52 protein-coding genes and 2 pseudogenes (1 of these 54 cut by a window edge) are annotated in these 56,218 nt (G+C 72.9%); 21 read left to right on the forward strand and 33 right to left on the reverse strand.

What is annotated here, in order from left to right; translation table 11 throughout:
- Positions 1–105: 105 nt before the first annotated feature.
- The 7 genes from FB157_RS42060 to FB157_RS42100 form a co-directional block, all read right to left on the reverse strand.
- The gene (locus FB157_RS42060) at positions 106–1,173 is read right to left on the reverse strand and encodes a class I SAM-dependent methyltransferase (RefSeq protein WP_186581927.1); all 1,068 of its coding nucleotides are present in this window, start codon (positions 1,171–1,173) and stop codon (positions 106–108) included.
- On the reverse strand, positions 1,170–2,372 hold the full coding sequence (locus FB157_RS42065) for a glycosyltransferase (protein ID WP_145886358.1): 1,203 nt from the start codon (positions 2,370–2,372) through the stop codon (positions 1,170–1,172). The genes FB157_RS42060 and FB157_RS42065 overlap by 4 nt, the downstream gene beginning before the upstream one ends.
- Positions 2,369–3,181, reverse strand: a complete 813-nt coding sequence (locus tag FB157_RS42070; protein ID WP_145886360.1) for an alpha/beta fold hydrolase — start codon at positions 3,179–3,181, stop codon at positions 2,369–2,371. Before FB157_RS42070 ends, FB157_RS42065 begins: the two co-directional genes overlap by 4 nt.
- Positions 3,182–3,183: 2 nt before the next feature.
- Positions 3,184–3,504 carry an acyl carrier protein gene (locus FB157_RS42075; protein ID WP_094219583.1) on the reverse strand — a complete coding sequence of 107 codons (321 nt, stop codon included), beginning with the start codon at positions 3,502–3,504 and terminating at the stop codon, positions 3,184–3,186.
- On the reverse strand, positions 3,501–8,249 hold the full coding sequence (locus tag FB157_RS42080; RefSeq protein WP_145886362.1) for a type I polyketide synthase: 4,749 nt from the start codon (positions 8,247–8,249) through the stop codon (positions 3,501–3,503). Before FB157_RS42080 ends, FB157_RS42075 begins: the two co-directional genes overlap by 4 nt.
- 1 nt (position 8,250) lies before the next feature.
- Positions 8,251–15,657: a type I polyketide synthase gene (locus FB157_RS42085; protein ID WP_261386895.1), complete on the reverse strand. Its 7,407-nt coding sequence runs from the start codon at positions 15,655–15,657 to the stop codon at positions 8,251–8,253.
- A gap of 434 nt (positions 15,658–16,091) precedes the next feature.
- Complete coding sequence (locus FB157_RS42100) at positions 16,092–17,987, reverse strand: RICIN domain-containing protein (protein ID WP_261386896.1); 1,896 nt, start codon at positions 17,985–17,987, stop codon at positions 16,092–16,094.
- Positions 17,988–18,381: 394 nt separating this feature from the next.
- Between FB157_RS42100 and galU the strand changes: the two genes are divergently transcribed.
- A complete protein-coding gene (galU, locus tag FB157_RS42105) occupies positions 18,382–19,335 on the forward strand; it encodes a UTP--glucose-1-phosphate uridylyltransferase GalU (RefSeq protein ID WP_145886367.1) in 954 nt (317 codons plus the stop codon).
- A 112-nt stretch (positions 19,336–19,447) separates the two neighbouring features.
- On the opposite strand, the gene FB157_RS42110 is transcribed toward galU, so the two are convergent.
- Entirely contained in the window at positions 19,448–19,891 is a 444-nt protein-coding gene (locus tag FB157_RS42110) for a DUF4442 domain-containing protein (protein WP_145886505.1), read from the reverse strand.
- A gap of 87 nt (positions 19,892–19,978) precedes the next feature.
- On the opposite strand from FB157_RS42110, the gene FB157_RS42115 reads away from it, so the two are divergent.
- Entirely contained in the window at positions 19,979–20,941 is a 963-nt protein-coding gene (locus FB157_RS42115; protein ID WP_145886369.1) for a hypothetical protein, read from the forward strand.
- Positions 20,942–21,007: 66 nt separating this feature from the next.
- A complete protein-coding gene (locus FB157_RS42120) occupies positions 21,008–22,042 on the forward strand; it encodes a hypothetical protein (RefSeq protein ID WP_145886371.1) in 1,035 nt (344 codons plus the stop codon).
- A gap of 47 nt (positions 22,043–22,089) precedes the next feature.
- Here FB157_RS42120 and FB157_RS42125 read toward each other — a convergent pair whose 3' ends face one another.
- From FB157_RS42125 to FB157_RS42145, 5 genes are all read right to left on the reverse strand, one after another.
- Positions 22,090–22,293, reverse strand: coding sequence for a hypothetical protein (locus tag FB157_RS42125; protein ID WP_145886373.1), 204 nt, complete (start codon positions 22,291–22,293; stop codon positions 22,090–22,092).
- Between the two features lie 112 nt (positions 22,294–22,405).
- Complete coding sequence (locus tag FB157_RS42130) at positions 22,406–22,750, reverse strand: hypothetical protein (RefSeq protein WP_145886375.1); 345 nt, start codon at positions 22,748–22,750, stop codon at positions 22,406–22,408.
- Between the two features lie 346 nt (positions 22,751–23,096).
- On the reverse strand, positions 23,097–23,942 hold the full coding sequence (locus FB157_RS42135; RefSeq protein WP_145886377.1) for a spermidine synthase: 846 nt from the start codon (positions 23,940–23,942) through the stop codon (positions 23,097–23,099).
- A gap of 129 nt (positions 23,943–24,071) precedes the next feature.
- The gene (gene tuf / locus FB157_RS42140; RefSeq protein WP_145886379.1) at positions 24,072–25,241 is read right to left on the reverse strand and encodes an elongation factor Tu; all 1,170 of its coding nucleotides are present in this window, start codon (positions 25,239–25,241) and stop codon (positions 24,072–24,074) included.
- Between the two features lie 303 nt (positions 25,242–25,544).
- A complete protein-coding gene (locus tag FB157_RS42145; RefSeq protein ID WP_145886381.1) occupies positions 25,545–26,264 on the reverse strand; it encodes a DNA alkylation repair protein in 720 nt (239 codons plus the stop codon).
- Between the two features lie 271 nt (positions 26,265–26,535).
- On the opposite strand from FB157_RS42145, the gene FB157_RS42155 reads away from it, so the two are divergent.
- From FB157_RS42155 to FB157_RS42165, 3 genes are all read left to right on the forward strand, one after another.
- Positions 26,536–26,880, forward strand: coding sequence for a helix-turn-helix transcriptional regulator (locus tag FB157_RS42155; RefSeq protein ID WP_186581928.1), 345 nt, complete (start codon positions 26,536–26,538; stop codon positions 26,878–26,880).
- Positions 26,881–26,929: 49 nt separating this feature from the next.
- On the forward strand, positions 26,930–27,394 hold the full coding sequence (locus FB157_RS42160; RefSeq protein ID WP_145886383.1) for an NUDIX hydrolase: 465 nt from the start codon (positions 26,930–26,932) through the stop codon (positions 27,392–27,394).
- Positions 27,395–27,494: 100 nt separating this feature from the next.
- Positions 27,495–28,274 (forward strand): TVP38/TMEM64 family protein, encoded by a 780-nt coding sequence (locus FB157_RS42165; RefSeq protein WP_145886385.1) that lies wholly within the window; start codon positions 27,495–27,497, stop codon positions 28,272–28,274.
- A gap of 26 nt (positions 28,275–28,300) precedes the next feature.
- On the opposite strand, the gene FB157_RS42170 is transcribed toward FB157_RS42165, so the two are convergent.
- Positions 28,301–29,470: a thiolase family protein gene (locus FB157_RS42170; RefSeq protein WP_145886387.1), complete on the reverse strand. Its 1,170-nt coding sequence runs from the start codon at positions 29,468–29,470 to the stop codon at positions 28,301–28,303.
- A gap of 116 nt (positions 29,471–29,586) precedes the next feature.
- Here FB157_RS42170 and FB157_RS42175 point away from each other — a divergent pair, with 116 nt between their 5' ends.
- On the forward strand, positions 29,587–30,087 hold the full coding sequence (locus tag FB157_RS42175; RefSeq protein ID WP_145886389.1) for a helix-turn-helix domain-containing protein: 501 nt from the start codon (positions 29,587–29,589) through the stop codon (positions 30,085–30,087).
- Positions 30,088–30,158: 71 nt separating this feature from the next.
- Positions 30,159–30,419 (forward strand): annotated as a pseudogene (locus FB157_RS42180) (helix-turn-helix domain-containing protein); the annotation flags it as partial.
- Here the strand turns inward: FB157_RS42180 and FB157_RS42185 are convergent.
- From FB157_RS42185 to FB157_RS42195, 3 genes are read right to left on the reverse strand one after another with little or no spacing between them, the layout of a single operon-like run.
- On the reverse strand, positions 30,395–31,129 hold the full coding sequence (locus FB157_RS42185) for a cupin domain-containing protein (RefSeq protein ID WP_145886391.1): 735 nt from the start codon (positions 31,127–31,129) through the stop codon (positions 30,395–30,397). The pseudogene FB157_RS42180 and the gene FB157_RS42185 overlap by 25 nt on opposite strands.
- Positions 31,123–32,052 carry a PmoA family protein gene (locus tag FB157_RS42190; RefSeq protein ID WP_145886394.1) on the reverse strand — a complete coding sequence of 310 codons (930 nt, stop codon included), beginning with the start codon at positions 32,050–32,052 and terminating at the stop codon, positions 31,123–31,125. Before FB157_RS42190 ends, FB157_RS42185 begins: the two co-directional genes overlap by 7 nt.
- Positions 32,049–33,197 carry a Gfo/Idh/MocA family protein gene (locus tag FB157_RS42195; RefSeq protein ID WP_145886396.1) on the reverse strand — a complete coding sequence of 383 codons (1,149 nt, stop codon included), beginning with the start codon at positions 33,195–33,197 and terminating at the stop codon, positions 32,049–32,051. The genes FB157_RS42190 and FB157_RS42195 overlap by 4 nt, the downstream gene beginning before the upstream one ends.
- A 256-nt stretch (positions 33,198–33,453) precedes the next feature.
- Between FB157_RS42195 and FB157_RS42200 the strand changes: the two genes are divergently transcribed.
- Both FB157_RS42200 and FB157_RS42205 read left to right on the forward strand, forming a co-directional pair.
- A complete protein-coding gene (locus tag FB157_RS42200) occupies positions 33,454–34,329 on the forward strand; it encodes an undecaprenyl-diphosphate phosphatase (RefSeq protein WP_145886398.1) in 876 nt (291 codons plus the stop codon).
- A gap of 345 nt (positions 34,330–34,674) precedes the next feature.
- Positions 34,675–34,854: a hypothetical protein gene (locus FB157_RS42205; protein ID WP_145886400.1), complete on the forward strand. Its 180-nt coding sequence runs from the start codon at positions 34,675–34,677 to the stop codon at positions 34,852–34,854.
- A gap of 35 nt (positions 34,855–34,889) precedes the next feature.
- On the opposite strand, the gene FB157_RS42210 is transcribed toward FB157_RS42205, so the two are convergent.
- Positions 34,890–35,513 (reverse strand): DUF4291 domain-containing protein, encoded by a 624-nt coding sequence (locus tag FB157_RS42210; protein ID WP_145886402.1) that lies wholly within the window; start codon positions 35,511–35,513, stop codon positions 34,890–34,892.
- Positions 35,514–35,604: 91 nt separating this feature from the next.
- Between FB157_RS42210 and FB157_RS42215 the strand changes: the two genes are divergently transcribed.
- Both FB157_RS42215 and lnt read left to right on the forward strand, forming a co-directional pair.
- Entirely contained in the window at positions 35,605–36,087 is a 483-nt protein-coding gene (locus FB157_RS42215) for a nuclear transport factor 2 family protein (RefSeq protein ID WP_145886404.1), read from the forward strand.
- 83 nt (positions 36,088–36,170) lie between these two features.
- Positions 36,171–37,736: an apolipoprotein N-acyltransferase gene (gene lnt, locus FB157_RS42220; RefSeq protein WP_145886406.1), complete on the forward strand. Its 1,566-nt coding sequence runs from the start codon at positions 36,171–36,173 to the stop codon at positions 37,734–37,736.
- On the opposite strand, the gene FB157_RS42225 is transcribed toward lnt, so the two are convergent.
- Entirely contained in the window at positions 37,654–38,565 is a 912-nt protein-coding gene (locus tag FB157_RS42225; protein ID WP_145886408.1) for a Gfo/Idh/MocA family protein, read from the reverse strand. The genes lnt and FB157_RS42225 overlap by 83 nt on opposite strands.
- Before the next feature lie 108 nt (positions 38,566–38,673).
- Here FB157_RS42225 and FB157_RS42230 point away from each other — a divergent pair.
- From FB157_RS42230 to FB157_RS42240, 3 genes and pseudogenes are all read left to right on the forward strand, one after another.
- Positions 38,674–38,886, forward strand: a pseudogene (locus FB157_RS42230) (TetR/AcrR family transcriptional regulator); the annotation flags it as partial.
- Positions 38,887–38,929: 43 nt separating this feature from the next.
- On the forward strand, positions 38,930–39,442 hold the full coding sequence (locus FB157_RS42235; RefSeq protein WP_145886410.1) for a DinB family protein: 513 nt from the start codon (positions 38,930–38,932) through the stop codon (positions 39,440–39,442).
- A 115-nt stretch (positions 39,443–39,557) separates the two neighbouring features.
- Complete coding sequence (locus tag FB157_RS42240; RefSeq protein WP_145886412.1) at positions 39,558–40,031, forward strand: hypothetical protein; 474 nt, start codon at positions 39,558–39,560, stop codon at positions 40,029–40,031.
- Positions 40,032–40,053: 22 nt separating this feature from the next.
- Here FB157_RS42240 and FB157_RS42245 read toward each other — a convergent pair whose 3' ends face one another.
- The 7 genes from FB157_RS42245 to FB157_RS42275 form a co-directional block, all read right to left on the reverse strand.
- Positions 40,054–40,575, reverse strand: coding sequence for a hypothetical protein (locus tag FB157_RS42245; RefSeq protein WP_145886414.1), 522 nt, complete (start codon positions 40,573–40,575; stop codon positions 40,054–40,056).
- A 130-nt stretch (positions 40,576–40,705) separates the two neighbouring features.
- Complete coding sequence (gene ung / locus FB157_RS42250) at positions 40,706–41,389, reverse strand: uracil-DNA glycosylase (RefSeq protein WP_145886416.1); 684 nt, start codon at positions 41,387–41,389, stop codon at positions 40,706–40,708.
- A gap of 82 nt (positions 41,390–41,471) precedes the next feature.
- Entirely contained in the window at positions 41,472–43,049 is a 1,578-nt protein-coding gene (locus FB157_RS42255; RefSeq protein ID WP_145886417.1) for an ABC transporter substrate-binding protein, read from the reverse strand.
- A gap of 201 nt (positions 43,050–43,250) precedes the next feature.
- Positions 43,251–44,015: an SDR family oxidoreductase gene (locus tag FB157_RS42260; protein WP_145886420.1), complete on the reverse strand. Its 765-nt coding sequence runs from the start codon at positions 44,013–44,015 to the stop codon at positions 43,251–43,253.
- Positions 44,016–44,042: 27 nt separating this feature from the next.
- Positions 44,043–44,804, reverse strand: coding sequence for a 3-oxoacyl-ACP reductase FabG (gene fabG / locus FB157_RS42265; RefSeq protein WP_145886422.1), 762 nt, complete (start codon positions 44,802–44,804; stop codon positions 44,043–44,045).
- Between the two features lie 147 nt (positions 44,805–44,951).
- Positions 44,952–45,401, reverse strand: a complete 450-nt coding sequence (locus tag FB157_RS42270) for a DUF3037 domain-containing protein (RefSeq protein WP_145886424.1) — start codon at positions 45,399–45,401, stop codon at positions 44,952–44,954.
- Complete coding sequence (locus FB157_RS42275) at positions 45,398–46,162, reverse strand: HipA family kinase (protein ID WP_145886426.1); 765 nt, start codon at positions 46,160–46,162, stop codon at positions 45,398–45,400. The genes FB157_RS42270 and FB157_RS42275 overlap by 4 nt, the downstream gene beginning before the upstream one ends.
- A gap of 175 nt (positions 46,163–46,337) precedes the next feature.
- On the opposite strand from FB157_RS42275, the gene FB157_RS42280 reads away from it, so the two are divergent.
- Positions 46,338–46,859, forward strand: coding sequence for a Rieske (2Fe-2S) protein (locus FB157_RS42280; RefSeq protein WP_145886428.1), 522 nt, complete (start codon positions 46,338–46,340; stop codon positions 46,857–46,859).
- 6 nt (positions 46,860–46,865) lie between these two features.
- Here FB157_RS42280 and FB157_RS42285 read toward each other — a convergent pair whose 3' ends face one another.
- Positions 46,866–47,510 (reverse strand): cysteine hydrolase, encoded by a 645-nt coding sequence (locus FB157_RS42285; RefSeq protein ID WP_145886430.1) that lies wholly within the window; start codon positions 47,508–47,510, stop codon positions 46,866–46,868.
- 149 nt (positions 47,511–47,659) lie between these two features.
- Between FB157_RS42285 and FB157_RS42290 the strand changes: the two genes are divergently transcribed.
- Positions 47,660–48,127, forward strand: coding sequence for a pyridoxamine 5'-phosphate oxidase family protein (locus tag FB157_RS42290; RefSeq protein WP_145886432.1), 468 nt, complete (start codon positions 47,660–47,662; stop codon positions 48,125–48,127).
- A gap of 59 nt (positions 48,128–48,186) precedes the next feature.
- Here the strand turns inward: FB157_RS42290 and FB157_RS42295 are convergent, their stop codons facing one another.
- Entirely contained in the window at positions 48,187–49,089 is a 903-nt protein-coding gene (locus FB157_RS42295) for a LysR family transcriptional regulator (RefSeq protein WP_145886434.1), read from the reverse strand.
- A gap of 74 nt (positions 49,090–49,163) precedes the next feature.
- On the opposite strand from FB157_RS42295, the gene FB157_RS42300 reads away from it, so the two are divergent.
- Positions 49,164–50,093 carry a DMT family transporter gene (locus FB157_RS42300; RefSeq protein WP_186581929.1) on the forward strand — a complete coding sequence of 310 codons (930 nt, stop codon included), beginning with the start codon at positions 49,164–49,166 and terminating at the stop codon, positions 50,091–50,093.
- Between the two features lie 105 nt (positions 50,094–50,198).
- Here the strand turns inward: FB157_RS42300 and FB157_RS42305 are convergent, their stop codons facing one another.
- Entirely contained in the window at positions 50,199–51,530 is a 1,332-nt protein-coding gene (locus FB157_RS42305; protein ID WP_145886438.1) for an aminotransferase class I/II-fold pyridoxal phosphate-dependent enzyme, read from the reverse strand.
- A 35-nt stretch (positions 51,531–51,565) separates the two neighbouring features.
- On the opposite strand from FB157_RS42305, the gene FB157_RS42310 reads away from it, so the two are divergent.
- A complete protein-coding gene (locus FB157_RS42310) occupies positions 51,566–52,249 on the forward strand; it encodes a pyridoxamine 5'-phosphate oxidase family protein (RefSeq protein WP_145886439.1) in 684 nt (227 codons plus the stop codon).
- Positions 52,250–52,474: 225 nt separating this feature from the next.
- Here the strand turns inward: FB157_RS42310 and FB157_RS42315 are convergent, their stop codons facing one another.
- Both FB157_RS42315 and FB157_RS42320 read right to left on the reverse strand, forming a co-directional pair.
- The gene (locus tag FB157_RS42315; protein WP_145886441.1) at positions 52,475–53,479 is read right to left on the reverse strand and encodes a DMT family transporter; all 1,005 of its coding nucleotides are present in this window, start codon (positions 53,477–53,479) and stop codon (positions 52,475–52,477) included.
- 94 nt (positions 53,480–53,573) lie between these two features.
- Positions 53,574–54,155 carry a Clp protease N-terminal domain-containing protein gene (locus FB157_RS42320; protein WP_261386897.1) on the reverse strand — a complete coding sequence of 194 codons (582 nt, stop codon included), beginning with the start codon at positions 54,153–54,155 and terminating at the stop codon, positions 53,574–53,576.
- Between the two features lie 279 nt (positions 54,156–54,434).
- On the opposite strand from FB157_RS42320, the gene FB157_RS42325 reads away from it, so the two are divergent.
- Positions 54,435–54,863, forward strand: a complete 429-nt coding sequence (locus FB157_RS42325; protein WP_145886443.1) for an SRPBCC family protein — start codon at positions 54,435–54,437, stop codon at positions 54,861–54,863.
- A 90-nt stretch (positions 54,864–54,953) separates the two neighbouring features.
- On the opposite strand, the gene FB157_RS42330 is transcribed toward FB157_RS42325, so the two are convergent.
- Positions 54,954–55,580 carry a PadR family transcriptional regulator gene (locus FB157_RS42330; RefSeq protein ID WP_145886445.1) on the reverse strand — a complete coding sequence of 209 codons (627 nt, stop codon included), beginning with the start codon at positions 55,578–55,580 and terminating at the stop codon, positions 54,954–54,956.
- 133 nt (positions 55,581–55,713) lie between these two features.
- Entirely contained in the window at positions 55,714–56,079 is a 366-nt protein-coding gene (locus FB157_RS42335; protein WP_145886447.1) for a MerR family transcriptional regulator, read from the reverse strand.
- A gap of 93 nt (positions 56,080–56,172) precedes the next feature.
- Here FB157_RS42335 and FB157_RS42340 point away from each other — a divergent pair, with 93 nt between their 5' ends.
- Positions 56,173–56,218 carry the 5' portion of a hypothetical protein gene (locus FB157_RS42340; protein ID WP_145886448.1) on the forward strand. Its footprint extends 401 nt past the window's final position, so only the first 46 of its 447 coding nucleotides appear in the window; the start codon lies at positions 56,173–56,175; its stop codon lies off the right edge, out of view.

Genomic DNA, 56,218 nt, shown 5'->3' on the forward strand with positions numbered 1-56,218 from the left:
CGAGGACTTCCGCCCGGCACGCCGAGAGCACGCACCAGACGCCGCGAGGCCGCCCTTCGGGCGACGACGGGAATTTGACGACAGGACCTAGCGCGCTGAGCGGGGTCACTCGCGGCGGGCCACCAGGCGGTAGGCGTTGGACAGGCCGAGGCGGTGGGAGAGTGGGCGTACCGCGAAGCGGTCGAGCAGGGTGGCCGTGAGCAGGGCGGGGACGCCTGCCAGCAGGAGCGCGGTGCGCAGGGCACGGCGGAGGGCGCCGGGAGGTTCGGGCAGCCAGGGTGCGTCGTCGCGCGGGGCGGTGTGGTCGAGGGCCAGCCAGACGGCGGCGAGCAGGTCGACCGGGTCGTGCGGCTCGGCGTGCTGCTCGGCGACCACCGTGAAGCCGAGTTCGGTCAGCCGCCGGCGCAGGTTGGCGACCGGTATGAAGTGCAGGTGCTGCGGCTGGAGCCAGGGCAGCCACCAGCGGCCGAGGAGCCGGGCGTAGCGGCTCTCCGGGTCCGGCACCTCGATGAGCAGATGACCGCCGGGGCGTACGGTCTCGTGGGCGGCGCGGAGTTCACGGTCGGGGCCGGCGCTGTGCTCCAGGTAGTGGAACATGCTCACCACGTCGTAGCGGGCGGCGAGTTCGGGTGCGAGGTCGGGGAAGGCGCCGCGGTAGGCATGCTCCACGCGGCCCTCGCGGGCCGCGAGTTCGACGCCGTCGGTGAAGTCCAGACCGTCGAAGGACGTGCCGGGCAGGACGGTGCGGGCGGCCTCGCAGAAATGGCCGTGGCCGGTGCCGACGTCGAGCCAGTTCTTCGGGGTGGGGTCGTGCGGCGCCATCGCCTGCGCGCGGTCCCGGTACATCGCGGTGCGACCGCCGAAGGTGCCGCTCATCCGTTGTTCGCCCAGGCCGTCGTAGAAGTCGCGGTAGTAGAACTCCAGCCCCTCTTCGGTCAGTTGGGGGTTCTGGAAGATGTGTCCGCAGTCCCTGCAGCGGTCGAGGGTGAAGTGGCCGGGCTTGTGCTGGAGCAGGTCGGTGGTGTGCAGGCGGGTCGTCAGGCTGCTCGACGTGCACCAGGGGCAGGCGGTGCGGCGGGGCGCGAAGAAGCGTTCCGTGCCGTCGGCGAGGTCGTCCAGGTAGGCGGGGCGCAGGGCGGCGATGCGCTCGCTCTTGTCACTGTGGTCGCTCATCGGTTCTCCGTCGTCCCTCCGCTGCTTCGTGCTGCCAGTCGTTCGAGGTGGTCGGCGGCCGCGCGGGCGCCTCCCGCGGCGCGGAACGCCGCGCGGACGCGCGTGGCGGCGGCCCGGTGGGCGCGGTCCTGCAGGACGGTGTCGAGGGCCGCGCCCAGCCGGGGTGCGGTGACCCGGCCGAAGCGGACCCGGACGCCGGCGCCCGCGTCCACGACCTGGGCGGCCACCACGGGCTGGTCGTCGCGGATGGGCGCCACGACGAGCGGGACACCGTGCCACAGCGCCTCGCACACCGTGTTGTGTCCGGCGTGGCAGACGACCGCGTCCATCCGTTCCAGCAGCGGGAGCTGGGGCACCGACGGCAGGATCAGCACATCCTTGTCGGACAGGTCGGCGGGCTGGGTGGCGCCCGGGTCGACGAGTACCGCCTGCACCCGGTCGGCGCGTTCGCGCAGCGCGGTGCGGCACTCGGCGAGGAAGCGGCCCCCGGCGTCGGCGTTGGCGGTGCCGAGGGTCACCAGGACCTTCGCCCGGCCGGTGTCCAGCCAGTCCCAGGGGAAGCCGGGCCCGTCGGGGCGGTCGGCGAGGGACGGGCCGACGTAGTGGATCCGCTGCCCCAACGGAGCCTGGGGGCCGATGAATTCGGGTGTGCTGAAGATGAGCAGCAGGTGGGGCGAGTAGCGCGGGTCGGCGGTGCCGGCCGGGTCGCCGATCCGGGTGCGCAGCCCGGCCAGACGCTGCCGCAGCCACTCGGCGACCTTGGGCATGCCGTCGTAGGCGCCGGTGAACTCGGCCGAGGTGGTGGCGGAGGTCGCCCAGGGCAGGCCGAGGCGGTCGGCCACCAGGGCACCGGCGAAGGCCTGCTGGTCGGCGACGACCACGTCGGGGCCGAATCGCCCGGCGGCCGCACGGACGCCCGCCGCCATCGCGTCGGCGAGCGGCACCAGATAGCCCTCCCACAGGAACTTCAGCGCCTCCGCACCCCGCAGGTCGGGCGGTCGTACGGCGCCCTCGGCGCCCGGCACCGGGCCCGCGCAGGCGAACACCTCCGCGTTCTCGCCCGCGAGCCGGCGGACCAGCGCCGGGTCGGCGCACACCCAGGCCACCCGGTGTCCGCGCGCCGTGAGCCGGGCGGCGACGCCGACGGCCGGGTTGATGTGTCCGACCAGTGGCGGGACGACGAACAGGAACCGGCTCACCTGACCCCCGCCCGCACGTCACCGACGGAGTGGATCAGGTCAAGGATGTGCCCCCCGACGGCCGGGGCCGCCTCGACCAGCACCGAGTGCTCGTGCCCGGGCAGTACGACCGGCCGGAAGTCGGTGAGCAGCGCCTTCTTCAGCGGCACCAGGTCCACCAGGTCCGAGTCGCCGCCGTACACGCCGAGGACCGGGCAGCGTACGGCCCTGATCTGGTCCTCGGTCAGGACCCGGCTCGCGGGGATGTCCCGGCCCAGGGTGGTCTCGCGGGCGAGCCGGGCAGCGCCCTTGGCCAGGCGGGCGGTGTTGTGGCCGCGGTGGGCGGCGATCCAGGCGAGGGCGTCGGACTCGTTGTGCGCGAGTTCGGTCAGCACCCGGCGCAGGATGCCGCCCAGTTTCACCGCCCAGGCGGCGGTCGCGGGTTCGGACTCGATCAGGGTGAGGCTGGCCGTGCGGTCGGGGTGGCGGGCCGCGTGGCCGAAGGCGATGGTGCCGCCGTAGGAGTTGCCGACGAGGTGCACGGGCCCGGTGATCCCGAGCCGGTCGAGAAGCGCCTCCAGGTCGTCGATGTTGTGGTCGAGGCTGTAACCGTCCGCCGGGCGCCCGCTGCGGCCGTGTCCGCGCAGGTCGTACATGACGACGTCGAGGCCGGCCGCCGCGAAGGCGGGGGCCACGGTGAAGTAGTAGCTGGCCAGGCTGTCGGTGAGCAGGCCGTGCACGAGGACGACCGTGGCGTGCGGGGTACGGCCGTCCGCGGGCCCGATCCGCTGGACGTGCAGGCGGACACCGTCGGCGTCGATCATCGCCATGGTCAGCCCGCCTCCGTGGTCTTCAGGCTCCACACCACGTACTCGACGAGCCGGCCCACGGTCAGCTCGATGATCTCGTCGAACTCCATGCCGGCCAGGAACTCGGCGAGGTTGACCCGCCGGCCGTACCGCTCCTCCAGCAGTCCCGCCAGGGTGACGAGGTCGATGCTCTCCAGTTCCAGGTCGCGGTTGAAGGTGGTGGACATGCCGATCACCACGTCGTCCTCGCCGTACTCCGCGAGGAGGGTGCGGAGCATGCCGGTGATGTCGGCGAGCACGGTGTCGGTGGTGGGCTGCGCCGGCACCGGCTGGGTGGGGTTCATCGCGGGGACTCCTCGGCTGCTTCGTCTGCTTGTCCATCGCCTGGTCCATCGCCTGGTCCTGCACCGGACTCGGGTCCCGTGGTCCAGGCCACCACGTAGGCGCGTCGGGGCAGGGCGGGCGGATTGCCCGCCGGCGCGCAGTGCACGGTGTAGGCGCGCTCCAGCCGCCCGGAGACCTCCAGGCGGCTGCCGTCCGGGGCGGCCTCGCGCACGGTGAAGTCCCTGGGGCGGCCACCGAATCCGACGCCCTCGGCCTTCGCCACGGCCTCCTTGGCGGCCCAGAAACGGGTGAACCACAGGTCCTCGCCGTCGGGGCCGTCCGCGCGGAGCGTGCGCAGGAGCCGCAGTTCGTCCGCGCCGAGAGCGGTGGCGAGCGTCGCGGGATCGCGCGCGGTGACCTCCTCGATGTCGATCCCGGGGCCGGGCTTCGGGGTGTGCGGCCGTACGATCGCCACGCCCGCCTCGGCCCGGTGGGCGAGCGAGACGTCCAGCGGGGGCAGGGTGCGCCCGTGCACGCCGGTGACGTACGGCCGGCCGAGTTCGTCGTTGTGCACGCGGATCTCCGCCGGGAAGACGGGACCTTCGCCGTGCTGCCACAGCCACTGCCGTACGGCGTCCTTGACCGCGATCCGGCCCAGCAGCCACTGTCTGCGGCCCCGTGGCGGGCGCTCCGTGTACTCCGCGCGCTCCGCACCGCCGAGCGAGTTGCGCATGATCAGCTCGCGTGAGGCGAGGTCGGGCCACCGTTCGTGCACGAGAGCCCAGCCGCCGGGCCGGGCCTCGGAAAGTGTGTGGCGCTCGGGGAAGCGTTCCACGGGGCGGGTCTGCGGGTCGTTGTCGAAGCGACGGTCCTGCCAGCCGATGAGTACGGCCCACACCTGCCCGTCGATGCTCAGTTCCGCGTCCGCCTCCAGGAGGGTGTCGGTGAGCGAGGTGATCCGCAGCAGGCAGTCGACCTGCGCCCCGGGGGCCGGATGGGGCCCGTGGAAGCGCATCTCGCGCATCTGCACCGGGAACACGACGGTCCGCTCGGTGCGCGTGGCCATGATCCAGTAGCCCAGCAGCTGACCGACGTTGTCGAGCAGGGCACCGGGCGCCGCGGGTGCGGTGATCACTCCGCGGATGTGCCGTGCGCCGACCGCGGTCAGCTCGGTGAGGCCCTGGAAGGCCGGGCCGTGGAACATCCAGCGGTCGCGGTAGATCTGCGCGGCGGTGTGCTCGGGGAGGCGTTCGGGGGCGTCCGGGCGCGGGCCCGGCGGAGGCGGTGCGGGGTGGTGCGGGGCCAGTTCGACCACGGCACGGGCCGTGGGGCCGAAGGCGACGGCGACGCGGTCCGGGTGGCCCGGCTCGGGGGTGACGGTGACGGGCACGTCGACGGGGGGTGTGGCGGTGAGCCAACGGTCGAAGCGGGCACCGCGCACGGCGACGGCGCGCAGGCCGGGAGCCGCGTCCTCCGCCGCGTCCATCATGTGCCGGACGATCGTGGTCGCCGGGACCACCGGCCAACGGTCCTCCACGTCCGGCCAGTCGGGGCGTTGGGGGAAGAAGCAGTGGTCGAGGAGGTGGGGCATGGAGCGGGCGGAGATGTGGACCGTTGTGGTGGCGGGGGCCGGGGCGGGGACGGGGGTGTGGGGTGTGACGGCCGGGTGTGCCGGGGCCGCGGCGACGGTGCGCGGCACGGAAGCGGGGGGCTTCGCGGCCGCGGCGGCACCGGCGGCGGCCGTGAGCGGTCCCGGTCCGCCGTCGCTGCGGCCGCTTCGGCGGCCGTGCGCCGTGATCAGCTCCGCCGCGGTGTCCGCGGTGTCCCGCAGCAGGGCGGTCAGCTCGGCGGCGGCCGGGAAGCGGGTGGCGAGGTCGTCGAGGGAGGACGTACCGGGGCGGGGCGGCTGCGAGGAGTGCGCCGCCTGCCGGCTCGGCCGCAGCTCCGAGCGCAGCGCGTCCAGGTCCGGCCCGGCCAGGGACACCAGGGCACCGTCCAGGTCGAGGTGGACGGCGGGGCGTGCGGGTGCCGTCGCGGACGCGTGGGTGCGGGGTGCGGTCACGGATGAGTGCGCGCGGGACGCCGCCTCGGGCGCTACGACGCCGTCAGCCGCCCCGCGTGCCGGAACCACGGGCAGCGCGGGAGCCACCCGTGCCCCTGCCGTCCACAACGCCGTGGCCACACATCGCAGTTGGGTCATTCCTGAGCGGTGCGGGGAGTTGGCTGCGACGGCCAGGTGATCGCGGTCGGCGAGGGTGTCGTCGATGAGGGAGGCCAGTTGGCCGGGGCCGGTCTGGACGAAGGTGCGGTGGCCCGCCGCGTACAGGGACTCGATCAGCTCGCGGAAGCGGACGGGCTCCAGCAGGTGCCGTACGAACAGCTCGCGCACCGCTGCCTCGTCCCGTGGGAACGGTGCGGCGGTCGTCCCGGACCAGACCGGCACGGTCGGCGGATGGAGCCGGAAGCGGTCGGCGGCCTCCTGGATGGGGGCGAGATACGGTTCGAGCATCGGCGTGTGGAAGCCGGAGCGGAACGGCAGCACCTGGCACAGGACGCCCTGGGCGCGGAAGGACCGTACGAACTCCTGCACCGCCGCGTCCGGGCCGCAGACCATCGACTGGCGGGGCGCGTTGTCGTGGGAGAGGACGATCCCGGAGCCTGCCCAGGACCGGGCGAGAGCCGTCCGGACACGGTCCGCCGAGGCGCCCAGCGCGGCGAAGGCCAGCCCCGGAACGGTCACCGTGTCCGGGTCGAACTCGGCCATGAAGGCGTCCACTTGGGCGTTCGAGTACAGCCCGGCCGCCGCCATGGCCGTCCACTCGCCGACACTGTGCCCGGCGACCGCGTCCGGTACGACCCCCATGCGGCGCAGCGCGCTGTCCAGGAGCCGGCCCACGCCCACGACCCCGAAGCCGTGCCGTCCGACGTCGTCGACGCGTACGTCCGTGCCGGTGGCCGCGAGCGGGGGCAGGCCGAAGTGGGCCGCGACGTCGTCGGCGCGGGGCGCGAAGTCGCCTTCGAGGCCGGGGAAGACGAAGGCCAGCTTGCCGGGCGCGAGCAGCGGGGCGGGCCGGAACCAGACGTCACTGCGGCCCTGCCAGGCGCGCCCCTTGGCGACCGCGCGACGGGCCAGGGCCAGCCGTTTGGCGGTGGGTTCGACGATGCCCAGGCGTACGGGGCCGGCGGCGGGGTGCGGCCGGGCGGGGTCGAGGCCGGCGGCGAGGACCGCCCGGTCGTCGGCGGCGAGGAGGGCGGCGAGGTCGTCCCCGGTGTCGGCGGCGAGCAGCAGGACGCGCTCCGGCTCGGCGACCGAGGTCCGGGCGTGCCGGGACCTCGCTCGTTCGCCCGGCGCCTCCTCCAGCACCACGTGGGCGTTGATCCCGCCGAACCCGAAGGCGTTCACGGCGGCCCGCCGGACCGGCTGTTGCGGGCCGGTCTCCCAGGGGCGCGCCCGTTCCAGAGTGCGGAAGCGGGTGGCCGCGAGGGCGGGGTGGGGGTCGTCGCAGTGGAGGGTGGGCAGCAGGGTGCCATGGTGCAGGGCGAGGGCGGCCTTGACCAGGCCGGCCACACCGGCGGCCGGCATGGTGTGGCCGATCATCGACTTCACCGAGCCGAGCACGGGCCGCTCGTCGTCGTGGGCCGCGCCCGGCCCGAACACCTCGGCAAGCGTGGTGAGTTCGGCGGTGTCACCGGCGGGCGTGGCGGTGCCGTGCGCCTCCAGCAGGCCGACGGAGTGGGGTGCGGCGGGGTCGAGTCCGGCTGCGTGCCAGGCCTGGCGCACGGCTCGGGTCTGGCCGCCGGGGTCGGGCGTGACCAGCCCGGCGGTACGGCCGTCGCTGGCCACGCCCGTCCCGCGGATCACCGCGTACACGCGGTCGCCGTCCCGTTCGGCGTCCGCGAGCCGTTTGAGTACGACGACGCCGGTGCCCTCGCCGATGAGGATGCCGTCGGCGTCGCGGTGGAAGGGGCGGATGCGCTGGCTCGGCGACAGGGCGCGGAGCTGGGAGAAGACGCTCCAGAGGGTGATGTCGTGGCAGTGGTGCACTCCCCCGGCCAGCATCATGTCGCAGCGGCCGGTGCCGAGTTCGGTGACCGCCTGGTCGACGGCGACCAGTGAGGAGGCGCAGGCCGCGTCCACGGTGTAGGCGGGGCCGCGCAGGTCGAGCCGGTTGGCGATGCGTGAGGCGGCGAGGTTGGGGACCAGGCCGATCGCGGACTCGGGGCTGTCCGGGCCGAGCCGTTCGGTGAACGCCTCCCGCACCCGGTCCAGCTGGGCGGACGACAGGTCGGGCAGTAACTCTCCCAGGGTGCGCACGAGTTGTCCGGCGGTGCGCACACGCTGGTCGAGCCGGACCAGGCCCGGGGTGAGGTAGCCGCCGCGGCCCAGGGCCACGCCGATCCGGTCCCGCTCCGGCAGCCGGTCCGTGCCGCCCGCGTCGGCCAGCGCGGCGGCGGCCACGTCGAGGGCGATCAGCTGGTCGGGCTCGGTGCCCGGCACGGAGGCGGGCATGATGCCGTACCGGGTCACCTCCACCTCGGCCAGTCCGTCCACGAATCCGCCGCGCCGGCAGTAGATCCGGTCGGCGACGGCGGGCTCCGCGGCCGAGCCGGGCCGGTAGTAGCCGGCGTCCCACCGGCCCTCCGGGACGTCGGCGATGGCGTCCACGCCGTCGCGCAGGTTGCGCCAGTAGGCGTCGATCCCCGCGGCACCGGGCAGCAGCACCGCCATTCCCACTATGGCGACGGGCGCCTGAGGCTCCGGCATCTCACCAGCCCGAGGCGGTGTAGACGACGGCGCGGGCCGGGCGCTCGCCCCAGGCGAGTTCCCGCAGCAGGGCCGCGGTGCCCTCGTCGGGGTCGATCAGCTTGACTCCGCGGCGGGCGTACTCCCGGCCCAGTTCCTCGCCGACCATGCCGCCGTGGAGGCCGGCGGGTGCCCAGGGGCCCCAGTGGACGGTGAGCGCGCGGTGGCCGGTGCGCGCGGCCCAGTCGGCGCCGAGGCGTTCCAGTGCGTCGTTGGCGGCGGCGTAGTCGGCCTGGCCGCGGTTGCCGAGGACGGCCGCGATGCTGCCGAACAGCACGGTGAATCCCGGTCCGTCGGGCAGGTCCTCCAGGGCGCTGAGCAGCGCGGCGGCCCCGGCCGTCTTCGTGCCGTACACGCGCCGGAAGGAGTCGGGGCTCTTCTCGGCGATCAGCCGGTCCTCGATCACCCCGGCGGCGAAGACGACGCCGTCGAGCCGGCCGTGTTCGGCGTGGATCTCCTTGACGGCCTGGAGCGCGGCGTCCCGCTCGCGGAAGTCGACCGAGCGGTAGCGGGCCTCGCTGCCGAGGGCGGCGAGTTCTGCGAGAGTGGCGGCGATCTCCCGCTGGGCGAGGACGAGTTCGGCCGCCCGGTTGGCCTCCGCCGGCTTGAGCGAGCCGTTCGCGGCGAGCGCGGCGCGCAGTTCGACGGCGGTGCGGGCTGCGGCGATCGCCGGGGTCTCGGGCGCGGTGGGAGCGGGGGTGCGGCCGACCAGCTCGACACGACAGCGGCTCGCGGCGGCCAGCGCGACGGCGAATCTCGCCGTGATGCCCCGGGCGCCCCCGACCAGCAGTACCACGGAGTCCCGGTCCAGGCCGAGCGCGGCGGCCTCGGCGGCACCGTCCGCGGCGGGTCCCGCACCGGTGCTGCCGAGCGGGCCCAGGGGCGCGGCCACCAGTTCGAGACCGTGCCGCTGTCCGGTGTCCGTACGCAGGACGACGGGGGCCGGCTCCGGCGCGAGCAGCTCGGCGAGCAGGGCTTCGGCGACGGCCCCGGGGGCGGTGTCGGGGACGGTGACGATCCGGGCGAGGGTGTCGGGGTACTCCCGGGCGACGCTGCGGAAGAGGCCGTGGAGACCGGCCGACCGGGTCGCCGCCTCGCCGTCGGCCGGCTGCACGGCCAGCAGGCTGCGCGGTGCGCGGGCCAGGGCCGCCTGCAGCACGGGGAAGGCCTCGGGCAGCACCGGAAGCTCGGGACCGGGAAGCGCGCCCAGGTACAGGACGCCGTCGACTCTGCCGTCGGCCTCGCCGAGGAGGTGGGCCCGGTCGACGGTCACCGCGTCGGCGCCGTGCGCCCGGAGCCGTTCCGCGACCTCGGCCGCCGCTCCCCCGCCGTCCCCGAGCAGCACGAACCGGGCGCCGGAGAGGGTCGTGGCCGGGTCGGCCGAGGGGTACGGAAGGGGCACCGGGAGCAGTTCGCAGCGCTTCGGGGCTTCACCGAGGGGTGTGTGCTCGTGCGGGGCCGCCGGTTCCCGGCCGGCTGCTGCGCCGGCCTCCGGACCGGCACCGGCGCCCCCGCCGACCCGCGCCGTCAGCCAGGCCGTCACCGACGCCGCCGTGCGCGCCTTGGCCAGCTCCTCCAGCTCCGCGTCGTCCAGGATCTCCGCTCCGCCGGCGATCCCGAGGCGTCTGGCGAGTTCGCCCGCTATCTCGGCCCGCTTGATCGAGTCGATGCTCAGATCCGCCTCCAGGTCGAGGTCGGGCTCGATCATGTCGACGGGGTATCCGGTGCGCTCGCTGATGATCTCCAGGACGACACGCTCGACGTCGTGCTCGGGCTCGGCGGGTTCGGGCGACGGCAGTGCGGCGGGTGGCAGCCGGGCCGGCTCGGGGAGCACGGCCTGTGGTGGCGCTGCGGGGGCGGCCGGGGCCTGCGGGGCCGCTCCGGGCGCGGCGCCGAAGTAGGTGAGCAGCACGTCACGCTGGGCGGCGATCATCTCCCGGCTGGTGCGCAGGAATTCGGAGATCAGGGCGTCCTGGCCGGCCGGGGCACCGTGCTGCGGGTTCGTCGTCACAGTCGTCTCCACGACTCGTCGGGCCGGTGCGAGAGCACCGGGCAGGAGTGCTCCGTCGGCGGTGCGGACGAGGTGTCCGTCGACCGTCCAGCCGGGCCGCCGCGGCGCCGGCGTACGGAGCGCGTCGACGGCGTCGCGGCCCCTGAAGAGCCAGGCGGTGCGCACCGGCAGCCCTGCGAGGGCCAGCTGGGCGAGGGCGTCGAGCCAGCCGGGCAGACCGCTGTCGGCGCGGGGTTCGCAGGCGACGGTGCGATGCGGACGGTCCCCGAGGATCCGGCCGACGAGCCGGGTGAGGACCGTGCCGGGGCCCGCCTCCACGAAGATCCGCGCTCCCGCCTCGTACATCGCCTCGATCTGGGCGGCGAAGGCGACCGGCGCGCCGATCTGTGCGGCGAGTTCACCGCGTACGGCGTCGGCGTCCTGCGGGTACGGGGCTGCGGTGCGGTTGGCCCAGACGGGGAACTCGGGGGCCCGTACGGCCTTGTCCGCGAGGACCTTGGCGAACCGCTCGCCGGCGGCGGCCACCACCGGGCTGTGGAAGGCACAGGCGACCGGGATGCGACGCACCCCGAGGCCCGCCTCGCGCAACAGGCCCACGGCGGTCTCGACTTCGGCCGTGGGGCCCGAGATCACTGACTGGTCGGGCGAGTTGTGGTTGGCGACGACGACCGACTCGGGCGCCCCCGCGGCGCGCAGGGCGCCTGCGACGGTCTCGGCCCCGGCTCCGACGGCGGCCATGGTGCCGGGTTCGTCGCCCGCGGCCGCCAGGATCGCGCTCGCACGCTCGGTGCTCAGTTCCAGCAGGGTCTCCGGGTCGAGGGCTCCGGCGGCGCTCAGCGCGACCAGTTCGCCGTAGCTGTGGCCGGCCGCGAGGTCCGGCTGGACGCCCGCCGCGGTGAGGAAGGCGTGGGCGGCGAGGCCGGTGATGCCGAGCGCGGGCTGTGCGGCCCGGGTGTCGGTGAGGTCGGCCCGGTGGCGCTCGCGGGCGGCCTCGTCGAAGGCGGCGGGCGGGTACAGGGTGTCGGCGTGGGCGCGGCCGAGGTGCAGGTAGTGGCGCAGCTCGGGCAGGGCGACCAGCAGGTCGGCGAGCATGCCGGGCCGCTGGCTGCCCTGGCCGGGGAAGAGGAAGGCGACCTCGGCCCCGCCCTCGACGGGGCTGCCGGCAGCCGGTTCGTGTTCCCCGGCGAGGACGCGTCTCAGCTGCCCCGTCAGGTCGTCGACGTCGCGGGCCACGACGGCTGCCCGCACCGGTTCGTGGGAGGTGTCCGCGCGCCGGGCGGCGGCGAGCGCGAGGTCACGCAGGCGCCAGGGGCGGCCGTCGGACTCGGCGGCCCGCAGGATCTCCTCGATCTCCCGGTGGGCCGCGGACGTGTCCTTGCCGCGGAACAGGAACAGCTCGGCGGGCCAGGCGTCCAGGGTCTGCTGCGGCGGTGCGGCGCCGTCGTAAGCACCCACCACCACATGGAAGTTGGTTCCGCCGAAGCCGAACGCGCTGACTCCGGCGAACCGTTCCGCCGCCGGGGCCGCCCAGGGCTGGGCGCGGGTGTGGAAGGCGAAGGGGCTCTCCTCCTGCGACCAGGCCGGATTGGGCCGCTCGAGGTGGAGGGTGGGCGGCTTGACGCCGGTGTGCAGGGCGAGGGTGGTCTTGATCAGGCCCGCGAGTCCGGCGGCGCACTTGGTGTGCCCGATCTGCGACTTGACCGAGCCGAGCGCGCAGGCACCGGTTTCGGCGCCCGCCTCGGCGAACACCTCGCTGAGTACGGTGAGTTCGGTGCGGTCCCCGACGACCGTGCCGGTGCCGTGCGCCTCGACCAGGCCGACCTCGGCGGGCGAGACGCCTGCGTTGCGGTAGGCGCGCACGAGCGCGGCCCGCTGTCCTTCGGGGCGTGGTGCGGTCAGGCCGAGGGAGCGGCCGTCGCTCGCGGAGCCGAGGCCCTTGATCACGCCGTAGACACGGTCGCCGTCGCGCTCGGCGTCCGCGAGCCGTTTGAGGACCACGCAGGCCACGCCCTCACCGAGGGCGATGCCGTCGGCGGAACCGTCGAAGGCGCGGGAGCGGCCGGTCGGCGAGAGGGCGTGCACCGAGGAGAACAGGACGAAGTCGTTGATGCCGTTGTGCAGGTCGGCCCCGCCGCACAGCACGACGTCGCTGCTGCCGGAGACGAGTTCCTTGCAGGCCACGTCCAGCGCGGCGAGTGAGGAGGCGCAGGCCGCGTCGACGGTGTAGTTGGCGCCGCCGAGGTCCAGCCGGTTCGCTATGCGGCCGGAGATGACGTTGGCGAGCATGCCGGGGAAGGAGTCCTCGGTCAGCCGCGGCAGCTGCTCCTCGAGACCGTCGGGGACCCTGCCGTAGTACGACGGGAGGACGGCGCGCAGGGTGGCGGCGTTGGACAGGTCGCTGCCCGCCTCCGCGCCGAAGACGACGGAGGTGCGCGAGCGGTCGAACGTCCGCCCCCGGTCGCCGTATCCGGCGTCGTCCAGGGCCCTGCGGGCGGCCTCCAGGGACAGCAGCTGGACCGGCTCGATGCTGCCGAGGGAGGCGGGCGGGATGCCGTAGCCCAGCGGGTCGAAGGGGATGCGGGGCAGGAAACCGCCCCACTTGGACGCCGTGGTGCCTGCCTCGTGGTGCACGGCCGGGTCCCACCGGTCTGCCGGGACCTCGGTGACGGCGTCGTGTCCCGTGACGACGTTGGCCCAGAAGGTGGCGAGGTCGGGGGCCTCGGGGAACATGCAGGCCATGCCGACGACGGCGACGTCGAGCGGGGCGGGGGGCGCGGGTTCGCAGGCCCGCGGACGGGCGGGGCGGGGAGCGCGGGCGGCGAGGAGGCCGGCGGCGCCGTCGGTGACGGCGTGATGCAGTTCCGCGAGGGTGGTGACCGCCGAGCGCAGGACGGCGACCTCACCGGCCATGAACATCCCGTCGCTGAGCTGCCGTTCCTCGTCGACCCCGGTCAACTCGCCCTGCTCCGAGCGCTCGACGCCCTTGCTGGCGATGCGCAGCCGCCCGACGTTGAGCCGCTCCAGCGACTCCCACACCTCCCGGTCGGGCAGTCCGGACGCGCGTAGCCCTGCCTCGCGAACGCGGTAGTCCGTGGTGAAGGGGCTGGGGACGCAGCGGGTGGCGTGGCCGGGTGCGGTCTCCAGCAGCGCGGTCGTGGTGGCGGTCAGGACCTGCCGTTGGAAGAGCGGCTGGATCGCGCCATGTGCCACCGCCTCCTCGGTGAACAGGTAGGCGGTGCCCATGAGGACGCCCACGGCGGCACCCCGGGCGGTGAGCGGTGCGGCCAGGGCGGCGGTCATCGCGGCGGACCGCTCGTCGTGGATCCCGCCCGCGAAGAACACCTCCAGCTGCCGCGCGGTCCCTGCGTCGGCTTCGCTGGCCAGGAAGTCTTCCAGCACGGCGAGTTGGGCCTCCCACAGCGGGAAGGAGGCGCGCGGTCCGACGTGACCGCCGCACTCGGAGCCCTCGAACACGAACCGGCGCGCCCCGGCCTGCAGGAACTGCCGCAGCAGTCCCGGCGAGGGCACGTGCAGGTAGGTGCGGATCCCGGCCCGCTCCAGCGCCTCGGCCTGGGCGGGCCGGCCGCCCGCGATGATCGCGTGCGTGGGGCGCAGTTCCCGTACGGCTTCCAGCTGGGCGTTCCTGATGTCCTCGGGCGCGAAGCCGAGCACTCCCACACCCCAGGGCCGCCCGTCGAGCACGGCACGCGCCTCGGTCAGCATCACCCGGGTCCGCTCGCCGTCGGCGAGGGCCAGCGCCAGGAAGGGCAGCGCCCCGTCCGCGGCGACGGCGGCGGCGAAGCCCGCCTGATCGCTCACCCGCGTCATGGGACCCTGCGCGACGGGGAGCCGGGTACCGAGGGCACGGCTCATGGGGGAGCCGGGGAGCAGGGCACTGGCGGGGCCGTGGTCGACAGGCTTGGGCGAGGGGGCGTCACACGATTCGGCCGGGCGCTCGTCGAACGACTCGGCCGGACCAGCGGCGGCCGCAGCCGAGCCGCTGTGAGCCACTGCCGACGCACCGAAGAGCGCTGCGGAACCACCATCGGCCGCTACCGCACCACCGCCGACCGCTCCCGCCCCAGCAAGCGGCGCCGCCGACCCCCCGTCGGCCACTCCCGACGCACCCAAGGACCCCGCGGAACCACCATCGGCCGCTACCGCACCACCGCCGACCGCTCCCGCCCCAGCAAGCGGCGACGCCGAGCCACCGTCGGCCACTGCCAACCCGTCGTCGACCGCTACCGACCCACCAAACGGCGCTGCCGACTCACCATCCGCGACTGCCGCCCCACCATCGGCTGCTACCGGCCCGCCGCCGACCACTACCGACCCACGGTCGGCCGACCCGGCCGACCCGCCGCCGTGCGACTCCGCCGGGCCGCGGCCGGCAGACTCGGCCGACCCGCCGCCCGCCGGCCTCCCGGGCCCGGAATCCGCCCGCGTCGGCCTGTGGCCGTCCGCGCCCGCGTCCTCCGCCGCGTCCGCGCCCGCGTCCTCCGCCGCCCCGACGACCTCCCGGATCGCCGCCCGTATCTCGCGCACGGTCCGCCGTACGTCCCCCCACCGATCGGCGAACCGCGCTGCCAGGAAGCCGTCCTGGCCCACCGGCAGGAGCTGGCGGCGCAGGTCGCGCGCGCCGAGCAGGGAGGCGACCGCCTCGGCGTCGTCCGGGGGCGCAGGCGGGGCGTCCGGTCCGCGTCGGCGCAGTACCCGGTGCCCGGCGACGACCACGGTCTCGGAACCGTCCAGGGACCTCAATGCGGCCCGCACCGCCTCCGGCAGCCGGGACTCGGCCAGCAGGGCCAGTTGGCTGTCGAGGACGACACCGGCCGCTCCGCCGGCCACCGCGGCCGCGGCCGTACGCGGCCCGATGCCCCCGCAGGCCCAGACGGGGACCTTCAACCCGCCCTCGGCCAGCAGCAGTTGGAGCAGGACGAAGGTACTCAGCCCGCCGACCCGGCCGCCGCTCTCGGCGCCTCGCGCGATCAGCCCATGAGCCCCGGCCCGCACCGCTTCCCGGGCCTGCGTCAGGTCGGTGACCTCCGCCAGCACCCGGTACCGCGCGGCCACTTCGCCCACGTTCCAGGGCGCGTCCCGCGCGAGGACCACGGTGTCGGGGGCACCGCCGAGTTCGCCGGGGTCCAGTGCGCAGCGTCCGGTCACCCGTACACCGAAGGGCCCCGGCGCCGATCTGCTCAGCCGGTGCAGCTCTTCGCGGGATCGCCGGTCGCCGTCGCCGAGGTCGAGGATGCCGAGCGCGCCGGCGCCGCAGGCTGCCACGGCCGGCCCGGCGTCGGGTTCTCCGAAGGGGGTGAGGCACAGGATCAGGTCTTGGGCGCGCACGGGCGAGGTCATGATGCTCCGAAGAATCGGCAAGACAGCACGGTGGGGGGTGTGCGGCAGGACTCTCTGGTGCGAGGCCACCGGAACCTAGCGAGCTGCTTACTGGCGGGTCAATAACGCCGCGTCCTTTTCGCGGACGGTGGCATCGATTCGGCCAGCTCGCCGAATTCCCCCACAAGCGTCGAAAATCAGAGCAATCCCCGTCCGCCGCATGACCGTACGGCCGCGCCGAACCTCTCGGCACACCCCCACAAGCCCGTCAAAGCGCCGGGCATATTCACCGTGGACTCACCGGGCGGCAACGTCACGGGACACGGGATCGGTTTCTGTAAATTCCGCGTGACTTCAGCCCGGTGGCTCGATCCCGGTGCACCCCGAGCGGGGCGGCGAGTCGGCCGGAGGACGGCGTGCGAGGGCCACCACGTGTCCGTGGTGGCCCTCCGGCGTCAGCCGAGCAGCGAGCCGACCGCCGTCGGCGCGGAGACGAGGGTGCCCGCGACTCGGGGGACGAGCCGGCGCACCGGGTGCGCGGGAGGGACGGATTCCGCCGCGCCGGGGTCCTCGTGGGCGCCGGCCTGGGCGATCCGCGTCTCGTACCCAGGCTCGGCAGGCCGACGCTCCTGGCCCCGGCCCTGCCCCTGCCCGTCCCCGTGCCCCTGTCCGCGCTCCTCACCCGGAGCGTCCCCGCCGAGCAGCCGCCCGGGCTGCTCGGCGGCCCCCTTCGAGGGTTCGGTCCGGCCGGGGTCGGGCGCCTCCGGCGGCGTGCCCCGCCGTGACGGCGCATCCGCTCCCGCCCCCGGCCGCGCCCCCGCCTCAAGGACCCAGCGCTGCCCCTTCGAGCCGTCGCGGTCCGCGACCACCACCCGGGTCGGAAAGTCCCCGGATCCCGGGGCGAGGGCGAGCCCCTCGGGCCGGCGGAGCAGGACTTCGCCGCGGACCGTGATGTCGTACGAGACCTCTCCGGCGTGCACGACGCAGGCGGACACCACGACGCTCCGCGTCCCCGGGTCGGCGGCCAGGCACAGTGCGGGATCGGCGGCGCTGCGCAGCAGTCCGTCGTCCTGGTACGACCACTGCTGTGACGCGCCGGACGAACACTCCGCGAGCACGGCACCCGCCCCCGCCTCGGCGTTCCCCCCTCTCGCGGCCAGACAGAGCCCGGAGGCGAGGCTGCGCAGCCTGCCGTGGGCGACCTCGACGGGATCGCCGGCCGAGGCGGCGGACGAGGAGATCGTGGCGGACCGGTCCCCGTCGGCGCCGGGACGGGCGGAACTGCCCACCGGGGCACCCCAGGTGGCCCCGGGCCGCGGGACACCGTTGTCATCGGACCAGCCCCTGACCACGAGCACCGTGGCCAGCAGGGCCAGCGAGGTGAGACCGACGCCCACCGCCAGGGCCGTACGCCGCCTGCCCGCCGGCACCGCACGTCGCCCGCCCTCGGGAACGGTGCGGTGCCGGCCGCCCTGCGCCGGGGTCACCGCGTGCGGCGCGGGCTCCTCCTCCGGGGCGCCGCGGCCCGGCCGGGAGTCGAGATAGCGGCGGGCGCCCCAGCCGAGCACGGTCTCGGCGAGCAGGACTTCCAGGCCGCCCTCGAAATGGCTGAGCTGTTCGGCGGCGTGCCGGCAGTGGCGGCAGGCCGCCAGATGCGCCTGCACATCCGGGAGCAGGGAGCCGCCGCGGCGAATGGGGACGTCCAGGAGGCGGTTGTGGAAGCGGCATTCCCTGGACGGTGCGAGTTCACGGTGGGCGCGTACGCAGCCCGCCCGGAATTGATCGCGGGCCCGCTCCAGGGCGATCGCGGCGGTGGCCGTGTCCACCCCCGACAGACCAGCGGGTATGTTTATGGACTCCGCCTCGACCTCGGTATGCCACAGAAGGCATTGGGAGGCTGCGGGCAGGGCCTGGAATGCGCGTTCTGCGAGTTGCCGCCTTTCGGGCGTGCCGGGCTTTGTCGCGCGCAGGCCACGGCCACCGGTGGTTCTGCGCAGTTCCGGCATGACCACACAGGCAGCCTCGTCGGCAGCCCAGGTGCGGACGGTCTCACGGACGGCCACCAGCAGCTGCGGGCGCAGGGCGCCGCCGACCACCCCGCTCGTGAGCCGGCCGAGCACCTGCTGGAAGGCGGCGGTGGCCACCAGTTGCGCCGCGGGCCCGGCGGCGGCCAGGCAGACGATCGCGTAGTCGCGGGTGGCCCGCCAGTGCCGGGCCAGGAGCAGGGCGACGGCGTGATGGCGGCCGTCGCCGGGGCCGCTCAGCAGGGCGACGAGATCACGGTCGGACTCCCCCGGCAGCGAACCGGGGCGGGGCGGGAACGGCGGGCGTGGGGGGTAGGGGGACGGCACGGAACACCATTTCCTTTCCAGCCGCAGGGCGGCATCCGAAATGGCGCCCCGTCGGAAAGCAGTGCCTGATCGGTGCATACCTGAGGGGCCCGGCCTTGCCGTTCGGTTGCGACCTCTGCCCCTCTCACAGGAGGGCTCACCTTCGCACACGGGCCTCACAGGAAACAAGAAGCCGGAATGACTCGACGTCAAAGTCGGGGAAATACACGACAGTTACCGGCGGTATCCACACACCTCTTTGAGGGTGCGGTTGCATGACGGTCAACTTGTGCGCATGCAAAGCCGGATGCCACACGAAATCTCCAACTCCCCGCCCGCCCCCTCGGCGGACACGCACAGCCGGTTCCCACGTTCTTCTCGGCGCGCTCTCATCCGCGTGCCCGAGCATGGCCGCATGATCGCCCCCCACCCCACAGCGACCCCCGCCCGCGCCCGCTCGGTACGCAAGGCGGTCGTCCCGGCCGCCGGGCTCGGCACCCGGTTCCTGCCCGCGACCAAGGCGACGCCGAAGGAGATGCTTCCCGTCGTCGACAAGCCGGCCATCCAGTACGTCGTCGAGGAGGCCGCGGCGGCCGGCCTCGACGACATCCTGATGGTCACCGGCCGGCACAAGCGCGCCATCGAGGACCACTTCGACAGCGCCTTCGAGCTGGAGCAGGCCCTGGCGGCGAAGGGCGACACCGTGCGCCTGGACGCCGTACGCGATCCCGCGCGGCTGGCCGACATCCACCACATCCGTCAGGGCGACCCGCTCGGCCTCGGCCACGCCGTGCTGTGCGCCCGCCACCACGTCGGGGACCAGCCCTTCGCCGTCCTGCTCGGCGACGACCTGATCGACCCGCGGGAAACCCTGCTCAGCCGCATGCTGGACGTCCGTGACCGGTACGCGGGCACGGTGGTCGCGTTGATGGAGGTCGACCCGGCGCAGATCCACCTCTACGGCTGCGCGGCGGTGGAACCCGCCGGCGAGGAGGGTGTCGTGCGCGTCACCGGTCTGGTCGAGAAGCCGTCACCCGAGAAGGCGCCGAGCCGCTACGCGGTCATCGGCCGTTACGTCCTCGACCCCGCCGTCTTCGACGTCCTGGAACAGACCCCGCCGGGCCGCGGCGGCGAGATCCAGCTGACGGACGCCCTCCAGGACCTGGCCGTGGGCGGCACGGTGCACGGGGTCGTCTTCGACGGCCTGCGCTACGACACCGGCGACAAGGCGGACTATCTGCGCACGGTGGTCCGCCTGGCCTGCGCCCGCCCGGACCTGGGTCCCGAATTCAGGGGATGGCTCAGGGAGTTCGTGGCGGGGCTGGGGGACGGCGAGGCCGGCACCGGGGAGGAGCGCCGGGCGGCCTGAGACGACGCGAGGGGAGGGATCCGCCCGGACCCCTCCCCAAACCCTCCAGAACCTGCCGGGGCCCGCGAATCCCACAGACCCGACCAGCCCCACAAGCTCTACAAGTCCCGCGTCAGTCCTTGTTGTTGGGACGCAGCGTCCACACGACCTGCATCTCGCCGGTGACCGCACCGTCCGCACGGCGGATCTCGATCTTCACCGGGAACTCCGGGCGCTGCCCCGCGTCCAGCTCGGCCACGACCTCGGCGGCCGGGCGGCCCAGCCTGGCGGTCGCGGTGACGGCGCCCATCGCCAGCTTCTTGTAGGCGATCTCGGCCCGCACGGCGAGCGGCACGGCACGCGAGAGCTGGTCGCCGAACGCGGCCAGCACGATGGCCCCACTGGCCGACTCCCCGAGCGTGAACATCGCACCGGCGTGCGGCCCACCCACGTGGTTGTGGAAGTCACCCTGGTCCGGCAGGGACACCACGGCCTGGTCCGGAGACGTCTCCAGGAACTCCAGGTTCAGCGTCCGGGCCATCGGGACGGTGGCGGCGAGCATGTCGCCGATCGACATCTGGTCTGCGCTCATGTCGCCATGTTACCCGTGGGTAGGGTGGCTGGCCAGTACCCCCCGTTGATCACCGCTGTATCGTTGCGGCCCATGTGGCCAGGGGAACAGCCGCCGGGAAGCGGCCAGCAGCACAACCCGTACCAGCAGCCCGGCTACCAGCAGCCCGGCCCCTACCAGCAGCCGAATCCGTACCAGCAGCAGCCCAACCCCTACGCCGGGCAGCAGCCGCCCACCCCGTGGGGACAGCCCCCGGCACCGCAGCCGGGCGGCGGCGGTCGCACCAGGCTGGTGGCGATCCTGGCGGCGGCCGCCGTGGTGGTCACGGCCGGTGTGACCGGGGTCCTGCTGCTGGGCGGCAAGAGCGACGACAAGGCCCGGCCCGACCCCGCCACGTCCTCCCCCACCGCCACGGCCCCCTCGCCCGGGGACAACCCGCGCTCGGCGGACGACGTCCCGAAGCCGACGGTCGCCGGCTGGAAGGTCGTGGTGAACCCGGTCACCGGCATCGCCTTCGACGTCCCCGCCGGCTGGCAGGTGCGCTCCAAGGACTGGATCACCTACGTCACCGAGGACTCCGACGACAAGGTGCTGGTCGGCATGAAGGCCCCCGCCGTGCTGAAGGAGAAGTGGTGCGGCACGGACGAGGACAAGGACGGCAAGACCGACTACACCCCGCTGGCGAACGTGGGCACGCGCGGGAACAAGGGCGCCAAGAACCCGGCCGACGTCGCCCGCCAGGACTCGGCTAATTGGGTCTACGGCTGGTACACGCAACCGGACCGCAAGAAGGTCACGACCGGCCCGGTCACGTCGTTCACCACCGCGTCCGGCATCACGGGCAGCGTCGCCACTTCCCGGTCGTCCGGGACGGTGAAGCGGGACCGGTGCGACACCGACGGCAAGGCGACCACGTTCGCCTTCAAGGACCGTGACGGCGCCATGCTGTCGTGGTCGTTCTTCGGTGCCGAGGGCGTCTCGGAGGAGGTCCCGGACGCCACGGTCAGCAAGATCATGCGGACCGTGCGGCTGTACGACGAGCAGTCACACTCCTGATTCGGTACGTCCCTGACAAGGGCCGGTGACCGAATCGTGTCCCTGGGCGCACTAGGGTTACTGGCCATGTGGCCAGGAGAGCAGCCGCCCGGGGGCGCGCAGAACCCGCAGAACAACCCGTACCAGCAGCCGGGTTACCAGCAGCCGAATCCGTATCAGCAGCCCGGCTACCAGCAGTACCCGCAGCAGGGTCAGCAGCCGAACGCGTACGGGCAACAGCCGCAGTGGGGAGCACCCGCTCCCGCGGGTGCCCCGCAGCCGCCGCAGAACGGCGGCGGTGGCGGTGGCGGCAACCGGACCAAGCTGGTCGCCATCGTCGCGGCAACGGCCGTCGTCGTCGCGGCCGGTGTCACCGCGTTCCTGGTTCTCGGCGGTTCCAAGAAGGACGAGGCCGACAGCGGCAAGGACAAGGGCAAGGCAAGCCAGTCACCGAAGACGGATCCGACGGCGAGTTCGTCGGCCACGAACGACGACCCGCGCGGCGACGAGACCGAGAAGCCGACCGTCGCGGGCTGGAAGGTCGTCGTCAACCCCAAGTTCGGCACGGCGTTCGAGGTCCCGGCGAGCTGGGAGGTCGAGTCCCCCGACACCTCCGTCTTCATGGAGGACCACGCCGACAACGACAAGCTGATCACCTCGGTGTCCGGACCGGCCGAGTACCAGTCGAAGTGGTGTTCCACGGACAGCGACAAGGACGGCAGGACCGAGAACACCGCACTGGCCGTCGCCGGCACCCGGGGCGAGAACGGCGCGAAGAGCCCCGCCGACGCGGCGGTCACGCGGGTGCCGTGGTACGTCTACGGCGGCTACACCCAGCCCGACAAGAGGAGCATCACCTTCGACAAGAAGGCCACGCCCTACAAGACCGCGTCGGGCCTCCAGGGCGCCTACGCCTGGGCCCACTCCGCCAACAGCCCGCAGAAGGGCAAGTGTGCGAGCGACGGCAAGGCCCTGACCTTCGCCTTCAAGAACTCGGCCGACGACATCGTGTCGTTCGACTTCTACGGCGCCAAGGGCGTGCACAACGAGGTCGGCACCGCGACGATCATGAAGATCCTCAGCACGGTACGGCTGCACGGCGATCCGACGAACAGCAACTGACGAACCGGCGGTGGAGGGCCGGGAAGCCGCCCGGTGACCTCCACCGCCTACGCCGTCAGACCGGGCAGCCGGGCCCGGTGGCGGGGTCGGTGCAGGTGTTGCTGCCGGGTCCCTGCCTCCCGCACGGCAGGCCGGGACCCGGCCCCCTTGCGGAGCGGATCCAGCGGGGGGTTCGGTGTCAGTTGCGGCAGCCGGTCCAGGGTGACGCTGGTGACCCCGCCCTCGTTGTCGAAGCCGGCAATGACGGCCATGCCTTCGTGGAGGACAGCAACATCAACGCCAACCGTGCGGTGGGTCTGGGCGGCGTAGGGGGCGGATTCGCCAACTTCGGCTCCGGCAACGTGTCTCTGACCGACAGCAACGTCAACGACAACCGCGCCACGAACGCCCCCGGGCAATGCCTCCGCCCTTCAAGTCGGCGGTGTTGTTGACCACCCGGCTGCGGGTGAGTCGGAGCGTTCCGTCGACGGCGATGCCGCCGCCGTTGTTGAAGGCGTGGTTGTCGCTGATCTGGCTCTGCGTGATGTTCATCGTGGTACCGCCGACGCCGCCGGAGAAACTGCCCTGGTTGTCCCGGATGTTGCCGCGGTCCAGGTTGAGGGTGCCGTTGAGAACCGCGATGGCGCCGCCGAAGTCAGCGAACGACGTGGTCGCATCGCCGTTGGTGATCGTGATCCGGTCCAGGTTCAGGTCGGCGTGGACCTTCATGGCGCCGAATGACGGGGCGCTCGTGCTCCGCGTGATCGTCGCGCTGTTGACGGCTTGGACGAACGCCGTGGAGTCACAGGGAACCTCCGTCTGCGCGGACGCCGGCGATGCCGTGGCCAGCGCGGTCGACGCATACGGCAGGGGACAGGTACAACGAGCTGCGACGCTGCATCTTGTGATCCTTCCGGGTGTGCGGACGGTCCCTGCACCGCCAGTCCGATTCCCCGCGTCAAGCCTCCGCCGTCGGTTTCAGCCCCTTTCCACCCGGATGCATCGCAATGGTTCACCGCAATGGATCACCGCGATGAGTCACCCCACAGCGCGCCCGACAACCGCTCCGATCCCCTCAGCCGATGCCGAAGGCTCCGTCGGGGGGCTCGGGAGAGGGTACGGCCTCGCTGTCGCCGACCGGCTGGGCGGCACCGATGAAGTCCCGCAGCGCCGGACCGTGTTCGACCCGGGCCGGGAAGACGTCGGCGGCGGTGAGACGGGCGACGGCAGCCGTGTCGACGGGCCGGTGCGAGGCGACGAGAACCGCGTTGCCGAACCGCCGACCGCGCAGCACGCCCGGCTCGGCGATCAGCGCCAGCTCCTCGAACACGGCCGCGAAGTTGGCCAGTTGGGAACGCAGGAACCCGAACGGCGCAGCGTCGGCAAGGTTGGCCAGATAGACCCCGTCGGGCCGCAGCACACGCTCGGCCTCGCGGGCGTAGGTGAGCGAGGTGAGATGGGCCGGGACCCGTGAGCCGCCGAACACGTCGGCGATCAGCACGTCGGCCGAGTCGTCCGGGGCGGCCTCGAGCCAGGCCCGGGCGTCGGCGCTGTGCAGCACGACACCCGAGCCCGCCGGAACCGGCAGATGCTCGACGACCAGGTCCAGCAGCCCCCGGTCGGCCTCGACCACGTCCTGCCGGGAGCCGGGCCGGGTGGCGGCGAGGTACCGGGGAAGCGTGAGCGCTCCCCCGCCCAGGTGCACCACGTCCAGCGCGAGCCCCTCCCCGGCCACGGTGTCCAGCACGTACCCGAGCCGCCGCGTGTACTCGAACTCCAGATACGTCGGCTCGTCCAGGTCGACGTAGGACTGCGGCGCCCCGTCGACCGTGAGCAGCCAGGCCCGCTCCCGGTCGACATCGGGCATCAGCTTGGCGGTGCCGTGGTCGACGGCCCGGGTCACAGGTATGGCTTCACTCACGACGCCATTGTCTCCGGTCCGGGAGGCCACCGGGCACAAGGTCCCGGCCAGGGGCGCGGGGCACCGCGCGGCCGGCCGTCACCGGCCGGCGGTCCCCCACGCACCGGGCCCCCTGCGGTCCGGGGACCCTCAGCCGACAGAGGTGACCGTACCGGCGCCCACGGTCCGCCCGCCCTCACGGATGGCGAACCCGAGGCCCGGCTCCAACGGCACATCGCGCCCCAGCTCGACCGTCATCTCGACCGTCTCCCCCGGCCGCGCGACCGCCACCTCCCCCAGGTCGACGTCCCCCACGACATCGGCCGTACGGATGTAGAACTGCGGTCGGTACCCCGTCGACACCGGCGTCGTACGCCCGCCCTCGCGCCCGGCCAGCACGTAGACCCGCGCCGCGAAGCGCCGGCTCGGCACCACGCTCCCCGGCGCGGCCACCACGTGCCCCCGCCTGACGGCGTCCCGCGGCACACCGCGCAACAGCACGGCCACGTTGTCCCCCGCCTGCGCCTCCTCCATCGGCTTGCCGAAGGTCTCCAGCCCGGTGACGACGCTCTCCACGCCGGCACCGAGCACCGACACCCGGTCCCCCAGGCGGAGCGTGCCCCGCTCCACGGCGCCCGTGACGACCGTGCCCCGCCCGGTGATGGTGAGCACGTTCTCCACCGGCAGCAGGAACGGCGCGTCCAGATACCGCTCGGGCATCGGCACATAGGTGTCTACCGCGTCGAGCAGCGCCTCGATCGACGCCGTCCAGCGCGGGTCGCCCTCCAGCGCCTTCAGCCCGGAGACCCGTACGACGGGCACGGTGTCCCCCGGGTACCCCTGCGCGGTGAGCAGGTCGCGGACCTCCAGCTCGACCAGGTCGGTCAGCTCCTCGTCGCCCGCGTCGGCCTTGTTGAGCGCGACGACGACGTGGTCGACACCCACCTGCCGGGCGAGCAGCACGTGCTCGGCGGTCTGCGGCATGATCCCGTCGAGCGCGGAGACGACGAGGATCGCCCCGTCGAGCTGCGCGGCGCCGGTGACCATGTTCTTGACGTAGTCGGCGTGGCCCGGCATGTCGACATGGGCGTAGTGCCGGGTGTCGGTCTCGTACTCGACGTGCGCAATGTTGATGGTGATACCGCGGGCGGCCTCCTCCGGGGCCCGGTCGATGCGGTCGAACGGGACGAAGGTGCCGGTGCCGCGCTCGGCCAGGACCTTGGTGATGGCGGCGGTCAGGGTGGTCTTGCCGTGGTCGACGTGGCCCATCGTGCCGATGTTCAGGTGCGGCTTGGTGCGCACGTATGCCGTTTTGGACATGGCTGTACCTCGAAGCCTCTCAGCGGTACGGAAACGCGGGACCCCGGGGAGTGGCCGACCCTCCCCCTGCGGGGTCCGCCGGACGATCCGGAGAGGGTCAGCTTCGGGCGCCGTCGACAGCGGCCGCGAGGATCGGGACGGCAGCCTTCGGCGCATCCGCGACGGCGGATGCTGCGAGGAGGAAGGCGTACCGGAACATGTCGACGATCATCGCCGACGGTTTGTCCGGCGTCGAATGGTTTTTCGCGGTACGCGAGTCGGGGCAGCGGGTTCGGCTGCCCTCGGGAAATGTTCTGGCGGTCCTCAGGAGATGTTCTTCAGCGCCTCGCGCACGGTCAGCGGCGCGAACCGGCTCCGCTCACGTGCCAGGAAGCCGCGTACGGCCTCGGGATCGGTCTTGGCGTACTCGCGCAGGCACCAGCCGATGGCCTTGCGGACGAAGAAGTCGGGGTGGCCGGACTGGAGCAGGCAGTAGGCGAACAGCCGGCCGGTGTCGGTGCGTTCCTTGTAGCGGAGCTGGTGCAGCAGGGCCGTACGCGCCACCCAGAGGTTGTCGTCGGTGATCCAGGCGTCCATGTCGGCCGTGAGCGCGGGCTCTGCCGCGACCAGGGCGCCGACGAGGTGCGCGGCGAGCAGATCGACGGTGTCCCACCAGGAGACGGTGGTGACGAGGTGCCGGGCGACGGGCAGGAACGCGGAGGAACAGCGGGCCGCGTGGCGGCGCAGGTAGTCCACGGCGAAGTAGTGGTACTCCCGCTCGGGCAGCTGCCAGCAGCGCAGGGCGATCGCGGTGCAGTCGGCCTCGTCCGGCCGGGAGGTGCCGGCCAGGACGGTGCGGGACAGGGTGCGCCGGTCCGGGGTCGGGATCCCGAGGAAGGGCGCCACGTCCTTCATGTACGCCCGCATCGCCGCGGCCCTGCCGGGATCGGCCGCGGCGGCGTACGTGGCGGTCAGCCGCTCCAGCACGGCGTCGGCGAGGGCGCTGGGCGGCACGTCCGGCGGGGCCGCACCTGTGACGGTCATGGGACGAACGATACGGCGATCACCCGGTCACGGGCCGTCCTGCCCGGCGACGACCAGGCGGTAGCCGTGGTCCACGGACTCCCGGTCCAGCAGGTCCGCGTGGCGGCGCTGCCGGTCTCCCATGGCCAGGTCCGCGCGCAGTCGGGCGACCGCCGGTTCGACGACGGACGGGGGAAGTTGGGCGAACGTGGAACTCGCCCGCCGGATGATCGGGGCGAGGTAGCGCTCCGGGCCGCCGCCAGTACGCGATCTGGAACCCGTCGGTGAAATCGTGCGGGACGGTGAAGGGAAGGACGGTGTCCGCACCGAGCGCCGGCGCCGGACTCGCCCCCCGGATCCGGTACCCGGCCCGGGGCCTCGCCACGGTCCGGCACGGCGGCCAGCCGGCCCGCCGACCGCTCTGGCCGACCTGCTCGGCCGCACCCGCGCCCGGATCCTGGCGCTCCTCGCGGAACCCGGGAGTACGACCGGACTGGCCCACCGACTGGGCGTCAGCACCGGCACGGTGAGCCGGCACCTCGGTGTCCTGCACCGCGCCGGACTGGTCACCCGTGCCCGCCACGGCCACCTGGTCCTTTACCTGCGCAGCCCCTTGGGCGATCAGCTGTCGGCGTAGGGACCTCGATCACCGCATGGCCGCATGGCCGCATGGCTAGATTGAGGCGGTGGAGACGACACACCGGCCCGCAGCGCGGGTCATCTGCCTGGACGCCGCCCACCGCGTACTCCTGCTGGGCTGGCGCGACCCGTTCGACGGCACACTGCTGTGGGAACCGCCCGGCGGGGGCATAGATCCCGGTGAGACGCCGCTGGAGGCGGCACGGCGCGAACTGGCCGAGGAGACCGGACTGGACCCGGCCGCGGTCACCGACCGGTCCGTGCCCGTCGAACGAGACGTGTGGTGGAACGGCAAGCGCTACACGGGCTCGGAGCAGTTCTTCCTGGCACGGTTCGCCGAGGAACAGCCGACGCTCGTACGGACCGGCCTGCTGCCCGACGAGCAGATCACCCTCGACACCCATGCCTGGATCGCCTGGCCGGACCTGGCCTCGCTCCCGGACCGCCTCGAACCGCCCCAGCTGCTGACCGTACTGGAAGCACTGGTACCGGAGGGCCCCTGGCGGACCTGAAGCGGCCGGCACGGGACAGCCCGGCAGGCCCTGCGTACGGGGACCGGTGATGAGACGGACCATACGGCGATCACACGCATGCGTCGGTTAGGGTCGCCGGATGCTCGATGCCGACCGCTCTGGCACCGCCACGGCCTCTCCCCGGGCCGCCGCCATGGAGCAGGCCGTCCCCACGGCCGTTCCCGTCCCGCCCCTGCCTCGCGTGGGGTTCGCCGCCCGCTGCAGGGGCCTGGTGCTGTCGCCGTACGCGCGGCTGTCCCTGCTGCTCGCCCTGCTCGCGGGCGCCGCGTCCTGCGTGCTCGCGTTCGAGCCGCAGCGGCTGCTCACGCACGGCTGGCCGCCGCAGCTGGGCGGCGCCGCGGCGGCCGTCGTGTTCGCGGTGGCGTACGGGCTGTGCACGGTGGCGTTCGTGCCGCGCCCCCTGCTGAACCTGGGGGCGGGCGCGCTGTTCGGCTCCCAGCTCGGCCTGACGACGGCGCTGGCCGGCACGGTGCTCGGCGCCGGCGTCGCCTTCGGACTCGGCCGGGTGCTGGGGCAGGACGCGCTGCGGCCGTTGCTGCGCGGCCGCTGGCTGAAGGCGGCCGACGGGCAGCTCAGCCGGCACGGGTTCCGTTCGATGCTGGCGGCCCGGCTCTTCCCGGGTGTGCCGTTCTGGGCGGCGAACTACTGTGCCGCCGTCTCCCGGATGGGCTGGCTGCCGTTCCTGCTGGCCACGGCCCTCGGCTCGATCCCGAACACGGCCGCCTACGCGGTCGCCGGCGCCCGCGCCTCGGCGCCGACCTCGCCCGCCTTCCTGATCGCGATGGCCTCCATCGCCCTGCCGGCGCTCGCGGGCACGGTGGTGGCCTGGCGCAAGCGCCACCACCTGCGCGAGCAGTGATCGGCTGTTGACCGGCCGATGATCCTTCAGACGCCTTCCAGGATCATCGCGTTGGCGAGCCCGCCGGCCTCGCACATGGTCTGCAGGGCGTAGCGCGCACCGCGCTCGCGCATGGCGTGGACCAGGGTGGTGGTCAGACGGGTGCCACTGGCGCCCAGCGGGTGGCCGAGGGCGATGGCGCCGCCGTGCACGTTGACCTTGGCGAGGTCGGCGCCGGTCTCCTGCTGCCAGGAGAGGACCACGCTGGAGAAGGCCTCGTTGATCTCGAACAGGTCGATGTCGGCCAGGCTCAGCGAGGCCCGGCGCAGCACCTTCTCCGTCGCCGGGATGACACCGGTGAGCATCAGCAGCGGGTCGGAGCCGGTGACGGCGAAGCTGTGCAGGCGGGCGAGCGGGCGCAGGCCGAGACGGGCCGCGGTCTCGCTGGAGGTGATCAGCACGGCGGAGGCGCCGTCGTTGACGGGGCTCGCGTTGCCCGCGGTGACGTTCCACTCGATCTGCGGGAAACGCTCGGCGAAACCGGGGTCGTAGTAGGCGGGCTTGAGGCCGCCGAGGATCTCCGGGGTGCTGCCGGGCCGTACGCACTCGTCGCGGGTGACGCCCTCCAGCGGCGCGACCTCGGCGCCGAACAGGCCGGCCTCCCACGCGGCGGCGGCCTTGTGGTGCGAGGAGACCGCGAACTCGTCCATCCGCGCGCGCGTGAGGGACCACTTGGCGGCGATGAGTTCCGCGCTGATGCCCTGCGGCACCAGGCCCTCCGGATAGCGCTCGGCCACGCCCGGACCGAAGGGGTCCTTGCCGGCCGGCACGTTGGACCACATCGGCACGCGGCTCATCGACTCGACGCCGCAGGCGACGACGAGGTCGTAGGCGCCCGAGATGACGCCCTGCGCGGCGAAGTGCACGGCCTGCTGGGAGGAGCCGCACTGCCGGTCCACGGTGGTCGCCGGGACCGCCTCCGGGAATCCGGCGGCGAGGACGGCGTACCGGGTGGTGTTCATGGCCTGCTCGCCGACCTGGTCGACGGTGCCGCCGATGACGTCGTCGATCAGCGCCGGGTCGACGCCGGAGCGCTCGACCAGGGTGCGCAGGGTGTGCGCGAGGAGCTGCACGGGGTGGACGTGGGCGAGGGAGCCGTTCGGCTTGCCCTTGCCGATGGGGGTGCGTACGGCTTCGACGATCACTGCGTCTCGCATGGTGCGGGCCTCCTTGGCCGCCTGGCTACCCGTAGGGAGCTACCAGTGAGTAGGAAATCCAAACTCACGATAGCTCGCCGAGTTGGAAAATCAAACCCTCATCTAGACTGGCCACCATGGCCGCCACGAAAGACCCGCGCCCCTGCTCCATCGCCGACGCCCTCGCCGTGGTCGGCGAGAAGTACTCCCTGCTCGTCCTGCGCGAGGTGTGCCTGGGCAACGGCCGCTTCGACCAGCTCGTGCGCAACATCGGCGCCCCGCGCGACATCCTGGCCACCCGGCTGCGCCGGCTCGTGGACGCGGGGATCCTCACCAAACGCGCCTACAGCGAGCGCCCGCAGCGCTTCGAGTACCGGCCCACACCGGCCGGGCTGGAGCTGGAGCCGGTCCTGATGACCCTCAAGGAGTGGGGCGACCGCCACCTGCGCCAGGGAGCCGACCTCCCCATGGTCATCGAGCACAGCTGCGGCAGCGAACTGGTCCCCCAGGTCACCTGCCGGGCCTGCGGCGAGCCCGTCCACCACGAGGACCTGACGGCCCACCCGCAGGCCCCGGGCTGGACGATCACCGGCCCGGCGGCCGCCCGCCCCGTCGGCCGCTCCTCGCACCCGACCTGATCGGGCACAGGATGTCGGGTCCGGCAGGGCGAGTCCTTCCTAACGTGAGTTCGAAAGGGAAGGAGGCCGGGGTGCTGGAGCGACTGAACCAGGCCATGGAGCACATCGAGGGCCACCTCGACCGGCGGATCGAGGGGGCCGACCTCGCGCGGATCGCGGTGACTTCGGAGTACCACCTGCGGCGGCTGTTCTCCGCGCTGGCCGGGATGCCGCTGTCGGAGTACATCCGGCGCAGGCGGCTCACGGTCGCCGGCGCCGAGGTGCTGGCCGGGGACCGGACGCTGCTGGAGATCGCGGTGCGGTACGGCTACACGTCGGGGGACGGCAGCGCCTGCGACCGGTACACGTCCAGCCGTCCGCACATCCCGAACTTCCCCTCCTCCGAGGGCTGTTCGGCCCGTACGGCGGCTTCGGCGAGGTGGGAGACATCGCCGCGTCCCAGACGGTCCAGGTGGTCCCCGGTGGTCTCCGCGGCCGCGCGTGCCCCGTGCCGCCACCGCTCGCGCCACTCGGCCAGCCGAGGCCGCACGAGGGCTGCGGCGGCCCGGTGGAAGGCAGCCAGGGACTCGGGTCCGGTGGCCGCACGCAGGGCGCGGTACCCCTCCAGGGCCAGGTCCCGGCGGGCGCGGGCGAGCCGCTCCCGCTGCTCCTCGGGCGCGTCGGCCGGGATCACGGTCGCGGCGGCGTACGTGTCCGGGTCGGTCAGGTACCGCGGGGGCAGGGTGAGCACCGCGTCACCGGCCTCCGGCAGGCCGCTGTTCTGCATCAGGACGGTGATGCGCAGGTCGCCGTCGTTGACCAGCCGGTGGACCGTGCCCGGCGTGAACCAGGCGACCGTGCCCGCCTCCAGGGGCGTGACCCGGTACCCGGACACCGTCAGCGTCTGGACGGCACCCGTGCCGCCCGTGACCACGTACGCCTCCGAACAGGCCAGGTGCAGATGGGGAGTTCCGCCGTGCAGGCCGTCGGCTGCGGGCCAGTCGTAGACGCACAGGCGCGACACGGCGACCCCGCCGGGCAGCCCGGCGTACCCGCTCACCACGGGTGCGCCTCCAGGTACGCGGTGATCTCCTCCCGCCCCCAGGCACCGTCCGCGACGACGACGCGGTAGCGGCGGGTGAGGGTGTCGGCGGGGGCCAGTTCGAACTCCTCGTGGAAGGCCCAGGACGGGGCGATGGCCGCGAAGGGTTCGTTGCGGACGAACCAGTGGGCGGGGTGGGTTCCCCCGGCACCCGAGTGATCGTTCTCCGGGGCGTGCGCGAAGACGACGGTGGCGCGCCCGTCGGTGCCGTCGTGCTCGCCGGACAGGGCCAGCCAGGGGCCCTGCGTACCCATCAGCTCCGGGCCCTCCCCGCCGGGGCCGACGATCCGGCCGCCGCGGAAGGCACGCGGGCCGCGCCAGAACAGGCCGGTGTAGCCGGCCATCTCACGCCCGGCCGTGGTCGGACTGCCGAAGCGGAGGGGCTCGTCGCGGCGGTTGGTCACCGCGGACGACCAGGTCAGCGCCCAGGTGCCACAGGCCGGGGCGACGTCGTGCACCTCGACGCGGCGGACCTCCTCGGCCCACAGCTCGCCGCCGTGCGGGTGCCAGGTCAGCCGCTCGGCGATGACGGCCCGGTCCTCGTCCGCGGCGATCTCGTCGAAACCGACGTGCGCCATCGAGCCGACCCGCTCGGGGAGTTCGAGATAGCCCTCGCCATGGACGTACGTGTTGCCGCCCCACAGGTTGGCCCCGGACAGATGCGAGGCGGTCAGCGACAGGCCCTTGTGCCAGCGGTGGTCGTTGGGCCGGTAGTCGGTGACGACGTCGCCCGCCAGGGTGCGCACCGGGTGGAGGTACGGCTTCGGCGCCTCCCAGGCAGCCTCCCGGCGGTAGACGTAGGCGAACAGCTCGACGCCGGTGAGCGGTTCCGTCAGGGTGATCCGGTCGCCGTGGGCGTGCACGAGGCGCAGGCCGCCGCTCATGCCGGGACCTCCTCGGCCTCCTCGGGCGCCCAGCCGGGCGCGTCGCCGTGCAGGGCCGTGTAGTACGGGTCGCCGGGGCCGATCTCGCCGCGGCGTACGGTCGTGTCGGTGAACGCCGACTTGTACAGGGCGGTGATCAGCTCCAGGCTGGTGCGCCCGTCCGGCCCGCTGCTGCGGGGCCGCTCCCCCGCGCGCATGCTCGCGACCAGCTCCCGCAGCTGCGCGAGGTGCGAACTGGGCACGTCGGGCCCGAAGTCGCGCCAGGCGGCGACCTGTTCGGACGGCACGTCGGGAGCCGGGGTGATCCGCCAGTCGGCGTTGGCGTGCCCGTAGAGGTGGGTCAGTTCGACGGTGGCACGTTCGCAGTCGACGCGGACACGGCTGACCTCGTCGGGGCTGAGCACACTGTTGACGACGGTCGCCAGCGCACCGTTCTCGAAGCGGACGAGTGCGGTGGAGACGTCCTCGGTCTCCACGTCGTGCACCAGCCGGCCGGCCATGGCCCGCACCTCGCTCCACGGCCCGAGCAGGTCGAGCAGCAGATCCATCTGGTGGATGCCGTGCCCCATGGCCGGGCCGCCGCCCTCGGTCTGCCAGCGACCCCGCCAGGGCACGGCGTAGTAGGCGGTGTCCCGGTACCAGGTGGTCTGGCAGTGGGCCACCAGCGGGCGCCCCATCGTCCGTTCGGCGAGGAGCCGGCGCACATGCCGGGATCCGGAGCCGAAGCGGTGCTGGAACACGATCGACGCGTACGGCCCGCCGTCGGTGCCCTCCTCCGCCTCGATCGCGTCGAAGTCGGCGAGCGAGGGCACCGGGGGCTTCTCGCACCACACCCAGGCTCCGGCGCGCAGCGCGGACACCGTCTGTGCACGGTGCAGCGTGGGCGGGGTGCCGATGGTGACCAGGTCCGGCCGCTGCTCGGCGAGCATCAGGTCGACGTCGGTGTAGGCGTGCGGGATTCCGGCCTCGGCGCAGAACGCCTCGACGGCGTCCTTGTCGATGTCGACGGCGGCCACGACCTCCGTCTCGCCCTCCTCGGCGAGCCGGGTGAGCGCGGGCAGATGCGATCCGCGCCCGATGGCGCCGGCGCCGATGACGGCGGCCCGGATGCGCCGGCCGGAGAAGGGGGATGTCGAGCGAGGCATGGGCGGGTTCAGCACTCCTCCGGGGACGGCGGCGGGCGCGGTGCGGCGGGTGCGGCAAGCGCTTTCTCCTGCGCTGCAACGTAAGCGGAGGCGCCGGGGCCGGTCAACACCCGGTGCCGCCCTTGGACCTTCGTGTCCCTCCGCTCACCGCGGGCCGGCGCCGAACCCCTGTTCCCGGGCGGGCCGGGAAGCCCGATACGCTGCACTCGTCACATGATCACCACGTATCCCATCAGTGCTTGGACGTCGCACCTTCATGTCTTGGTTTGAATCCCTCGTCCTCGGACTCGTCCAGGGGCTGACCGAGTTCCTGCCCGTCTCCTCCAGCGCGCATCTGCGGCTGACCGCGGCCTTCTCGGGCTGGAAGGACCCCGGGGCGGCCTTCACCGCGATCACCCAGATCGGTACGGAGGCGGCGGTACTGATCTACTTCCGCAAGGACATCGGGCGGATCATCTCGGCCTGGTTCCGTTCGCTGTTCGACAAGGCGATGCGGCACAACCACGACGCCCAGATGGGCTGGCTGGTGATCGTCGGCTCGATCCCGATCGGTGTGCTCGGTGTGACGCTCAAGGACCAGATCGAGGGCCCGTTCCGCGATCTGCGGATCACCGCGACGATGCTCGTCGTCGTCGGTGTGGTGATCGGCATCGCCGACCGCCTGGCGGCCCGTGACGAGACCGGGGGGCGGCACCGCGCGCCCAAGCAGCGCAAGACGCTGGAGAACCTCGGCGTCAGGGACGGCCTGATCTTCGGTCTCTGCCAGGCATGTGCCCTCATCCCCGGTGTCTCCCGCTCCGGAGCGACCATCAGCGGCGGCCTGTTCATGGGCTACCGGCGCGAGGCGGCCGCCCGTTACTCCTTCCTGCTGGCCATCCCGGCGGTGCTGGCGTCCGGGCTGTTCGAGGTGAAGGACTCGGTGGGCAGCGGCGATGTCGACTGGGGCCCGACCCTGTTCGCGACGGTGATCGCGTTCGCGTCGGGTTACGCGGTGATCGCCTGGTTCATGAAGTGGATCTCCAACAAGAGCTTCATGCCCTTCGTCTGGTACCGCATCGCCCTCGGCATCGTCATCATCGCGCTGGTGACCGCGGGCGTCCTGAGCCCCCACGCGGCGGAATCGGCGAGCTGAGGGGCCTGACGGTCCACCCCGGCTCCGGTGCGTCCACCGCCGTTTCGGACATCTCCCACGCCCTGGACGGGACGGGCCTGAACGAGCCCCCTCCAACCTGCCCTCCCGCTTCCCCGAAGCGGCCATGGCCTGCGGATCCAGTGGCCGCGAGGGGGACGAACGAGCTTGTCCGGAGGGGAAGTTCACCGCCACCCGCGACTTCTTCCGCTCGGCGGCCCGTCGGGGCATATGCCTTCTGGGCTGGCGCGACCGCGAACGCGGGCGTGCCGGCCGGTGACCAAGCCCATACGTTCTGAGTAGCGACGCGGTAGCGCAGTGTCAGTGCTTGCCCCTACGCTTGTCCGCATGTCCCCCGATTCACTGACCCCTGGTTCCGTGCGGTCTGCTGCCGAGGTGAACGAGCAGATCCGGGCGCTGTGGCTGCGTGCGGGCGGCACCCTGTCGGCCCAGGAGCGCGCGGAGTACGAGCTGTTGGTGGTCGAGTGGGCGGCGGCCATCCGCGGAGAGATCATCGAGGCGGCCTGAGACCGGAGTCCGGAGCCGGTGCCCGGCCCGCGACGCTACGCGCGCAGATGCGCGAGCACCTCGTCGGTCACGGTGTACGGCCGCTCCTGCGGCAGCAGCTCCGCCGCGCGGTCGAGGTCGCCGGCCCGCACCAGCCCGTGGATCTCCGTCGCCAGCGGTGTCACGTCCTCGATCCCGACGATCCACTCGTCCGCGTACCGGGCGGCCGCCTCGCCCGCGAGACCGAGCTGCAGCGAGCGGTGCGGCAGCGCGTTGAGGTGCAGGTCCCGCTCCGGGTCCCACTGGACACGGGCCGGAGACCGCCTCAACTCCCGTTTCCAGGCCGCCTGGTTCTCGTGCAGGCCGGAGACGTAGTGCGACAGGCAGGAGTTGCGCAGGGCCCACTCGAAGCCGTCGCGGGCGATCTCGACGGCGAGGACCGTCTCCTGCCCCTCCTTGGTCCCCCAGCCGCAGCGGTACATCATCCACAGGAACGACGGCTTGATCCAGGTCATCCGGTCCCGCTTCCAGGAGGCCGGGAAGCGGCCGGTGCGGGCCGCGGGGCCGCCGATCTCCGGGCGGTACGCCTGGTAGACGGTGACCGTGGAATCCGTGTGGCGGGCCCGGATCCGGAACTTCGGCTCGGGTTCAACTGCTTGTTCGACTGACTGATCGTTCACGAGGACAGGTTCGGTCGTCCGGTCTCCCCCGCACCACCGAATATTCGGCGAGCCTCTTGGCACCTGGCGCCCGGTGTCCAACACTGTGCCGATGACGCAGCGTGTGGAGCTCGCTACCGTGATGGACCGGCTGGCCGTGGACGAGTTGGTCACCGAGTACGCGGCGGCGGTGGACGACGGTGACTGGGCGGCGTACCGAGGGTTGTTCACGCCGGACGGGCGGGCCGACTACCGTTCCGCCGGCGGCATCGAGGGCGAGGCCGGCCGGGTGGCCGGGTGGCTCGCCGAGAGCCTGGACCTGTTCGCGATGCGGCAGCATCTGATCGTCAACCGGCGGCTGCGGTTCGGGATCCTGGAGCACGACACCGGGGACACCGCCCGGGTGCGCGCCGACTACGTCAACCCGATGCGCTTCGCCGGCGACGGCGACTCGGGCGCGCCGGACCTGGTGTGCGGCGGCCGGTACGACTTCGGGCTGCTGCGCACGCGGGAGGGCTGGCGACTGCGCGAGGTCGTCGTGCACGAGAAGTGGCGCCGGATGCCCGAGCGCAGCCCGGCGGCCCTGCCCGAGTGAGCCGCCGGGCCGCCTCGACGCCCTCTGTCGGAGATCGCTTCCGGCGCGCACACTGGAGGCAGCCCTTGGTAGGGAGACTCCGTATGAGGACGTTCGACCGCTGGCCGACCTCCCCCTGGCGGCGCTCCGTCGCCGCCGCTCTCGCGGGCGCTCTGCCCGTGTTCGCGTTCCCGGCGCCCTCTCTGTGGTGGTTCGCGTACGTCGCTCTCGTCCCCTGGATCCTGCTGGTGCGCTCGGCACCGACCGGACGGCGGGCGGCGTACGACGGCTGGTTCGGCGGCTTCGGGTTGATGCTGGCGGTGCACCACTGGCTGCTGCCCAGCCTGCACGTGTTCCTGTTCCTGATAGCCGGGCTGCTGAGTCTGCTGTGGGCGCCCTGGGGCTGGCTGGTCCGCCGGTTCCTGGGCGGGACGCCGTCACCGGGGCGGGGCGTGGCCGCGCTGCTGGTGCTGCCGTCGGCGTGGCTGGCGGTGGAGCTGGTCCGCTCCTGGCAGGGCCTCGGCGGGCCCTGGGGCATGCTCGGCTCCAGCCAGTGGCAGGTGGGCCCGGCACTGCGGCTGGCGTCGGTGGGCGGGGTGTGGCTGCTCAGCTTCCTGGTGGTGGCCGTCAACGTCGCGGTCGCCATGCTGGTGGCCGTGCGCGCGTTCCGGATACCCGCCCTCGCCTCGCTCGTCGCCACCGCCGCCGCCACCTCGGCGGCCTGGGCGTGGGCACCCCGCCCGGACGTCGACGGACGCGTCCGGATCGCCGTCGTACAGCCCGGCGTCATGGACGGCGGCGACCGGCGCTTCGACCACGAGGAACAGCTGACCCGGCAGTTGGCCGGGCAGCACGTCGACCTGATCGTCTGGGGCGAGAGCAGCGTCGGCTTCGATCTGGGCCGCCGGCCCGACCTGGCGCGGCGGATCGCGGCGCTGTCCCGGCAGACCGGTGCGGACATCCTGGTCAACGTGGACGCGCGCCGTTCGGACCGGCCCGGCATCTACAAGAGTTCGGTGCTCATCGGCCCGGACGGCCCGACCGGCGCCCGGTACGACAAGATGCGCCTCGTCCCCTTCGGGGAGTACGTCCCGGCCCGCTCCCTGCTCGGCTGGGCCACTTCCGTCGGCAAGGCGGCGGGCGAGGACCGGCGGCGCGGCACCGAACAGGTCGTGATGGACGTCGGGCACGGGCTGCGCATCGGACCGATGATCTGCTTCGAGACCGCGTTCCCGGACATGAGCCGCAATCTCGCCCAGGACGGTGCGGACGTCCTCCTCGGCCAGTCCGCGACCTCGACCTTCCAGCACAGCTGGGCTCCGGAACAGCACGCCTCGCTGGCCGCGCTGCGCGCCGCCGAGACCGGCCGCCCGATGGTGCACGCCACCCTGACCGGCGTCTCCGCCGTCTACGGCCCGGGCGGGCAGCGCCTCGGCCCGTGGCTCGGCACCGGCGCGAGCACCGCCCGCTTGTACGAGGTGCCGCTCGCGCACGGCGTCACGCCGTACGTCCGCTACGGCGACTGGCCGGTGCACGGCGCGCTGCTGGTGCTGGCGGCGCTGTGCGGCACCGAAGGCGTGCGGGCGCTCAGGCAGCACCGGCCGGGCCGAGAACCGCTCGTACGACCCGCTCGCACAGCTCATGGGTCGCCAGTGCGTCACGGGCGCTGAGCACCTTGCCCGCGCGGACCGCCTCCAGGAAGGCGAGGACCGCCTGCTCGATGCCGCGCTGGCGGGCCACCGGCACCCAGTCGCCGCGCCTGCGCACCGTCGGCTGTCCCTTGTGGTCGACGACCTCGGCGAGGTTGAGCACCTGGCGCTTGGTGTCCTGCCCGGAGACCTCCAGGATCTCCTCGGCCGAGCCGCTGAGGCGGTTCATCACGCCGAGCGCGGTGAAGCCGTCCCCGGCGAGCTGGAGCACGACGTGGTGGAGCAGCCCGGCCTCGGTGCGGGCGCGGACGGTGACGTCGTCGACCGGACCGGGCACCAGGAACCTCAGGGTGTCGACGACGTGGATGAAGTCGTCCAGGATCATCGAGCGCGGTTCCTCGGGCAGCCCGATCCGGTTCTTCTGCATGAGGATCAGCTCGCGCGGATGGTCCCGGCACTGCGCGTAGGCGGGGGCGTAACGCCGGTTGAAGCCGACGAAGAGCGAGACGCCGCGCTCCTCGGCGAGGGCCACCAGCCGTTCGGAGTCGGCGAGTCGGTGGGCGAGGGGCTTGTCCACGTAGGTGGGCACGCCCGCTTCGAGCAGCCGGGTGACGATCTCCGGGTGGGCGACGGTGGGCGCGTGCACGAAGGCCGCGTCGAGGCCCGCCTCCAGCAGGGAGTCCAGGGTCGCGTGCCGCCTGTCCCCGGGCAGGCGGAGCGAGTCCGCGACCCGGGTGAGGGTGTCGGGCGTGCGGGTCTGCAGGTGGAGGTCGATCTCCGGCTGGGTGCCCAGCACCGGCAGGTACGCCTTCTGCGCGATGTCCCCGAGACCGATGCAGCCGACCTTCACGTGCACTCCCCTACCGCTTGCCTGCGTGTGCCTCCTCGGAAGCATACGGCGGCCGCCAGTCGGCGATGCCGTCGAAGCTCCGCAGGAACAGGGCGGGACCGGCCTTGCGACGCGACCGGCGCCGTCTTCAAGGAGCAGCCGGCCGCGCTGCTCACCGCCGTCGGCTCGACCGACCCGGCCCGGCATGTGCTGTCGGTGATCGCCTGGGCGGACGGGCTGATGTTCTCGTGCGCGGCCGGTTCCTTCAGCGCCGAGGTACCGGGCCTGGAGGAGGTCCGCAAGGGGCTGCGGGAGCTGCTGACCGGGATGCTGGGCACCTGAAAACCCCTGGTGGCACCCCGCGTGATGTTGCGAGGATGGGGACATGACGACGGAACGCCAGGAGCCCGCCCAGAACGCCGGTGAACGCGCCATGCTGGAGGGCTGGTTGGACTACCACCGCCGGACGCTGGCCGTGAAGTGCGAGGGCCTGACCGACGAGCAGCTGCGGACCGCGTCCGTGCCACCGTCCGAGCTGTCCCTGATGGGCCTGGTGCGGCACATGGCCGAGGTGGAGCGGGGCTGGTTCCGCAAGGTCCTGGTGGGAGACGACCCGGGGCCGATCTACTTCACCGAGGAGGACCGGGACGGCGAGTTCCACCTCACCGAGGCGGACACCTGGAAGGAGGCGTACGGCACCTGGCAGGCGGAGATCGAGACGGCCCGGCGCAACGCGGCCGGCTTCGCGCTCGACGATCTCTCCCGGGGCAGGAGCCGGTTCACCGATGAGCCGTTCAACCTCCGGTGGATCTACACGCACATGATCGAGGAGTACGCCCGGCACAACGGCCACGCCGACCTCGTCCGCGAGCTGATCGACGGCGCCACCGGCGACTGAACGTCATCCCCGGCGCCCCGAAACCCTCCGTACGGGGAACGAGTTCACCCGTGCGGGGGGCGCATCCTCCGGTGCGCGGTGCCAATCCGGCGGCCGACCCACCAGAGTTGCCCGGGTGCATCGAACGACGACCACCACAGCGCTCCTGTTCACCGTGGCCGTCTCGGCCCTCTCCGGCTGTGTGACGGTACCGGGTCCGGCGACACCGGTGCCTCCGCCCGGCACCGCGCCCTCGCAGCCGTCCGCACCCCGGCCGGACGGCAGTGCCGAGCCACGGGTGGTGCAGGCACCGGCGCGGGAGGCTCTGGAGATGGCCGGACCGTCCAAGCATCCGCGGCCCGCGCGTGCGACCGCCACCCCGCGCCGGGCGCCGGGCGCACCGCCGGTCACCCACCGCCCGTCGGCCCCGCCCGCACACCCCCGGCCGCACCCGCGCCCGGACCACCCCCACGAGCCGCACCCCGGCGTGCCGGACGTGTCACAGCCGGTCCCGAAGGCCCCGGACGTGTGCGCCCTCGGCAGGCGGTACGGCGGCTGGCGCGGGGACAGCCCCGAGGCTGCGATCTGCGATCAGGCGTACGGCCGTTGACCGCGGCGGTGGCGGCATACGGCTAGGGAGTGGGCCGCTGTCGCGGTGGGCCCCAGGAGTCGCCGCCCGGGGAGCCGTCCTCCCCCAGGCGCAGCTCCAGGCGGCTGATCGCCGCCCGTACGCCGTCGCCGTAGCCGTCGTCGGTCAGGGAGTCGGCGGCGCGGCGGGCCCGGCGCAGATGACTGCGGGCGGCCTCGGCGCGGCCCAGCTTGTCGTAGTCGGCGGCCAGGTTGAGGTGGAGCGAGGGGAAGAAGGCGCGGACGCTCAGCGGATCACCGGTACCGCGGCCGTCCGCCAGCTCCTCCGCCGCGGACAATGCCCTGAGGTCCCAGGCCAGTTCGTCGCAGGGGTCGTCCTGGGTGTCGGCCAGGTAGTGGGCCAGGGTGCAGCGGTGCAGCGGGGCGCCGTCCTCGCCGATCTCCGCCCACAGCTCGAGGAAGCGGTGCCGGGCCTCCTCGCGGTCGCCGCCGTGGTGCAGCATCACGACCTGTCCGATCCGCGTCAGCACGGCATCCGGCGCCGCCTGCTCCTGTCGCTCCGCCACCACGTCCTCCGGGGCCGTCGTCGGCTTTCTGGCCGGCTGTGCGGTCAGCTGTCCGTCCCGACGCTAACCGGCGGGGACGGCAATCCCGGGCAGGCGGCCCCGTACGACACGGGGCCGCCCGCGGGGCAGGTCAGCCCAGGTTCGGGACGGTCCAGTCGATCGCCTCGTGGCCCTGCGCGGCGATCGCCTCGTTGATCTGCGTGAACGGGCGGGAGCCGAAGAACTTCTTCGCGGACAGCGGCGAGGGGTGCGCGCCCTTGACCACGACGTGCCGGGTCTCGTCGATCAGCGGGAGCTTCTTCTGCGCGTAGTTGCCCCACAGCACGAAGACCGCCGGGTCGGGCCGGGAGGCGACCGCCCGGATGACGGCGTCGGTGAACTTCTCCCAGCCCTTGCCCTTGTGCGAGTTGGCCTCGCCGGCCCGGACGGTGAGCACCGCGTTGAGCAGCAGCACACCCTGCTCGGCCCACGGCATCAGATAGCCGTTGTCCGGGACGGGCAGACCCAGCTCCTCCCGCATCTCCTTGTAGATGTTCCGGAGGGAGGGCGGGGTCTTCACCCCCGGGCGGACGGAGAAGCACAGTCCGTGGCCCTGGCCCTCGCCGTGGTAAGGGTCCTGGCCGAGGACGAGCACCTTGACCTTCTCGTACGGCGTCGCCTCCAGCGCGGCGAAGACCTCCTCGCGCGGCGGGTAGACCGGACCCTTCGCCCGCTCCTCCTCGACGAACTCCGTCAGCTCCTTGAAGTAGGGCTGCTGCAGCTCGTCGCCCAGAACCCCGCGCCAGGACTCGGGCAGCATGGCGATGTCGGTCACGTCAACGTCCTCACGATGTGCGGTCACTTGCCGGCTCAAGAACCTACAGGCGACCACTGACAACCGGTGCCGTGAGCCGGATTCACCAGCTGGTCTTGCGGTGCAGCTCCCACATCATCATGATCGTCGACGGGTCGAGGGCGCGCTCGCCGCCGGACATGTCGTCGGTGGCCGCCACGTACTGCCGCCCCTGCCACAGCGGGATCAGCCGGGCGTCGTCCACCATGATCTGCTGGGCCTGCTTGAGGTCCTTGACCACCTTGGCGCGGTCGCTCTGGGCGCGTGAGCGGGGCAGCAGCACCGAAGTGATCTGCTTCGAGTCGTAGGGCGTACCGAGGGCGTTCTTCTCGCCGACGAACGGCGCGATGAAGTTGTCCGCGTCGGGGAAGTCCGGGAACCAGCCGCGGCCGAACACCGGGTACTCGCCCTTCTGGTAGCCGACCACGTAGGTCTTCCAGGGACGGCTCTTGAGGGTGACCGAGAACAGGCCGGAGTCGTCCAGCTGCCGCTTGAGCTCCTGGAACATCAGGGCCGTCTCGGAGCCGTAGCGGTCGGTGGTGTACCAGAGGGTGAGCGGGACGCGCTGGGTGATGCCCGCGGTCTGGAGGATCTTGCGGGCCTTGGAGACGCTCGGGTCGCCGAAGTCGTCGAAGAAGGCCGTGGTGTGGCCGGTGAGGCCCTTGGGAACCATGGAGTACAGCGGGTCCACGGTGTCCTTGTAGACCTTGTGCGCGATGGCGCCCCGGTCGACGACCTGGGCGACGGCCTTGCGGACGGCGGACTGCTTGGCCCATGGGTCCTTGGGGTTGAACACCAGGTAGCTGATGTCCGTGCCGGCGCCGTCGACCAGCTGGAGGTCGGTGTTGCCGTGCCGCTGCATGGCGATGATGTCGTCGGCGGCCAGACCGCGGTAGGTGACGTCGATCTGCTTGTCGCGCAGGGCCTTGACCATGGTGGCCGAGTCCTGGAAGTAGCGGATGGTCACCGCGTCGTTCTGGCGGTCGGCGAAGCCGTCGTAGTGGTCGTTGCGGACCAGGACGGCCTCCTTGCCCTCCTCGTAGGACTGCAGCTCGTACGGCCCGGAGCCGTAGACCTTGTTGTCCTTGCGCAGGGAGTTCGCGGGGTAGTCGTCGGGGTCGACGATCGACATGGCCGGGGTGGCCAGCACGAACGGGAAGGTGGCGTCGGACTGGTTGAGGTGGAAGACCACCTCGCGGTCGCCGGCCGTGTCCACGCTCTCCAGGCTGCCGAGGAGTCCGGCGGGGCCGCCGGGGGCGTTGATGGTGCGGATGCGGTCGATGGAGTGCTTGACGGCCTTCGCGTCCAGCGTGTCTCCGTCGGCGAACTTCATGCCCTCGCGCAGCCTGCAGCGGTAGGTGCGGCTGCTGGAGTCGGTGAAGGAGCAGCTCTCGGCGGCGTCGGGCTGGGGAGTCGTGGCGCCGTTCGGATAGGCGAGAAGCGTCTGGAAGATGTTCCGGTACAGCTCCCAGGAGCCGTCCCAGGCAGCGGCCGGGTCGAGCGTGCTGGGCGCACTGGTGGTGCCCACGACGATGGGGCCCTTGCTGTCGGGATCGCCGTCGGACAGCAGGCTGCAGCCGGCCACCAGGGATATGGACGCGATCGCCGCGACTCTCCGCAGGAATCGGTTCCGGTTGAACACGCGCACGCTCCTCGATCTGCCATACCAAGGGTCGGCAGACCATACCGCAGCGTCCGGGGGTCTGAACCACCCCGGTGGCGGGCGTTCTTGATCGATTGTGCTATGACGACGTTGTCATTGCGCTGTGCGTACCGTTTGACGTGTTTCGGGCGCCGTTCCGCTGGGAAACGGCGCCCGAACGAGACAACCGGACGCAGGAGGTCAGGCGCCCACGCCGGCGTTGAGGAAGATGCCGCCGTCCACGACGAGCGTCTGGCCGGTGACCCAGTCGGACTGGGTCGAGGTCAGGAACGCGGCCGCCCCGCCGATGTCGGAGGGCACGCCGAGCCGGCCGAGCGGGTAGGCGGCGGCCGCCTCCGCCTCCCGGCCCTCGTACAGGGCCTGCGCGAACTTGGTCTTCACGACGGCCGGGGCGATCGCGTTGACCCGCACCCCGGGCGCGAACTCGTGCGCCAGCTGCTGGGTCAGGTTGATCATCGCGGCCTTGCTGACGCCGTAGGCACCGATGAACGGCGAGGGCGCGAGGCCCGCGATCGAGGCGATGTTGACGATCGCGCCGCCGTTGTCCTTCTGCCAGGCGTGCCAGGTCTTCTGGGCGAAGCCGAGCGCCGAGATCACGTTGGTCTCGAACACCTTGCGGGCCACGTCCAGGTCGAGGTCGGCGATGGGGCCGAAGACCGGGTTGGTGCCCGCGTTGTTGACCAGGAAGTCGACGCGGCCGAAGGCCTCCATGGTGCGCTCGACGGCCTCGGCCTGGTGGGCGAGGTCGTGGGCCTTGCCGGCGACGGCGATGACCCGCTCGGCGCCGAGCTGCTCGACGGCCTCCTTCAGGGCGTCCTCGTTGCGGCCGGTGATGCAGACGCGGTCACCGCGGGCGACCAGCGCCTCGGCGACGCCGTAGCCGATGCCGCGGCTCGCGCCGGTGACCAGCGCGACCTTGCCGGAAAGCTCCGGGAGTTCAGTCATGTCCGTGTACTCCTGTGTCCCAGTTCGCTAGTCGAGCGGTCCGCCGGCCACGTACAGGACCTGGCCGGAGACGAAGCCTGCGGCCTCGCCGGTGAAGAAGGCGATGGCGTTGGCGATGTCCTCGGGCTCGCCGACGCGCTGCACGGGGATCTGGGTGGCGGCGGCCTTCTTGAAGTCGTCGAAGCCCATGCCGACACGGTCGGCGGTGGCCTTGGTCATCTCGGTGGCGATGAAGCCGGGGGCGACGGCGTTGGCGGTGATGCCGAACTTGCCCAGCTCGATGGCGAGGGTCTTGGTGAAGCCCTGCAGACCCGCCTTGGCGGCCGAGTAGTTCGCCTGGCCCCGGTTGCCGAGCGCCGAGGAGGAGGACAGGTTGACGACCCGGCCGAAGCCCGCGTCGACCATGTGCTTCTGGACCGCCTTGGTCATCAGGAACGAACCGCGCAGGTGGACGTTCAGGACGGTGTCCCAGTCGGAGACGCTCATCTTGAACAGCAGGTTGTCGCGCAGCACGCCCGCGTTGTTGACCAGGATCGTCGGCGCGCCCAGCTCGGCCGCGACCCGGGCGACGGCGGCCTCGACCTGCGCCTCGTCGGAGACGTCCGCGCCGACCGCGACGGCCTTGCCGCCGGCCGCGGTGATCTTCTCGACCGTTTCCTTGCAGGCGGCCTCGTCCAGGTCGATCACGGCGACCGCGCGACCCTCGGCGGCCAGTCGTACCGCGGTTGCGGCGCCGATACCGCGCGCCGCGCCGGTGACGATCGCGACCCGCTGTTCAGTGGTGGACATTGCTGCTTCTCCTCGCCCTTGAGAGAACCTGTCTGGCCCTTGAGGGAGCCCGTGCGATGCGGTGAGCGACCGCTTAGTACCTTCAGCACACGTGACGCTAGAAGTCCTGGCACCCGGTGTCAACGGGACACCGGGTGGTGTGATCCATTACCTCACCAGGAGATCCAGCAGACGCTCGGTCTCGGCCGCCGGGTCGGTGGTCAGTCCGGTGTGCACGGGTCCGGGCTGGACGACCGTGGAGCGGGGCGCGATCAGCCAGCGATAGCGGCGGCCCGCGTCGTCGCCGGCCGCCTGTCCGGCCGCCTCGCCGCCCGCGCAGTGACGCTCGATCGCGGCGAGCGCGGCCCGCACCCCGGCCACGTCGGCGCCGGGGTCGAGGGCGAGCAGCCGGGCCTCGTCCAGATGGATGCGGGCGCCGACGTAGGCCTGGGCGCGGCAGTAGACGACCACGCCCGCGTTGATGCACTCCCCGCGCTCGACGCGGGGGACGACCCGCAGCACGGCGTACTCGAACACGTCCCGGTCGCCGCCCTGGCCCGCCCGGGTGATGTGGCGCTCGACCACATGGCCGGCCATGTGGATGCGGGTCTCGCTCACTTGCCCTCCTCGATACCGGTGATGCGCTCGGCGACGACGGCCGCCCGGGCGAGCAGGGGGCGCGCGTAGGCCCGCCGCAGGTCGTCCGGGGTGTCGAAGCCGGGCTCGCCGGCCAGCCAGGCGTCGGGGATCTCGGCGGTGACCTCGGCCAGGAGGTCCTCGGTGACCTTGGGGGCCAGCTCCGCCGCCGCGGCCGTCACGTCCGGGGCGAACCGGGCGAGGGCGTGGTCGGAGGCGTCGTAGGGGCGGGCCGCCGAGGCCTCGACGGAGGGCCAGTTGTGGTGCCAGATCATCGTGGCGCCGTGGTCGATGAGCCACAGCTCGCCGCGGTGCACGAGCAGGTTCGGGTTGCGCCAGGAGCGGTCCACGTTGTTGATCAGCGCGTCGAACCAGACGATCCGCCCGGCCTCCTCGGGGCTCACCGGGAAGGCGAGCGGGTCGTAGCCGAGGGCGCCGGAGAGGAAGTCCATGCCGAGGTTGGTGCCACCGCTGGACCGGAGCAGCTCCTGCACCTGCTGCTCGGGCTCGCCGAGCCCCAGGACGGAGTCCAGCTCGACGGTGACGAGGCGGGGCATCCGGAATCCGAGCCGGCGGGCGAGTTCGCCGCAGACGACCTCGGCGACCAGTGTCTTGCGGCCCTGTCCGGCGCCGGTGAACTTCATGACGTACGTCCCGAAGTCGTCGGCCTCGACGAGCCCCGGCAAGGAGCCGCCCTCACGCAGCGGCGTGATGTAGCGGGTCACGGTGACTTCCTTGAGCATCGCCCCAGGTTACTGTCGCGGGAGCGGCGCCCCACCCGACAGCTTGTCGACAGGCGTGGCTTACGGCCGTCTCACCCCCGGTGGGCAAGGATCTGGGTGCCCGTCTGAACAGGTGGTGCCCGAGGACCGTACCCCTGGACGGATCACGAGAAGCTCCGCGGAAGGGAACGTCCACATGACCAGCGCATCGCTCAAGCCCGAATCGGGACCGGCCCGTCGTAGCGTCATGGCGGCGGCGGGAGCGGCCGGGCTCGCCGCCGCGCTGACCGCCTGCGGTTCGGGCGACAACTCGTCCGACACCGTCAACACCGGGTCCGGTTCGGCCGGCACGACCGGGACCACCGGCTCCACGGGATCCACCGGGGCCTCGCAGGACACCGGTTCCTCGACCTCGGGCGGTTCGGCCGGCGGCACGGCCCTCGCCAAGACCACGGACATCCCGGAGGGCGGCGGCAAGATCTTCAAGGACCACGGCGTGGTGGTCACCCAGCCCGCGGCGGGCAGCTACAAGGCGTTCTCGTCGAAGTGCACCCACCAGGGCTGCGCGGTGAGCAGTGTGGCCAACGGCGTGATCGTCTGTCCGTGCCACAACAGCCACTTCTCCGCCGAGGACGGCAGCGTGAAGCAGGGGCCCGCGACCCAGCCGCTGCCCGCCGCGAAGATCACCGTCTCCGGCGACGAGATCAAGCTGGCCTGAGCCGCGTCACGGCCGCCGGCGCGGCCGTCCGAAGCAGCGGAGCACCTCGTCCGTGGACGTGACCGTGGCGACCAGGGCGAGGGTGTTGCGGATCATCGCGGGGGTGTAGTCGGCGGGCACACCCGCGATGGCGTCGGCCGGGACGACGGCGGTGTAGCCGCGGTTGACCGCGTCGAACACCGCGTTGGGCACGGCCACGTTGGCCGAGACGCCGCTGACGACCAGGGTGCGGCACCCGAGGTTGCGCAGCAGCGCGTCGACCTCGGTGCCCTGGACCGGGGACAGGCCGTGCAGCCGTCGCACGACGAAGTCCTCCCCGGTGACCTCGATCGGGGGCGCGACCCGCACCGCGGCGGTGCCGGTCAACTGCTGGACGGGGAGCCGTTCGGCGGCACGGAAGAGCCGGGCGTTGCGGTTCGCGCCACGGCCGTCCGGGCGGCGTTCGGCGAGGGCGTGGATCACCTGGACCCCGCTCTCGTGCGCGGCGGCGACCAGCCGGGCCACGTTGTGCAGGGCACCGGAGGCGCGGGCCTCGCGGGCGAGTTCGGGCAGCGCGCTGTCCGGGCCGACCACCCCCTGCTGGCACTCCACGGTCAGCAGGACCGTGCTCGCGGGATCGAGCAGTTCGCCGAGCTCTTCGTACGACGGCATGGCGCCTCCGTTCGCCGAGGTGCGGGGCGGTGAGAGTAACCACAACGGGGCAACAGCGGAAGTCGACCCATTCCCTTTTCTGACGTGATGTCAGAGGATCAACAGCACTCGGAAGTCCTCTGGCACGACGTGGGAGAAGAGGGGGCCGTATGACCGTCACTCAGCAGCGCCGGGGCCGGAAGATCATGATGACGCCCGGTGAGCTGGACGAGTTCCTGACCAGCCAGCGCACCTGCCGGGTCGCCACCGTCTCGGCGGACGGCGCGCCGCATGTCAGCGCGCTCTGGTTCGCCTGGGACGGCACCTCGCTGTGGCTGTACTCGGTGGTGCGCAGCCGGCGTTGGGCCCAGCTGTGCCGCGATCCGCGGGTGGCGGTCGTGGTCGACTCGGGCGAGGAGTACGACCAGTTGCGCGGCGTCGAGCTGTCCGGGCGGGTGGAGTTCGTCGGCGAGGTGCCGCGGACCGGCGAGCTGCGCGCCGAACTCGACACGGCGGAGACGCTGTTCGCCCGCAAGAACTTCGGCCTGGACGAGATGCCGCACGACGGCCGGCACGCCTGGGCGCGGCTGACCCCGGAGAAGATCGTGTCCTGGGACTTCCGGAAGCTGGGCGCCTAGGGTCGCCCCGGTACACCGGCCGGAAGCCGGCGCATGAAGCACCCTTCGCTGCGCGGCGCTCAGTCGAGTTGCCGTGCCGACACCCGCAGGGCCTCGACCGCCGCCCGGATCGACGGGCGGCGGTCGGCGTCCGCGCGCCAGACGACGTACACGTGCCTGCGCACGCGCTGCTGGAGCGGGACCATGACGATGCCCGGCGGCACCGGGTGACGGCCCAGCAGCGGTGCGATGCACACGCCCAGCCCGGCGGCGACCAGGCCGAGCTGGGTGTGGGTCTCGCCGGCCCGGTGGCCGACGATCGGCTCGATGCCCTTCGAACGCAGCGTGAACATCAGCCACTCGTGGCAGAACTCGCCCTCGCCCCAGGTGATCCACTCGTCCTCCGCGAACTCGGCGAGGTCCACCTCGTCCCGGCCCGCGAGCCGGTGCCCGACCGGCAGGGCGACGTCGGCCGCGTCGTCCAGCAGCGGAGCCTTGACGAGGCCGTCCGGCACGGGCATCGGCTTGTTGTACCAGTCGAGGACGACCGCGAGATCGAGGTCACCGCGCACGACCCCGGCGATGCCCTGCTCCGGCTCCAGTTCGCTGGAGCGCACCCGCAGCCCCGGGTGCTGGGCGCGCAGGGCGCCGAGCGCGGTCGGGAAGAGGCCGCGGGCGGCGGTCGGGAACGCCGAGAGGCGCAGTTCGCCGACGACCTGGCCGCGGTGCGCCTCCAGGTCGGACTGGGCCAGCTCGACCTGCGAGAGGATGCGGGCCGCGTGCTCGGACAGCAGCCGTCCCGCGTCCGTGAGCCGCACGCCCCGGCCGTTCTTGGCCAGCAGCTGCTGCCCGACCTCCCGCTCCAGCTTGCCCAGCTGCTGCGAGACCGCGGACGTGGTGACGTGCAGCGCCTCGGCGGCGGCACTGACCGAGCCGTGCCGGGCGAGGGCGTCCAGGGTCCGCAGGCGCTCCAGGTTCAACATGTAAGCAATCCTACGAGATACTGGGTGGAGAATCTCGATTGTGCTACGAGGTTGCCTCCAGCATCGTTGATGCCATGAGCACGGTCACCGCACCCCGAACCCAGTCCCCCGCCCCTGCCCGCCCCCGCCCCCGCCTCGACTGGCGGCTGCGCTTCGGCGCCCTCTCGCTGATCTGGGGCTTCAGCTTCCTGTTGATCAAGGTGGGCACGGAGGGCTACGCGCCGTTCCAGGTCACCCTGGGCCGGCTGGTCTTCGGTACGGCGGTACTGGCGGCGACGATGGCCGTGAAGCGGGAGCGGCTGCCGCGGGGGGCGCGGGTCTGGGGGCACATGGCGGTCGCCGCGTTCTTCCTGAACGCGCTGCCGTTCTCCCTCTTCGCCTACTCGGAGCTGACCATCCCCTCCACCCTGGCGGGAATCTGCAACGCCACCTCGCCGCTGTGGGGCATGGCGCTGTCCCTCGTCGCGCTGTCGGAGGACCGCCCCACGCGGGTTCGCTTCGCCGGCCTCGGCCTGGGCTTCCTGGGGGTGCTGACGGTGCTCGGTGCGTGGCAGGGGTTCCACGGGCTCGACGCCACGGGTACCGCCATGGCCCTGTCGGCCTCGCTCAGCTATCCCATCGGGTGGATCTATGTGCGGCGGACGCTGGCGGGGACGGGGAACTCGCATCTGGCGATGACGGGGGCGCAGCTTCTGCTGGCGACCGTTCAGCTGGCCGTTGTGACGCCTCTGTTCACCAGCCTTCCGACGCACTTCTCGTTCGTTCCGCTGCTGGCGATCGCCGCGCTGGGGGCCTTGGGCACGGGGCTGGCGGTTCTCATCCAGTACGGGCTGGTCGCGGAGGTCGGGCCCACCACGGCTCAGATGGTCACGTACTTCATCCCGGTCATCGCCACGGCCGCGGGGGTGGCGATCCTCGGGGAGTCGCTCCGCTGGACCACGCCGGTGGGGGCGGTGATCGTGCTTGCGGGGGCCGCGCTCACCCAGGTGAAGCGGAAGGCCTGACCGGGCGAGGTGCTTGCGCGGTGCGGGTGCGCCGCGGCTCGTCGCGCCCACGCCGCGCGGCCGCATACCGGTGCGGCCCCGCGGTCCTGGGGTGTCCGGGCTTCGCTACACATAGGTCCTGGCCGGTGCCGGGCCCACCGCCGCCGCCACCGCATCCGCCAGGCCACCGGTCTCCTCCGCCGTCAGCGTCGAGACCGTGATACGGATCCCCGGCGGCGCGTTCAGGCGGAAGCGCGCGCCCGGGGAGACCGCCCAGCCCGCGTGGAGCAGGCGGGCCACGACGCCCGTCTCGTCGGGGACCGGGACCCAGACGTTCATGCCGCTGCGGCCGTGCGCCGGCACGCCGCGTTCGGTCAGGGCCTTGACCAGGGCGTCCCGGCGGCCGCCGTACGAGGCCGCCACCTCGCGCATGTCCACCGCGCCGTCGTTCCACAGCCGCACGACGGCCCGCTGGACGAGCAGGCTCACCCATCCGGCGCCCAGCCGCTGCCGCCCCTGCACCCGGTCGACGGTGACCGCGTCCCCGGTGAACACGGCCAGGCGCAGATCCGGACCCCAGGCCTTGGCGACGGAGCGGACGAGGACCCAGTGGCGGGTGACCCCGGCGAGCGGGTACAGGGGCACGTCGACGATGCCGTGGCCGTGGTCGTCCTCGATCAGCAGGGTCTCGGGGTGCTCCCGGAGCACCGAACGAAGCGCACGCGCGCGCGTGGCGGTCAGGGCGGCGCCGGTCGGGTTCTGCGCCCGGTCCGTGACGATCAGGGCGCGCGCCCCGGACTCCAGCGCCCGTCTGACGTCCTCGGGGCGCGGCCCCTCGTCGTCGACGCCGACGGACACCGTGCGCAGTCCGAGCGCCGGGACCAGATCCAGCACCCTGCCCCAGCCGGGGTCCTCCACAGCCACCCGGTCGCCCGGCTTGAGGTGCGCGGCGAGGACCCGCTCGACGGCGTCCAGGGATCCGGAGGCCACACCGACGGGACCGTCGGGCACTCCGTCGGCGTCCAGGGCGGCACGGGCGAGACGCGCCAGCTCCGGTTCCACCGGATCGTGCCCGTACAGCACGGGTTCCCGGTCGCCCTGCGCTGCGGCCGCCGCGAACGCCCGGGCGAGGTGGGGCAGCAGCGCGGGATCCGGGTTGCCGTCGGCCACGTCCCGCACGCCCTCGGGTACGGCCACCCGGATCTTCTCGCGGCCCGTCGTCGCCGGCTTCGGCCGGACCCTGCTGCCCCGGCGGCCCGCGGTCTCGATCACCCCGCGCTCGCGCAGGGTGCGGTAGGCGGCCGCGACCGTGTTCGGGTTCACCCCGAGCCTGGTCGCCAAGTCCCGCATGGGAGGCAGTGGTTGGCCCGGTTCCAGCTCACCGGTGCCGACCGCGCGCTCGACACTGGCCGCAATCTCTGCTGCGCCGTGCCCCTGAATCGGATACTCTCCTAGCACAAAACCAATTATGCACTAGTGCAATGGAGAACGCCATGCAGGGGACCCAGGAGACTCCGCCGAAGCCCGTCACGTACACCCCGACCGGCCGCACCGTGCCGACGCGGTCCGCGCAGAAGGCGTCGTACGACAAGGACGTGGTGCACGCGATACTCGACGAGGGCTACGTCTGCCACCTCGGCTTCGTCCGCGACGGCGCCCCGGTGGTGCTGCCGACGCTGTACGGCCGGGTCGGCGAGCGGCTCTACGTGCACGGGTCCACCGGTTCGCGCCCGCTGCGGATGACGGGCGAGGCGGACCCGGGTCTCGCGGTGTGTCTGACGGTCACCCATGTCGACGCACTGGTGCTGGCCCGCTCCGCCTTCCACCACTCGATCAACTACCGCTCCGTGGTGGTGCACGGCATCGCGCACGAGGTCACCGACCCCGAGGAGCGGCGGCTGGCCCTGGACGCGCTGGTGGACCAGGTCGTGCCGGGCCGGGCCGCCGACTCCCGGCCCGCGAACAAGAAGGAGCTGGCCGCCACCGCGGTCATCCGCCTCGACCTGGACGAGGTCTCCGCCAAGATCCGCACCGGCGGCGCGAACGACGAGCCCGAGGACCTGGGCCTGCCGCACTGGGCCGGGGTCGTCCCGCTCCGCAAGGGCTACGGCACGCCCCTCGACAACGCCGACCTGGCGCCCGGCATCGATGTCCCGGAGTACGTGGCCGGGCTCTGAGCGGGGGTTGCAGGGGACCGGCGCACGGCGGTCGCGCGCCGCGGCGAACACCGGGCCGGCGACCGCGCCGGGCACCGGGAGGGTGCAGGTCACCGCGGTGGGGCACGCGGACCTCGGCTCCGTGCAGCGCCGTTCCACCCGGCACCCCATGCCGGGTGCCTTCTTCCCGCAGGCCCGCCTCAGGCGGCCGGGGACGGAAAGGCGAGTGCGTTCACGACCGGCACGCTAGACAGCCGTACCCGGGGCGGACGGTTCCCGCTCCACGCCGCCCTGGGCCACCGGCCCGCCGGAGGCCTTGGCCGGCGTGGAGGACTGGGCGATGAACGCACCGAGGAGGACGACGGCACCGCCGACGATCTGCGGCGCCGACAGGTGCTCGCCGAGCAGCACCCAGGCCAGGACGGTCGCGACGACCGCCTCCAGGCAGGCGACGACACCCGCGACCTGCGGGGACAGCCTCCGCACTGACAGCACACCGGTGATGTAGGCGACGACCGTGGCGACCAGGACGATCCAGCCGAGCAGGACGAAGGCCGGGACGGCGGTGCCGTCCATGTCCGCGGAGCCGGCCAGCACCGACCAGTCCATGCCCCAGGGACGGGCCAGGACGGTCAGCACGGCGGCGCCCACGAGCAGGCCGTACGCGATGACGCCGAGCGGGTTCGGCGCCTGGTCGCCCGCCTCGGCGCCCTGGTCGGACAGGACGAAGTAGCCGACCTGGCAGCAGGCGGCGCCGAGCGCGAGCAGCAGACCGAGCGCGTCGAGGCTCAGCCCCGCCCACACCTCCACCACACAGGCGAGACCGCCCGCCGCGAGGACCACGCCGAGCGCGGCGGCGCGCGACACCGGCCGCCGCTGCACGAACCGCACCCAGCCGAGCACGAGCGCCGGTGCCAGGTACTCGATGAGCAGGGCCACCCCGACGGGTATGCGGGAGAGCGCGGCGAAGTAGCAGGCCTGGGCGCCGGCCACGGCGAGCAGGCCGAAACCGGCGAGCAGCGCGGGGCGGTGGCGCACCAGGGCACGGTGCCGCACGGCGAACGGCAGCATCACCAGGGCCGCACCCGCGACCCGCAGCCACACCACGTGGAGCGGGTCGAGTCCCGCCTCGATCAGCGGCTTGGCGGCCGGCCCGGCTCCGCCGAAGGTCAGCGCCGATGCGAGCGCGAGGCCGAGCCCGACGCCCTTGCCGCCGCTGCCCCGGCTGCTCTCAGACGTATGCACCGGCACATGATGACAGGCGCTGACATGAGCGTCATCCCCGTTGACACCTGTCTCAGGGGATGGACTTTCCCGGGGGTCGGCCGGGCGCCGGTGCGACGGCTCAGCAGGCCGCCTCGCCCTCGCCGGCGCACTCCCCCGTGCGGGCCTCGATCCGGGCCCGCAGGTCACGTGCGGGGACACCGGCGCGCTCCAGGACCACGACGGCCCGGGACTCCGGGTCCACCACCAGCGCGGCCAGCAGGTCGGTGCCGCCCGCGCGGGTCTCGCCGCGCTGCCGGGCGCGCCGGCGGGCGTCCACCATGGCGGCGGCCGCGACGGGCGACCAGCCGCCCGAATCCTTGGCTTCGCCGCCGTACAGGGCGGGGTCCGGTACGACCGCGATCGCGCCGGAGTCCTCCACACCGCTCTGCCAGCGCAGCCCGTAGCCGATGCTGCGCTGCACGAGGTAACCGAGCAGCCGGGCGAGTTGCGGGGCGTCGCCGACGGCGACGCGGGCCTCGGGGTCGGACTCCAGGAGGGAGTGGAGCAGATGGGCGGTGTCGATCTGCCGGTCCCCGTCCCGCAGGGCCCTGCGACGGGCGCCGGCGACCACCGCCGCCAGCTCGGCGCTGAGCCCGGCGCCGTCGTCCACGGGCAGGCCGCCCTGGCCATGGGCGGATTGACGGGCTATACGGTGTTGCACACCTCTACCCCATCAGCATCAGCGGGCCGGGGCATCCGCGAGGGGAACCATTTCCGCGTCCCGCAGGGAGTGGACGTCACCGGCCGGAATCTCATCCTTACGGAGGAGATCAGGCCGCTCCTGGCCGACGCGGTGGTGATGCCGCGCGTGCGGTGCTACAGCGCTACGGTGATGCGCGTCCCCGGGGAACACAATTTCTGACGGTTCATCAGTATTGAATGTTCGAGGGCCTGAGGCTACGTTCCGCGACACCGAAGCCCGAGACGAAGGGGTGGTCGCATGGCCGAAGTCAGCGCCGAGGCACGCATCCAGGCACCGGCCGAGAAGGTGTGGACCCAGCTCACCGACTGGCCGGCGTACGGCGAGTGGAACGCGACGCACACCAGCTTCCCCAAGGGCGGGCCCGAGACACTGGCGGTGGGCGGGACGTTCCAGGAGAACATGAAGCTGATGGGCTTTCCGGCGGAGGTCGACTGGACCATCGAGGAGCTCGAGCCGGCGCGGGTGTTCGCCATCCGCGGCAAGGGCCCGATGGCCGTCACCGTGGCCACCCGCTACACGCTCACCCCCGACGGCGACGCCACGACGGTCCGCATCGACGGCGAGTTCACCGGCGCCGCGGTGTCGCTGATGGCGGGCAAGCTCAAGGACTCGGCGACGGCCGCCCTGAACGAGTCGCTGCGCAAGCTCGGCGGACTGGTGACCTGAACCCGGTCCCGGTCCCGGTCCCGGACACGGACACGGGACGGCGCCCCGCGGAGTCTCCACGGGGCGCCGTCCGCCGGCACTCCTCAGTCCTCAGTCCTCGTCGGCGAGGATGAGGTACAGCTTCTTGCGGGCGTCGTTGACGACGGCCAGCGCCTTCTCGCGCTGCTCCTTGGTGCCGGTGTTCCAGACCTGCCCGAAGGCCTGCATCAGACCGATGCCGGCCTGCCGGATCTCGCCGAGTGCCTCGAAGTCGACCCCGCGCGAGGCCTCCTCCCAGGGAGCCTCCGGACCTTCGTCGGCTGCGGCGCGGCCGCTCTCGGTCAGGGCGAAGAGCTTCTTGCCGCCCTCGCTCTCGCTGGCGATCAGACCCTCGTCCTCCAGCAGCTGGAGGGTGGGGTAGACCGAGCCGGGGCTGGGCTTCCACGCACCGCCGCTGCGCTCGGCGATCTCCTGGATCATCTCGTAGCCGTGCATGGGCCGGTCCTTGAGCAGGGCCAGGATCGAGGCGCGCACGTCACCGCGCCGCGCCCTCCCCCTCGGACCGCCCCGCCCTCGAGGCCCCCAGGGCCCCGGCCCGAAGCCGGGCCCGAACCCGGGACCGCCCGGACCGAAGGGACCGAAGGCACCCCGGCGCCCTTCGGATCCACCGCGCCCGCCCCAGCCGCGCCGGCCCGGGCCGTCCTGACGATGTCCACGCTCGAATCCGTGGGTACGCATCGCGATCACTCCATTCCATCGTTGATCAGTCACGTATCGATCGCGTTCCTTACGCGATGCCTCAACGATATATCGGTACCGATAGCGTGGCAAGCCCCTTCCCGGGGATGGCTCCCGGATCGTCCCGGTGGGCTCAGGCGTCGGCGCCGGCCGCCCGCAGGGGGCAGTCCGTGCCGACGCGGGAGGTGAGATCGGCTCGCAGGGCCGCGAGTTCGGACATGCGGGTGTCGATGATGCGGATCTTGTCGGCGAGGAGCGCGGACAACGCCTCGGCGCTGTCCGGGGCGTCGCGCAGGTCCGCGCCGTGCCGGGCGATCTCCGCGAGCGTGAAGCCGAGGGTCTGTGCGGTGCGGACGTAGTGCAGCCAGCTCACCGTCTCGGGCGGGAAGTCGCGGTAGCCGTTGGACAGGCGGCGGCCCTCGATCAGCCCGATCCGCTCGTAGAACCGAACGGTGTCCTTGGACAGGCCCGCCTGTGCGGCCAGTTCTCCGATGCGCATGGCTCCCCCGCCGCTCCCCGGACTTGACCTTGGAGCGTACTCCGCTGTTTAGCGTGAGCCGCGGCAGAGACGGACCCGCCCGAGGAGTTCTCCGTGATCCCGTTCCCCGTACCCCACCGCCCCGCCTACCTCCGCCTCG

It is taken from the genome of Streptomyces sp. BK340, from assembly GCF_007827595.1.
In the GTDB taxonomy this organism is placed as follows: domain Bacteria; phylum Actinomycetota; class Actinomycetes; order Streptomycetales; family Streptomycetaceae; genus Streptomyces.

Excerpts from the sequence above, each read along its gene's own strand:
- FB157_RS42060 (WP_186581927.1), bottom strand. The coding sequence starts at position 1,173 with ATGAGCGACCACAGTGACAAGAGCGAGCGCATCGCCGCCCTGCGCCCC.
- FB157_RS42070 (WP_145886360.1), bottom strand. The coding sequence starts at position 3,181 with ATGGCGATGATCGACGCCGACGGTGTCCGCCTGCACGTCCAGCGGATC.
- FB157_RS42075 (WP_094219583.1), bottom strand. The coding sequence starts at position 3,504 with ATGAACCCCACCCAGCCGGTGCCGGCGCAGCCCACCACCGACACCGTG.
- FB157_RS42080 (WP_145886362.1), bottom strand. The coding sequence starts at position 8,249 with ATGCCGGAGCCTCAGGCGCCCGTCGCCATAGTGGGAATGGCGGTGCTG.
- FB157_RS42085 (WP_261386895.1), bottom strand. The coding sequence starts at position 15,657 with ATGACCTCGCCCGTGCGCGCCCAAGACCTGATCCTGTGCCTCACCCCC.
- galU (WP_145886367.1), top strand. The coding sequence starts at position 18,382 with ATGATCGCCCCCCACCCCACAGCGACCCCCGCCCGCGCCCGCTCGGTA.
- FB157_RS42110 (WP_145886505.1), bottom strand. The coding sequence starts at position 19,891 with ATGTCGATCGGCGACATGCTCGCCGCCACCGTCCCGATGGCCCGGACG.
- FB157_RS42115 (WP_145886369.1), top strand. The coding sequence starts at position 19,979 with ATGTGGCCAGGGGAACAGCCGCCGGGAAGCGGCCAGCAGCACAACCCG.
- FB157_RS42120 (WP_145886371.1), top strand. The coding sequence starts at position 21,008 with ATGTGGCCAGGAGAGCAGCCGCCCGGGGGCGCGCAGAACCCGCAGAAC.
- FB157_RS42125 (WP_145886373.1), bottom strand. The coding sequence starts at position 22,293 with ATGGCCGTCATTGCCGGCTTCGACAACGAGGGCGGGGTCACCAGCGTC.
- FB157_RS42130 (WP_145886375.1), bottom strand. The coding sequence starts at position 22,750 with ATGAAGGTCCACGCCGACCTGAACCTGGACCGGATCACGATCACCAAC.
- tuf (WP_145886379.1), bottom strand. The coding sequence starts at position 25,241 with ATGTCCAAAACGGCATACGTGCGCACCAAGCCGCACCTGAACATCGGC.
- FB157_RS42145 (WP_145886381.1), bottom strand. The coding sequence starts at position 26,264 with ATGACCGTCACAGGTGCGGCCCCGCCGGACGTGCCGCCCAGCGCCCTC.
- FB157_RS42165 (WP_145886385.1), top strand. The coding sequence starts at position 27,495 with ATGCTCGATGCCGACCGCTCTGGCACCGCCACGGCCTCTCCCCGGGCC.
- FB157_RS42170 (WP_145886387.1), bottom strand. The coding sequence starts at position 29,470 with ATGCGAGACGCAGTGATCGTCGAAGCCGTACGCACCCCCATCGGCAAG.
- FB157_RS42175 (WP_145886389.1), top strand. The coding sequence starts at position 29,587 with ATGGCCGCCACGAAAGACCCGCGCCCCTGCTCCATCGCCGACGCCCTC.
- FB157_RS42190 (WP_145886394.1), bottom strand. The coding sequence starts at position 32,052 with ATGAGCGGCGGCCTGCGCCTCGTGCACGCCCACGGCGACCGGATCACC.
- FB157_RS42195 (WP_145886396.1), bottom strand. The coding sequence starts at position 33,197 with ATGCCTCGCTCGACATCCCCCTTCTCCGGCCGGCGCATCCGGGCCGCC.
- FB157_RS42200 (WP_145886398.1), top strand. The coding sequence starts at position 33,454 with ATGTCTTGGTTTGAATCCCTCGTCCTCGGACTCGTCCAGGGGCTGACC.
- FB157_RS42205 (WP_145886400.1), top strand. The coding sequence starts at position 34,675 with ATGTCCCCCGATTCACTGACCCCTGGTTCCGTGCGGTCTGCTGCCGAG.
- FB157_RS42215 (WP_145886404.1), top strand. The coding sequence starts at position 35,605 with ATGACGCAGCGTGTGGAGCTCGCTACCGTGATGGACCGGCTGGCCGTG.
- lnt (WP_145886406.1), top strand. The coding sequence starts at position 36,171 with ATGAGGACGTTCGACCGCTGGCCGACCTCCCCCTGGCGGCGCTCCGTC.
- FB157_RS42235 (WP_145886410.1), top strand. The coding sequence starts at position 38,930 with ATGACGACGGAACGCCAGGAGCCCGCCCAGAACGCCGGTGAACGCGCC.
- FB157_RS42260 (WP_145886420.1), bottom strand. The coding sequence starts at position 44,015 with ATGACTGAACTCCCGGAGCTTTCCGGCAAGGTCGCGCTGGTCACCGGC.
- fabG (WP_145886422.1), bottom strand. The coding sequence starts at position 44,804 with ATGTCCACCACTGAACAGCGGGTCGCGATCGTCACCGGCGCGGCGCGC.
- FB157_RS42275 (WP_145886426.1), bottom strand. The coding sequence starts at position 46,162 with ATGCTCAAGGAAGTCACCGTGACCCGCTACATCACGCCGCTGCGTGAG.
- FB157_RS42280 (WP_145886428.1), top strand. The coding sequence starts at position 46,338 with ATGACCAGCGCATCGCTCAAGCCCGAATCGGGACCGGCCCGTCGTAGC.
- FB157_RS42285 (WP_145886430.1), bottom strand. The coding sequence starts at position 47,510 with ATGCCGTCGTACGAAGAGCTCGGCGAACTGCTCGATCCCGCGAGCACG.
- FB157_RS42290 (WP_145886432.1), top strand. The coding sequence starts at position 47,660 with ATGACCGTCACTCAGCAGCGCCGGGGCCGGAAGATCATGATGACGCCC.
- FB157_RS42295 (WP_145886434.1), bottom strand. The coding sequence starts at position 49,089 with ATGTTGAACCTGGAGCGCCTGCGGACCCTGGACGCCCTCGCCCGGCAC.
- FB157_RS42300 (WP_186581929.1), top strand. The coding sequence starts at position 49,164 with ATGAGCACGGTCACCGCACCCCGAACCCAGTCCCCCGCCCCTGCCCGC.
- FB157_RS42310 (WP_145886439.1), top strand. The coding sequence starts at position 51,566 with ATGCAGGGGACCCAGGAGACTCCGCCGAAGCCCGTCACGTACACCCCG.
- FB157_RS42325 (WP_145886443.1), top strand. The coding sequence starts at position 54,435 with ATGGCCGAAGTCAGCGCCGAGGCACGCATCCAGGCACCGGCCGAGAAG.
- FB157_RS42330 (WP_145886445.1), bottom strand. The coding sequence starts at position 55,580 with ATGCGTACCCACGGATTCGAGCGTGGACATCGTCAGGACGGCCCGGGC.
- FB157_RS42335 (WP_145886447.1), bottom strand. The coding sequence starts at position 56,079 with ATGCGCATCGGAGAACTGGCCGCACAGGCGGGCCTGTCCAAGGACACC.